Source organism: Janibacter cremeus, assembly GCF_029395675.1.
GTDB classification, from domain to species: domain Bacteria; phylum Actinomycetota; class Actinomycetes; order Actinomycetales; family Dermatophilaceae; genus Janibacter; species Janibacter cremeus_A.
Map to the genome: position 1 here is coordinate 1,140,243 of NZ_CP115184.1, position 57,671 is coordinate 1,197,913.

Below are 57,671 nucleotides of genomic sequence, written 5' to 3' on the forward strand. Positions count from 1 at the left end.
GGGCGAGGTCTCGTGCCCGCCCCAGGGCGAGAGCCAGTTGGTGTAGGAGAGGAAGACGATCCCCCCGGGCCGGGTCACGCGCAGCAGCTCGTCGGCCACCGCCTCGGGGTCCGGGACGTGCTCCCACATGTTGCTCGAGAAGACGACGTCGACCGAGCCGTCGGCCAGCGGCAGCTGCCGGGCGTCCCCGACCACGCCCTGCTCGCTCACGGAGGCGACCGTCGCGTCGTGGTCGAGGGGGAGGTACCGCGCCCCCTCCTGGCGGAAGGCCTGCGCGAACTCGCTCGGGCCCGCTCCGACGTCCAGCACCGTCCGCCCGCGCAGCTCGGTGTGCTCCCGCAGGAGGTCGATCGAGTCCGCCGCCAGCTCCGAGTAGAAGCGGTGCGGGTCCGTCTGCTCGACGAGGAAGGAGGAGAAGAGGCGCACCGAGCGTCGGATCCCGCGATGCGCGGCGGGCGGGCTGGTCATCGGCACGTCACCCATCGGCGGAACGCCACCATGGCCACCGGATCCGTCCTGCCGACGGGCGACCAGCTGCAGCGTCGGCCGGGTCCGTGGCCGCACGAGGCGCTGGGCGAGCACGAGCGGCAGGCTCGCGACCGCGGAGGCCACCACGGCCCTCGAACCGAGCACGCCGTGGGGTCGCGGGCCCGGTCGCAGGGCCCGGGCCACGCTCGCGGCGTCGACGCTGAGGCTGTCGAGCAGGAGGCGACGGACCTCGATGTCGACGAAGCCCGCGGCCTCGGCCGCCCGCGCGAGCGAGTCGGCCGTGAAGAACCGCACGTGCGTGGGGTCCTCGAGCATCCACCACGCCGCCCCGTAGCGCTCGAGTGCCGTGCTGTCACCGGCCGGGGTGAGGAAGCTCACGCGCCCGCCCGGGCGCAGCAGGTCGTGGGAGACCGCGAGCGCCCGGTGGGGGTCCGCCACGTGCTCGAGCACGTGGACACCGTAGACGAGGTCCTGCTCGCCCGGCAGCGCCGACGCGTCCTCGATCCCGCCCACGCGCAGGTCACCCCGGGCCCGCACCACCGGGTCCACGTCGACGAGCAGCTGGTCCGGGTCGACGCCGGAGACCTCGGCGCCGTCGTCGAGGAAGCGGCGCAGGAGGGCGCCCGACCCGTACCCGATCTCGAGGACACGGGCCGGGAGGCCGTCACGCACCAGCTCCCGGTGGGTCAGGTCCAGACGGATCCGGTCGAGGGTGGGCTCACCCCCGTAGGCCAGGTCACGGTGATCGGCCGGGCAGCGCCCGAGATCGCGCCGGAGGTGGCCGCACCGGGTGCAGCGGTCGAGGACGCCCCCACCCCTGAGGGCCTCGCCGAGGACCAAGGAGCCGCACATCTCACACTGCGATCGGGGCGTTTGGCCTACCGTTGGGTAACTCACAGCAGTAGCCTACTGTCGGCGCCGGATCTCCCGGTGTCGGCAAGGAGAGACGATGACGACGAGCAGGACCTCGCCGAAGACCCCCCTTCGGGTGCTGTACCTGTCCTGGCGCGACCGCGAGAACCCGGAAGCGGGCGGGGCCGAGACCTTCACCGAGCGGACCTCCGAGGTCCTTACCCGGCAGGGCCACGAGGTGACGATCTTCACCGCCTCCTACCCCGGTGCCAGCCCACGCACCCGGCACGGTGACGTGCAGGTCGTCCGCCGCGGCTCGAAGTTCAGCGTCTACCTGCACGGGATGTGGCACCTCCTGCGGCACGGCCGCGACTACGACATCGTGCTCGACGTGCAGAACGGCGTGCCCTTCTGGTCACCGCTGGTGTCGAGGGCCCCGGTCATCAACATCGTCCACCACGTCCACCGGGAGCAGTGGGGTGTCGTGTTCAACGAGTCCGTGGCGCGCCTGGGGTGGCTCCTGGAGTCGAAGGTCGCCCCCTGGGTCTACCGCAGGAACCGGTACGTGACGGTCTCCAAGTCGACCCGTGACGAGCTCGCGGGCCTGGGCGTCGACCCCGGCCGGGTCGACCTGGTCTACTCGGGCAACGACCGACCGGAGGACCTGGACCGCTTCGCGGCCATGGAGCGCACCGAGACCCCTTCGATCCTCTTCCTGGGTCGCCTCGTGCCGCACAAGCACGTCGAGCAGGCCGTCGACATCCTCGCCTCACGGGCGGCGACCCACCCCACTCTCGAGCTGCACGTCGTCGGTGGCGGCTACTGGGAGGCGGAGATCGCCAAGCACGCCCAGGAGCGTGGTGTGGCCGAGCGCGTCCACCTCCACGGCTTCGTCGACGAGCCGGTCAAGCACGAGCTGCTGGCCCGCGCGTGGGCCGTCGTCATGCCCTCGCACAAGGAGGGGTGGGGCCTGACGATCGTCGAGGCCGGCCTGCACGGCACCCCGGCCGTCGCCTACTCCTTCGCCGGCGGGCCGAGCGAGTCCATCGTGCACGGCCGCACCGGTCTGCTGGCCGACTCGGTCGAGCAGTTCGAGGAGCACGTGATCGACCTCATCGACGACCCCGTGCTCCGGCGCACCCTGGGCCGCACCGCCCGCCTCTACGCCAGCTCCTTCGACTGGGGCCGCACCGGACGACGTCTGGAGTCGGTGATCGCGTCCGTCGTCGGCCACGCCGACCGGTACCGCGACGACGTCATCGACCTCGACGCCCTCATCGCCACCCGTCCGCCCGAGGCCGCCGCCGACGGCGCCCACGAGGAGGAGCTGGAGGCCATCGCGTCCTGATCGACGCGAGCACCCCACTCCCCGGGCACCGCGAAGGGGGCCGTCCGCACCGGCGGACGGCCCCCTTCGTCGTGCGGGGTCAGCTGTTGTAGTTGATGACCTGCTGGTTCTCCTGCGGGATGGATGCGTTGTTCTGGGACTGGACGATGCCAAAGATGGCCAGGGCCGCGACGAGCGCGCCCAGAACGGTGCCGCCGACGTTGTAGGCGATCTTCTTCGAGCCGGTGTTCACTGCAGAGCCCTCCAGGAGTGGATGTCTTTCGTCCATGGTATACCCACGAGTCACTAGGGCGCGACCGTTGCGTCCGGTGTCACGTCCCGGATCGGCGGGTCCGCACGGCCAGGCCGACGGACACGAGGACGGCCACCAGCGTACCGACCAGGCCCGCGGCCGCCACCGGGTCGGGGGACGCCGTCGTGTCCGGGGCCGGTCCGAGGTCGTGGACCTCGAGGTCACCGGCCACGAGCACCGGTCGACCGGGCAGGTCCGGCACCGACCCGGGAGGGGCCGGCTGGTCCGTCTGGATGATGACCCACCGCACGCCCTCCCGCTCCAGGACCTCGGTCACCTCGCCTCCCGTGGCCAGCGACTCGGCCACGGCGGCCGCCGCCGGGTCCTCCCCCGCGACCGTCGGCTCCCCCCGGAGGGCGAGGCGGTCGTCGGAGACGACGCGCTGCGGCAGCAGCCGGTTCCAGGGGTCGAGGAGGACCCGGTCCTCGTTCCAGTCGTAGCGTCGGTACGTCGACCACGGGAAGACCGCCACCGCCTCGTTCGAGGTCGACAGCTCTGCGGTGACGGTCTCGACCTCCTGCGGCCAGCCGACGCTGCCCCACGTTCCCGAGTGGCCCCACGCCAGCGTCGGGAGGGTGGCCACCGGCCAGACCACGGCGACGGCGAGCAGGACCACCGGGAGCCGGTGCAGCCGGACGCGGTCGACGACCTGCGCGGACGCGACGGCGACGAGGAGCACCCACAGCGCGGTGAACTTCTGCGCGTCCCGCAGGATCCCCCCGCCGGGGACGGAGGTCACCACGGCCTCCAGGAGGGGGGAGCCACCCGGCAGGACCGCCAGCCCCGCCAGCACCAACCCCAGGGCACCGGCAGCCGTGGCTCCCCGGGGCAGTGGATCGGCCCACCACTGCCTGCGCCGGAGGGAGAGCAGGAGCAGCGCGAGGACCGCCACGAGTGCGCCCGTGGCCACCGGCCAGGTCGTGCGCTCGACGAACCACGTCCGTTCGTGCCAGAGGCCACCGCCGAGGAGCAGGGAGCCGAGGGGGCCGAAGGGGGTGTCGGCCGCCGCGGCGAAGGCGCTCGCCCCATCGGGGTCGGCCGCGTGGGAGGCCGACCGCAGGAAGGGGTACCACCAGGAGGCATTGGCCAGCAGGGCCGTGCCGACGACGATGGCGAGGTGCCGCGGACGTGGCCGTCCCGGCCGCCCCGGGGTGAGCACGACGACCGCCGCGAGGAGGGTCGCAAGGACCCCCGGGGTCGAGCCGGCGAGGGCGGATGCGGTCAGGGTCACGACGAGGGCCGTGGCCCCCTTCCCCGAGGAGCGCAGACGGGCCGCGGCCAGGAGGACCCACGGCAGCAGGGCGAAGCCGATGAGGTAGCCCCAGTGACCGATGCCGAGGCGCTCACCCACCCAGGGGTTCCACGACCACCAGGTCGCCGCGGCCAGGGCCCCGGCGCGGGTGGTGGCCAGCCGGCCGGCCCCGGCACCGCCGAGCACGAAGCTGCCCAGGAGCAGGAGCTTCTGCACCACCCATCCCGGCAGCGCCATGGATGCGAGCGCGACGAGCAGGTCGTTCGGCACCGCGCGCGGGACGCTCCCGTCGGTGCCCAGGGTCCGCGCCGACAGCGGTGGATCGGGGACGAATACGAGGTCGTAGTGCAGCGTGTAACCCGGTGCGAGGGCGGGCCCGAGGACGAGGACCCCGAGCACCAGGCCGACCACTCCCCCGATCGTCCCCGGGCGCACCCGAGCGCGCGCGGCGTCCATCAGCGGGACCGGTGCAGTGCCTCGACCTCGCTGAAGGCCTCCCCCATCGCCACGCACTGGGTCGCCAGGTCGTGGTGCGCCACGGCATGACGTCGGTTGGCCGCCCCGACCGCGACCCGCCGCGCCGGGTCGGACAGGTGGTGGAGGAGCCCCTCGGCCAGGGCCTCCGCCGAGTCCTCCACGAGATGGTTCGGCGGGTGGACCGCCTCGTCGTTCGTGCCGCACCGGGTCGTGACGATCGGCAGCCCGCTGGCGAGGGCCTCGAGGTAGGCCAGGCCCAGCTGCTCGGTCCACTTCCACGTCGGGCGTGGCGCCGTCGTGAAGACGGCCGCGGAGCGCATCAGCTCGGCGACCCCACCGGTGTCGAGCGACCCCATGAGCTCGACCCCGCTGCGCGGGTCGTCCGCCTCGGCCCGCACGAGGTGCTCCAGCGGCCCCCTCCCGGCGACCCGCAACCGCGCCTCCGGGATCGAGCGACGCACGATCCGCATGGCCTCCAGGACGCGGTCGATGCCCTTGTTCTCCGCCAGGGGCGACGCGAAGACGACGACCGGCTCCTCCGTCGGCGTCGGCGCCGGGTGGAACAGCTGCGTGTCGACACCGGGTTTGACGACCCGGATCAGCTCCTCGTCGAAGCCGTTGGCCAGCAGGTGGTCCCGCGCCGCGTCGACCATGCACAGGAGCAGATCGGCGTCACGGCAGGAGTTCAGCGCCTGCCGGTAGGGCGGGATCGTGTACAGGGGCTGGTCGGGGAGGTTCTCCCACGTGATCACGGCCTGCAGCGGACGCGGCGAGCCGGCGGCACGCGCCTTGCGGCGCCACCCCGAGGCCTGCCCCGTGACGAGTGAGCAGAGCTCGAGCGAGGCCACCCAGTCGTACTCCCCCGGGTCCTGCTCGTCCAGGCCCCGGACCCAGGCGAGCGCCCCCGCCTCGACGAAGCGCTTGATCGGACGGCGGTAGGTGCTGGGGATCCAGTCGACGTCCCCCACGGGCTCCTGCCGGGCCATGGCCCGTACCTGCGTGCCGGGCATGCGCGACATCCAGTACAGCTCGCGCCGGGCCCGCTGGTCGGGCAGCGAGACCCAGAGCATGCGCCGGACGTCGTCCGCCACGCTCATCGCGCCGCCCGCGCGACCCGGTCACGGCGGCCCCTGCGGGCACCGAGGGCGTAGCCGCCGGCCTCCAGGACGCGCAGCAGGACCATCCCCGCGGCGTGGCCGGGACGCCTCAGCAGGCGGCGGTGGTTGCGCACGTACGACATCAGGACGGCCCGGCCCTGCGCCGTCACGGCACCGTCGTGCTCCTGCGCGAAGGCAGGGATGCTGCGGCCGTAGTAGTACCGCTTGCGCATCACGTCGGCGACCGTGAGCCGGCCCTCGTCGTGGTCGATGATGATCGGGGCCAGCTCGATGCCGGCGCCGGCCGCGCGCATCTTCATCCGCAGGTCGGCGTCCTCCGGCCCGGACATGTCCGGGTGGAAGGCGCCCTCCCCGAGGAGGTAGTCACGCCGCACCAGCCTCGGGTTGTGCAGCCACGGGTCGTCGAGATAGCACTCCCGCTCCAGCGCGCGGCAGGCCGTCCAGAAGCCGTCACCGATCGTGCGCTCGGGCAGGGCGATCCCCGTCGCACCCGTCGCGTGCGCCGTCTCCAGCGCCAGGGCGATCGTCCTCGGCGGCAGGATCATGTCGCTGTCGAGCCACAGCACCCACTCGGACGTCGCCGCCCGCACGCCGGTGTTGCGCTGGGCCGATCGTTCCGGTCCGGCGGTGATGACCCGGTCGGCGATGCCCTCGGCGATCTGCCGGGTGCCGTCACTGCTGTGGTTGTCCACGACGATCAGCTCGACGTGCGGGTGCGTCTGGTCGGTGACAGAGCGCAGGCACGCCTCGATCGTCCGCAGGTTGTCGCGGGTCGGGACCACGACGGTCACGGAGTCCGCACGATGCCGCTCCACTGGTCCGGTCACAGGTCGGGCTCCTCTGGTTCGTCGTGGCGCATGAAGGTACCGAGGACCGCGAGCACGAGTCCGGCACCTGCGATGTGGTGGGGCACGAGTGCCGACTTGACCGCATCGGCATCGACGGTACCCAAGGTGTCGGTGATGAGGGCGGCGTACAGGACGAAGACCGCCGCCGAGAGCAGGACGAGCCCGGCACCGGCAGTGATGAGCAGTCCGGGCCGCGGGTCCGTGCGGCGCACGAGGAGCACGACCACCAGCGCAGCCAGGCCACCACCGATGCCGGTGACCGCTGCCGTCCCGAGCACGAGTGCGCCCTCGACCGCGAGGCGGCGACCACCGCGTCGCTGCGTCAGCACCTCGGTGAGGCCCCGGGTGACGGGACGGTGCGGCACCTCGGCGCCGGACTCCGCCTCGGTCGTCGACGCGCGCGGCGTCCCCCCACGGGAGAACGGGTCGTCCCCGGGCACGTCGCCGGTGAGGAACGCGTCGTCCTCGCGCGAGGACGTGGGCTGCGCGGCCGGCTCCCGGCCCCACTCGCTCGCGCGCTCCGCGCGCACCCTGGACACCCGGCGACGCACCAACGGGGCGAAGAAGACCGCGAGCGCGACGAGCAGAGCGACACCGGAGAGCACCAGGGCGACGTTCGCCCGGCGCTGCGGCCCGTACCCGATGTGCACGGTGTGCTCGTCGAGGTCGTCGACGTACCAGCCGACGGCGTACCCGTTGACGACGACCGGCTCACCCAGGTCCGTGCCGTCCTCGAGCGTGGCGTTCCACCGGGGGTCGAAGCCCTGGCCGATGGACAGGAAGTAGGGCTTCTGCGCCCGGCCCACGTCGACGGTCATGGCCGAGGTGAAGGTCCTGCGCTCCACCTCGACGACCGGCGAGGGCACCTCCTGCGCGACCTCGCTCCCCCGGACGTCGCGCAGGCTGAGCTCGTCGAGCTGGAAGTCGTCCACGGGGCGCAACCGGTGCTCTCCCCAGACGAGCGACTGCTCGCCGCACCCGACCCACGGCGTGCCGTGGCCATCGGTCCCGCCGATCTCCTCCGGGTCCTCCGGCCGCATGCGCACGGGCTCGCCGTCGATCGTGGCGATCGTGACGCATGGACGACCAGTGTCTCCCCCGGTGATCGTGGCACCGGTGTCGATGCTCACGAAGCTCGCGGGGCGCTCGCCCCGCGAGGTGTCCAGCTCGTCGATCCGCAGGCGCACGGTCCTGCCGCTCGTGCCCGGCGGCAGCTCGATCGTGGCCCTGCCGGGGCGCAGCTCCCCGGTCGCGACCTCCTCGCCGTCGACGAGGACGGTCGCGGAGGTCGCCCAGGCGGTGTCGTCCTCGTCGCCCGGGCCCGCCTCCTGCCTGACCGTGACCTGCGAGAGGTCCCGCCGCGGCCCGGTGATCTGCCACCACGCCTCGGCGGGATCCCCACCCGGGACCCAGGCCGTCTCCGCCGACCCGTCGGCCGCCTTCGACGCGCGGCGTGCCAGCGAGTCGAAGTACGTCCGGCTGGAGCGGGCCCGGTAGGTGTCGTCCTTCCCGGAGAGGCGGTCGGCCACCAGCTCGAGGTCACCGCGCGCTCGCACCCGGGCGGCGAGCTCGAAGGTCCGGTCGTCCGGCAGCGTGAAGTTGCGGCTCAGGTCCGTCTCCGTGTCGTCGCCGGGGTCGGAGGTGTTGGTCACCCGGGTGAAGAGCACATCGAGCGGCACCGTGCCGAAGGTCTGCCGCTCATCAGCGGACAGGTCGCCGTAGAGGCGCGAGAAGGTGTCGGGGGCCGCGATCGCGCGCTCGGCGACGAGGTCGTCGTCGCCGAGGTCGATCTCGGACACGCCGACCAGGCTGACGCCCTCGCCCTGCAGCTCCCCGACGGTCAGCTCCACCTCGTCGGCGCTCACGCCCCCCAGGTCGAGCGTCGCCGTGCCGTCCTCGTCCACCTCGACGGTCCTGGTCACGCCACCGGCGCGGAGGTGGAAGGAGGAGATCGACACGCCCCCCAGGGCCGTGGTGTCGATGGTCACCGTGTCCAGGGTGCGCTCCTGCGGCAGCCGGAGGGTGAGTGACTCACCCTCGGCGCGGCGGAAGTCGCCGAAGAGCCACGAGGTCGACGGGTCCCCGTCCACGGCGTTCTCCGCCATTCCGTGCGGCAGGTCGAAGAAGGCGCCGCCCTCGCTGGTCGCCTCGACGAGCACGCCGCTCGCGGCGAGCGTGCTCTGGTCCTCGGCCTCGCCGAGGGCCCGGGTGATCGCCGGCTCCTCCTCCGGGGGGAGCACGGCTCCCTGGTTCGCCGTCAGCCGGTTGGTGATGGCCGCACGACGCTGGTTGGTGTCGGTGAGGACCATCCGGGGCTCCTGCTCGAGGAGACGAGCGAGCTCTTCCCCCGAGAGGTCCTGCGCGTACCGCATCGCCGGCGAGCCCGCGAGGAGCCCCTGCTGGGCCATCGGGGGGATCGCCCACGCGTCACCGGCCACGACGACGCTGCCGGTCGCGGGCGTCGCGCGCACCATCCCCCGGGAGTCCTTGACCCCGTACAGCTGCAGGGGCGGCAGGAGGGCCTCGGTCTGGGACTGCGGCGGCACGGACCGGGTGAACATGTTCTGCCCGGACCGGCCGAAGTTCCGCAGTCCCTGCAGGCCCTCGTCCTCACTCAGCGCCTGGGCGGTGTGGGCCGGGCGGGCCCCTCCGGAGTCCTCCCACTCCACGTCGTGGCGCAGCAGGACGTGGTCGACCCCCAGGTAGCGGGCGAAGGGGGACACGTCCGTGCTCCCGGCCGTCCCCGACTGCAGGGTGGAGTTCAGCGCGGCGAGGTAGTTCCCTCCCCACTGGGAGGTGTTCGGGACCGTCTCGGGGATGACGGCGTCACGCTCGAGCAGGGAGTTGGGCAGGTCGTCCGGTCGCTCGGGGCTCCAGCGGTAGTCGGACCGCGTCTGCCCGGGCAGCAGGAGCGCCCGTTGGTTGGGGTCGCCCGTGTCGACGGTGTCAGCGGCCTCCTCCCAGTAGTCGGGGACGTCCAGCGCCGAGACGTAGAGGTTGCCGGTCACGGCGGGGGCGACGAGGGCGAGCACGGTCGCCGTGCCCAGGGTGCCGACGATCGGTCCACCGCCGGGCCGGCGGACCACCGCGGGCACGAGACGGACGAGGGCCCACCCGATCACGAGCGCGAAGGCCAGCGCGAGGCCGGCACCGATCTTGTTGGTGGTCCGGAAGGCGACGAGCGGCCCGATGTCCTCGAGGGCCCAGCGCAGGACGGCGGCGAAGGGGGACCCGCCGTTGCCCCCCGGGTAGAGCCCGACCATGATCACGGCGACCATGCCGGTCGCCACCGCCGACAGCCGCGCCAGACGCGTGGGCACCACCCTGAGCGAGAGCAGGGCCAGGGCCGGCCAGAGCATGGTGAGCAGGATGATCACGGCGCTGGCGAAGTACATGGCGAACTGCGGCAGCCAGGGTCCGGCGTCCCCGGAGCCGTAGTACGACCACAGCCCCAGGCCGCGGAGCACCTCGACGAAGGAGCTCGTCCGGGCGATCCCGTCGAGGGACTCGGACCCGGCCGCGATCTGGCTGCCCGTCTCGCTGGCGGCAGCGCCCGGGATGAGCCAGTAGAGGGAGACGAGGATGACGAAGAGGGCGCTCTTGCCCAGTGCGGCCGCCACCCGGGACCACCGCAGCCCCTGCTCGGCGCGCACGTAGAGGGCCACCGGGATGATCAGCAGGAGCTGGTAGACGGGGACGACGCCCACGTTCATCCCGCTCATGCCGAAGAAGACCAGCCCGACCGCGGCCGGCCACGCCCAGCCCGAGGGGTCGCGCAGCGACTTCGTCACCGCGACGAGCAGCCAGGGCAGCAGTGCCATCGGCAGGGCCACCGCCAGCGTGCTTCCCGCCGCAACGGCGTAGGGGTTGGCGATGTAGGCCACACCGGCGAGCAGGCCCGCCCAGACGCCCGCACCGGGCACGAGGGTGCGCAGGAGGCGGTTGGTCCCCCAGGCGGCCAGCGCCCAGAGGATGAGGTGGTAGACCTTGAAGGCCATCTCGGGGTCGAGACCGATGCCGCGCAGGAGCGCCGTCGTGGCCAGGACCGGCACCAGCCCGACGTTGAAGTTCGGCGACCCGAGATAGGGCGAGGAGGTCCAGGCCGACAGGTACCGCGGCAGCGTCTCACCGGGGTTGAGGTAGACCTCTGGTTTGATGTCGGTCTGGAAGACACCCCAGCTGTTGGCGAAGACGATGACCGCCAGGAGCACGAAGAGGATGACGGAGATCATCCGCACGGAGACCGCGCGGGGTAGCCGGAGCCGGCTGCGCACGCTGACGTCTCCTCTCGTCCGGTCCTGGGGTGTGACGCACCTGCAGCACGCCGGTCGAGCGATCCTAACCGACGGGGCCGATACCGCTACCGGGGCGTAACATCAGATCCGTCCCTCGTCGACGACTGCATCAGGAGTGCCATTGACGTCGCGCACTCGCCAGGTGCTGCCGACTGCCGGGCTGTTGCTCGGCGTCGCGATGGGGCTGGCCAATGTCATGGGCTACGTCTTCGTCGCCCTCGTCTCGGCGACCCTGGGACCCGCGGACTTCGGGGGCTACTCGGCGCTGAACACCTACGGCGTCCTGCTCGCGATGCCGGCCGGCGCCTTCCAGGTGATCGTGGCCCGCCGGCAGACCCGGATGCACCGCGACCTGCAGCGGCACGTGACCGGCCTGGGGAGCTCGCTGGTCGTCGGCCTCGTCCTCGCGGCGATCACGATCGCCCTGGCTCCGCTGCTGCGCGACCTCCTCCGGCTCGAGACCGCCTGGTCGGTCGTCTGGCTGGCGCTGATGCTCCCGCCGATGACAGTCACGGGCGCCCTGCAGGGGGTGCTGCTCGGACGTGAGGCCTACGGGCGGCTGTCGGCCGTCTACCTCGTGACGGCCGGGACCCGGCTCGCTGCCGCCGGTCTCGCCGTCGGCTGGAGCTACGACGTCGTCGAGGTCTTCGCCGCGACGCTCGTCGCCGCAGTGGTCACGGTCGGGGTCGCGCTCGCGCTCGTCCGCGGGGACCTGGGCACCGGGACCAACGCGCCCCGGCTCCTCGAGCTGCTCGCCGACCTCGTCCGCAGCAACATCGCCCTCGCCGGCCTCATGGCCCTGTCGAGCCTCGACGTGGTCCTCGCCCGGACGGTCCTGACCGACCACGACAGCGGCTCCTACGCCCTTGCCGCCCTCTTCGGCAAGGTGGTCTTCTGGGGGACGCAGTTCGTCGCCCTGGCCATCGTGCCCCGCCTGGCCGAGGCCGGCACCGGCGGACACGTGCGCGCGACCCTGCACCGTTCCGCCCTGGGTGTGCTGCTGATCGGCTCCGTGGTCTCCCTCGGATGTGCCCTCGCGCCGGGGCCGCTCGTCGCGCTCTCGGGTGGGCCGGCCTTCGTCGACGCCGAACCCCTCCTGGTGTGGGCAGCCGTCACCGGGACCCTGTGGGCGATCGTCCAGGTGTGGCTCTTCGCCGGGATGAGCCGTGGTGACCACGTCATGACGGCCGTGGTCTGGCTCGCCGCCGGCGTCCAGGCCGTCCTCGTGCTCCTCGCGTTCAACGACTCGCCCTACGAGGTCTTCGCGACCGTGGGTGGCACCGCCGGCGTGGTTGCCGTCATCGGGCTCCTGCGGGTGCCCAGGGGAGGGATGACGCCCGCCCCGGACTCGGCGGAGACCGCCGAGGCCCTCGGGATGACGCGGGAGTGACCCGCGAGGCGAGGTCAGCTCCGGTCGATGGAGCTGGCCTTCTTCGACGGGTAGAGCCTCTTGGCGAGCGGGATGAGCTCCGGGAAGTGGTGGATCGCCTTCCAGGCCGCCTTCTGGCCGGGACCGAGGGAGGCCAGGTAGGCCAGTCGACGCCACCGCACGTCCCAGGGCTCGTCGCGCCCCCGAGCCGTCGCCTCGTCACGGTGGAAGCTGAGGGCGTGCAGACCGTTGGCCCACCGGGGGTCACCATTGACCTCGGCGTCCCAGCGACGCTCGACGCGCCACTGCGGGTGCCGGGCGATGAACTCCTCGTGGGCGCCGCTGACCATCGGGTAGCTCGCGTCGTCGACGAGGACGATCGCCTCGTCCGCCAGCCACGGCTCGATGATCCCCAGCGCGAGGTAGTGCGAGAGCCCCGTGTGCTCCCCGTCGTAGAAGTAGACCCCGACCGGCCGGTCGATGATGCCGGGGCGACGCAGCAGCGAGAAGCAGTTGCCCTCGATCAGCCGCACGTCCGCGTGGTCGGCGTACGTGGCCAGGTTGCGCTCCAGCTCGGCCCGGGCCTCCTGGCCCTGCATGCCGAACTCGAGGTAGTTCTCCACGACGTAGAACGCCTTGTCGTCCACGTCCTGCACCGCGGCGCACATGGAGCGGCCCTTGTAGCTCCCGACCTCCAGGTAGCACTCGTCGGGGGGCATCACCCGGGCGGCGGCGTTGAGCACCGCGAGCTCGTTGGCCGAGGTGTAGCCGGCCACCGAGTCCGCGATCCCCGCGAAGCGCCGGTCCCGTGGCGAGCTCGTCCTCGGGTCGCCGTCGAACGCCCGCTCGACCTCCGCGAGGAACTCCTCGACCCGCATCAGCGCCAGCCGTCCGAGGACCAGTCGTCGTCCGCACGGCGCCGGGGTCCCGGATCCGTGAAGTCGTCGTCCCGCAGCACGGAGCGGCGCCCGCCCGCCCGCCGACGGGCCGAGCGGCTGTCCTCGGGGGCGAGGTCGTCGTCGCGGTCACGCAGGTCGGTGTCGCGCTCGCGCGCGTCGGCGCGCAAGTCGATGTCGTCGTGGCGCCGGCGGCGCGGGCGGTCGTCGTCGTCATCGTCCCAGTCGTCGTCACCGCGCTGGCCACGCAGCAGCCACACCGCGCCCAGCCCGACGAGGGAGGCCCCGGAGAGACCGGAGTAGATCGCCTTGTTGCGGGCGATCGTCTCGGGGTCGTTGCAGACGTTCTTCGCGTCGGTGTTCGGTGAGCTCGGGGACCCGCACTTGAAGATGCCCTGCTGTCCCCCGGTCTCCAGGACGACGGGAGTGGTGTAGAAGAACACCGCGGCGAAGATCAACGGGATCCCGAGGATGATCGCGAGGGGGGCGATCTGGCGTGTGGTGGACGTCGCCTCGGTGTGGTCGGTCATGCCGCGAACATTACCCGCCGGTCGGGTAATAATGGGGCGCCCCCTTCGGAATCAGGTCATGACCGCGACAGTCTCAGCCCGCCAGCACACGTCCCTGCCCTATCGCCCCGCCATCGACGGCCTGCGGGCGTTCGCCGTCCTCTCCGTCATCTGCTTCCACCTCCTCCCGGCGAGCATGCCCGGGGGCTGGTTCGGCGTGGACGTGTTCTTCGTCATCTCCGGCTTCCTCATCACGGCGCTGCTGCTGGCCGAGTACCGGCGTGAGCGGGGCCACATCGACCTCGTCGGCTTCTGGTTCGCCCGTGCCCGACGGCTCCTCCCCGCGCTCTTCCTCGTGCTCGCCGCCGTCCTCGTCGGGGCGACCTTCCTCACCGTCTCGGGACGCACCGGCAACGTGGCCGGGGACGTCCTGGCCACCCTGGGGTACGTCGCGAACTGGCGTTTCGTGCTCGGCGACGAGGCGTACTTCGGCCAGGTGGCCTCGCCCTCGCCGCTGCGGCACGCCTGGTCGCTGGCGGTCGAGGAGCAGTTCTACCTCGCCTACCCCGTGCTCCTCATCGGACTGCTCGCGCTCATCCGCCGGCGGGCCACCCTCGTCGCGGTCCTCGTGGTCGCCAGCGCTGCCTCCGCGGTGCTCATGGCGCACCTGCACCATCCGGGGCTCGACCCGAGCCGCGTCTACTACGGCACCGACACCCGCGCCCACCAGCTGCTCGTGGGCGCTGCCGTCGCCGCCGTGATCAGCGGGGGCCCCGGAGCGATCGACCGCGAGAAGGTGCGGATCCTCGACATGTGGTGCCGTCGGCTCGCCCTGCCGGCGCTGCTCGTGGTGGTGTCGACCTTCTGGTGGGCCGGTCCCGCCCAGGACGCCATCTTCGAGGGCCTGGCCGTGCCGCTCTCCCTGACCGTCTGCGTGGTCCTCGTCGCCGCGACGAGCCCCACGCCGTCGCGGGCCCGCAGGCTGCTCTCGTGGGAGCCGCTGCGGCGGATCGGGATGGTCTCGTACGGCCTGTACCTGTGGCACTGGCCCATCATCATCTTCCTCAACGACCAGGTCCTGCCCACACCGACCGCACCACGCGTCGCGCTGCAGGCGGGACTCACCGCCCTCCTGACCTGGTTGTCCTACCGGTACGTCGAGCGCCCGGTCCGCCGGGGGGGCATCAGGGCTCTGGTCCCCCGACTGCCCAGGGCGAGCGCGGTCGTGGCCTGGGCGGCGGTCCCCGCGCTGGTCGTCGGTGCGGTCACGATGCCGGCGGCTGCCCGCACCGTCGCGACGACGACGGCGTCGGCCGGCGAGCTGACCATCCCCCAGCCCGCGTACCGCCCCACCGGCGAGATGATCTCGGTCACCTTCGTCGGCAACTCGGTCCCACGGAGCCTGATCACCTACTTCACCTCCTCGAACCACCCGGACATCCGCCTCCACGACACGACGAACATCGGCTGCGACCCCTTGGCGGCACCCAAGTTCAGCGACGGGAAGGTCCAGCCGGAGCAGGACGGGTGCTCTGCCTGGCGGGCCGGATTGGGTGAGGAGATCGCGGCAGACGACCCCGACGTGGTCGTCTGGTTCGCGGCGCACACCATGGTGACCGACCGGATCGTCCACGGCCGGGTGGTCGAGTTCGGTTCGCCCGCGTGGGTCGATCTCATCGAGGACGGACTGGACAGGGCCCGATCGGCCGCCGGGAGCAGTGAGTTCGCCGTCATGAACGTCGCCTGCCACGAGATGCCGACCTTCAACAGCGAGGAGATCCAGCGCGTCAACGACCCGGAGTACGTCACGACCCTCAACCGGACGGTCTCGGCCTGGGCGGAGGAGAACGACGTGCCGGTCCTGGACCAGTACTCCCTCCTGTGCCCGGGCGATAAGTACCACGACACGATCAACGACGTTCCGCTGTACCAGGACTCGATCCACTTCACGGGCGAGTCCGGACCGGTCTTCTGGCGGTGGCTCGCCCCGCGCCTGCAGCGGATCTCCCGTGGGCAGGACCTCTCGTGAGCCGCACCGACGCCGTGGTCCTCGCCGGCGGCCTGGGCCGACGGATGCACCCGCTCACGCTGGACTGCCCCAAGCCGCTGCTCCCCGTCGGTCCGTGGACCCTCATGGAGCACCAGGTCGCGGCCCTCGCCCGCGCCGGCGTCGAGCGGATCGTCCTGTCCACCGGGTACCGCCACGACGACTTCGAGGAGCTCGTCACCGCACTCCGGGCGAAGGGGGTGGACCTCACCACGGTCGTCGAGGACAGCCCCCTGGGCACCGGAGGGGGCCTGCGTGAGGCCCTGCGGTCCCTGCCCGGGGCGGATGCCGTCATCGTCCTCAACGGGGACCTGCTCACCGGGCACGACCTCGCCGCGCAGGTGGACCTCCTGCGAGCGGCGCCCCCCACCGTGATCGCCTCGGTCCACGTGCGCACGGTCCCCGACGCCCGGCCGTACGGCAGCGCCCTCGTGGCCGGCGACGGACGCATCACCGCCTTCGTCGAGAAGTCGGCCACGCCCCCTTCGCCCACGGTCAACGCCGGTACCTACGTCGTGCGCCCCGGGCTGCTGCTCGACGCCGTCCCCGGCACCGGTGTCGCCTCGCTCGAACGGGACGTCTTCCCCGGGCTCGCGGAGCGGGGCGCCCTGCTCGCCCACCGCGAGGACGCCTACTTCCTCGACGTCGGCTCACCCGCCGCGCTCGTCGAGGCCACGCGTGACCTCCTGCTCGCCCCGTGGCCCGGCGCGGCACCGACGCCCCGCGGTGAGTTCCTCGCCCTGCCGGGGGCCGACGTCGCACCGGACGCCCGACTGTCGGCAGGGACCGTCGTCCACCCGGGCGCGCGCATCGGCCCGGGAGCACGGTTGGAGTCGGCCGTCGTGCTCGCGGGTGCGCGGGTCGACGAGGGCGCCGAGGTGGTCCGCTCGGTGGTCGGACGCCACGCCCGCGTCGGCGCCCGCTCCCGGGTCGTGGACACCGCCCTCGGCAGCGGCCAGCAGGTGGCCCCGCACACGCACCTCACCGACACGGTCCGCCCCGGCGCCTGATCCGGGTCGGCCTCCCGCTCAGTGGGCGGCGCTGTGCCAGGTGTCGCCGAGCCCGATGGACACGTCGAGCGGGACGTCCATCTCGACAGCAGCGCCCATCTCGGCGCGGACCATCGCCTCGACCTGCTCCGCCTCGCCCGGTGCCACCTCGATGACGAGCTCGTCGTGCACCTGCAGCAGCACCCGGGAGTCGAGTGCCGAGCGGGTCAGCCCCTCGTCGACACGCAGCATCGCCACCTTCATGATGTCGGCCGCGGAGCCCTGGATCGGCGCGTTGAGCGCCATCCGCTCCGCCATCTGACGGCGCTGTCGGTTGTCGCTGCCGAGGTCGGGCAGGTACCGGCGGCGGCCGAGCATCGTCTCGGTCCAACCGGTGGCGCGGGCGCGGTCGACGATCTCCTCGAGGTAGTCACGCACCCCGCCGAAGCGCTCGAAGTACTCCTCCATGAGGCCGGACGCCTCGCCCGTGGAGATGCCCAGCTGCTTGGACAGCCCGAAGGCACTCAGGCCGTACGCCAGGCCGTAGGACATCGCCTTGACCTTGCTGCGCATCTCCGGTGTCACCTCCTCCGGCGCGACGGAGAAGACGCGCGCGCCGACGAATCGGTGCAGGTCCTCGCCCGTGCGGAAGGCCTCGATGAGTCCCTCGTCACCGGACAGGTGCGCCATCACGCGCATCTCGATCTGGCTGTAGTCGGCCGACATCAGGGTCTCGTAGCCGGGTCCGACGACGAAGACCTCGCGGATGCGTCGCCCCTCCTCGGTGCGGATCGGGATGTTCTGCAGGTTGGGATCGGTCGAGGACAACCGCCCCGTGGCCGCGATCGTCTGCTGGTAGGTCGTGTGGATCCGACCGTCGTCGGCGATGGACTTGATCAGGCCCTCGACGGTGACGCGCAGGCGGGTGGCGTCACGATGGCGCAGCAGGGCCTCCAGGAAGGGGTGCTCCGTCTTGGCGTAGAGGTCCGCCAGCGCGTCCGCGTCCGTGGTGTACCCCGTCTTGGTCCTGCGGGTCTTCGGCAGACCCAGGGTGTCGAAGAGCACGGCCTGCAGCTGCTTCGGTGAGCCGAGGTTGATCTGCTCGTCACCGATCGCCGCCCACGCGTCGGCCTGGGCCGCAGCGACCTTGCCGGCGAAGTCCGACTCGAGCCCGTCCAGGGCGTCGCGGTCGACGGCGATCCCCGCCGACTCCATCCGGGCGAGGACGCCCACGACGGGCAGCTCGACGTCACGCATGAGCCGGGTGCCACCCGTCTCCTCGACCTGCACCTCGAGCACCTCGGCGAGCTCCACGGCGGCCGCCGCGCGGACCATCGCGCCCCGGCCGGCCTCGGTGTCGTCGGCCGAGAAGTCAAGCATCCCCTGGTCCTGCGGCTCCTCGTCGCCCCCGGAGAGGTCCCGACCGAGGTGGCGCACCGCGAGGTCGGCCAGGTCGTAGGAGCGCTGGTCGGGTCGCACGAGGTAGGCCGCGATGGCCGTGTCGACGACGAGCCCGGACAGCGGCAGGCCGGTGGCCGCGAGGGCGAGCATCGGGCCCTTCGCGTCGTGGAGGACCTTGGGTCGCTCGCCGTCGGTGATCCAGTCCCGCAGTGCCTTCTCGTCGGCCGCGTCGAGGCCGGGGACACTGACGAATGCCGCGGTCCCGTCGACCGTGGCGAGCCCGAGACCGGTGACCTCGCCGCTGCCCCGGCCCCATTCGCCGACGACCTCGACGCCCAGCCGGCCCGAGCCGTGCTCGGCGAGCCACCCGGCCACCTCACCCTCGGCGAGCACCGTTCCGTCGACCTCGATACCACCGCTGACCTCGGTCTCCGCCGTGTCGAAGGTGGAGAAGAGCCGGTCGCGCAGGACGCGGAACTCGAGGCTGTCGAAGAGGGTGTGGACCTTCTCCCGGTCCCACTCCCTGCGCTCGACGTCGGCGATGCCGATGGGGATGGGGGTGTCGCGCACCAGCGCGTTGAGCCGTCGGTTGCGCAGGACCTGGTCGAGGTTGTCGCGCAGCGACTGCCCGGCCTTGCCGCCGATCTGGTCGACGGCCGCGACGATGCCCTGCAGGTCGCCGTGGGCGCCCAGCCACTTCGCCGCGGTCTTGGGCCCCACCCCGGGGACGCCCGGGAGGTTGTCACTCGCCTCGCCGACGAGGGCCGCGAGGTCGCTGTACCGCTCGGGCCCGACGCCGTACTTCTCCAGCACCGCGGCCGGTGTCATCCGGGCGAGGTCGGAGACGCCCTTCCTCGGGTAGAGGACCGTGGTGTGCTCGTCGATGAGCTGCAGGGTGTCGCGGTCACCCGAGCAGATGAGCACGTCCATGCCCGCCGCGCGCCCCTGCGTGGCGAGGGTGGCGATGATGTCGTCGGCCTCGTAGCCCTCGAGCTGCACGTGGCTGATGTTCAACGCGTCGAGGACCTCCCGCAGCAGCGGGATCTGGCCGGCGAAGGCATCCGGAGTGGCGTTGCGGCCGGCCTTGTACTCCGAGTACTCGTCGCTGCGGAAGGTCGCCCGCGAGACGTCGAAGGCCACCGCGACGTGCGTGGGGTCCTCGTCACGCAGCACGTTGATCAGCATCGCGACGAATCCGTACACGCCGTTGGTGTGCTGGCCCGTGCTCGTCGAGAAGTTCTCCGCGGGCAGGGCGAAGAAGGCGCGGTAGGCGAGGGAGTGTCCATCCAGCAGCAGTAGTCGACTCACGCGCGCCAGCCTACGACGGAGACGACGGCCACCGCCGCGCCCCGCGTGACGGTGGCCCGGTCGCCCGGCCCCCGGGCGTCATGGCAGGCTGGCCCACGACCACAACAGATGTAGGAGCCATCGATGACCGAGACCACCGGACCCGCCGGAGCCACGGCCTTCTCCCTCGAGGCGCTCAACGCCCACCGGGGCTCCCTCGGTGAGCGCATGGGCATCGAGATCCTCGAGGCGGCTCCGGAGCGCGTGGTGGCACGCATGCCCGTCGAGGGGAACACCCAGCCGTACGGCCTGCTCCACGGCGGGGCGAACGTCGTGCTCGCGGAGACGGTCGGGTCGATCGGCTCGGCGATGCACGGCGCTCTCTCGGGCAAGATCTCGGTCGGTCTCGACATCAACGCCACCCACCACCGGGCCGCTCGTGCCGGCTGGGTGACGGCCACGGCCGTGCCGGTCGCGCTCGGCGGCACGCTCACGAGCTACGAGATCACCATCACCGACGACGGAGGTCGCCGTACCTGCACCTGCAGGCTCACGTGCCTGCTGCGCGACCAGCCGCCCGGCAGCTGAGTGCCACCCGGCGCCCTCCCGCACGCCCTCGACCCCCGCGACTGGAGCCCCGCTGACCGCTTCGTCGCCGTCGCCCTCCTCGCGGTCGTGCTCGCGCCCCTGGTCGCGGTGATCACGGCGATCTCCCACGACTGGGCGCCCAACGGCGACGACGCGACCATCGCCCTGCGCACTGCCGGAGTCCTCGACGGTCACCTGCCGCTGACCGGTATGCGCAGCACCGCCGGCGACGGCGAGGACGTCAGCCTCTCCACGCACCACCTCGGGCCGCTGCAGTTCTACCTGCTCGCGCTCCCCCTCGCCCTGACCGGTGGCACCGCGGCCGGCATCGCGATCGGCGGCGCGCTCATCGCCGCCGTGGCGTCGGCACTCACCGTCGTGTGGGCACGCCGCCTCGGGGGCACCCTCGGGGTCGGGGTGTTCACCAGCGGCCTGCTCCTGGCGCAGTGGGCCATCGGGGCGGAGGCGATGTTCCGGCCGCTCAACCCCTATGCGCCACTCCTGCCGACCTATCTCGCGCTCCTGCTCCTGTGGGCCCTCGTCCGTGGGGACCACCGGGCGCTCCCCGCCTTCGTCGTCGTCGTCTCGCTCCTGGCCCAGAGCAACCTCGCCTTCCTGCCGCTGGCCGCCGTGCTCACCCTGGCCGCGGTCGCAGTGGCCGTGCGGCCGCCCCGGGACCAGCCCCGCGCCCGGGTCACGCGCGCCCACCGCCGGTCCCGGCGGTGGGCCATCGGGCTGGGCGTCCTCGTGTGGCTGCCGAGTCTGCTCGAGCTGCTCGTCCACCACCCGAACAACCTGCGCCAGTTCGTGCGCTGGGCCACCTCCGGGTCCGGCGACCCGATCGGTGTGGTCGCCGGGCTCGAGCACCTGAGCCTGCTGGCGCCGGTCCCCGGAGGATTCCGCCACTACTCGCAGGACCTGCTGACCACCGGCACCTCGACGGGCACGGTGCTCGGGCTCGTGGTGCTGCTCCTGCTCGCGGCGATCAGCACCGGGTGGCGTGTCCCCCGGGGCCGGGCGAGCAGCGCTTGGCCCGCACGTGTCGCCCTCGTGGCCAACCTCGGCATGGTCGCGACCGCGTCCCGTCTGCCGGAGTGGCCGGCCGCCCCCTACTGGGTCATCACCTGGCTGCCTGTCGCGGCCTTCACCTGGGCCGCCCTCGTCTGGCGGGGCCTGGCCTACCTCGAGAGCGCGAGCCCCCGGCTGCCGGGGAGGATCGCGATGCCCCTGGCCGGCGGGCTCGTCGTCGGCGGTCTCGCGGCATCCGTGCTCGCCGTGCAGCCGGACTGGTCCGAGTCCCGCTCGATGAGCACGGTCGCCCGCACGACGGTGTCCGGGATGGGCCCCGGCGAGGGCCGTGCCGTGCGCATCAGGGGGTACGGCTTCGTCCCGACCCTCGGCGCGGCCCCCGCGATCGCCTGGGAGGCGCACCGGGCCGGGTGGGAGCCGCACTACCTGAGCTCCTGGCCCTTCGAGGAGGACGCCGAGTACCTCTGGACCGCAACGGCTCCCGAGGGCTCGGATGAGCTCTTCGTCATCGACAGCACCGAGCCCGAGTTCCGTGGGAGCGTCCCCGGGACGGCCCGGGAGGTCTCCACGGTCGACCTGGCACACCGCGACGGGACCATCTCGGTCTACCGTGAGCCCGGGCCGGCCGCCCGGCCGGGCCAGTGACCACGACGAAGGGTGGATGAGTGGACTTCATCGGTTCGGGCACCGTCCTGAACGTCATCACGGTCGTCATCGGCGCCCTGGCCGGCATGGCCATCGGCGGCCGGCTCCCGCAGGCGACCCGGGACGTGGTCACCGACTGCCTCGGGCTGGTGACCCTCCTCATGGCGGCCCTGTCCGCCATGGAGGTCCTCTCCCCGCCCCTGGGCGCAGCGGTCGGGTCGAGCGCACCGGTGCTCATCGTCCTCGGCTCGCTGCTCGTCGGCAGCATCCTCGGGTCCCTCGTGGGCATCGAGCGTCGTCTGGAGACGCTCGCCGGTCGGGTCCAGGGGTACCTGGGCCGGGGGCGCAGCGACCACGACGCACGGGAGCGCTTCATCGAGGGGTGGCTGACCGCGAGCCTGCTCTTCTGCGTCGGGCCCCTGACGATCCTCGGCAGCCTCGACGACGGACTGGGGCGAGGGATCGACAAGCTCGCGCTGAAGTCAGCGCTCGACGGCTTCGCCGCCCTGGCCTTCGCCTCGACCTTCGGTCTGGGCGTGCTCATGTCCGCGGTGAGCGTGGCCGTGGTCCAGGGCTCGCTCACCCTCGCGGGTGTCGCGCTCGGCGCGGTGCTGCCGGACGCACACATCGCGGCCCTCACGGCCACCGGAGGTCTGATCCTCGTCGGGATCGCCCTGCGGCTGCTGCGGATCCGTCAGATCCCGGTGGGTGACATGCTCCCGGCCCTGGTCGTCGCGCCGGTGCTGACGCACCTCGTCATCGTGCTCGGCTGAGGGCGCTGCGCAGCGACGGTCAGGACTTGTCCATGCCGGCGACGACCGCGTCGGCGACCTCGCGCATGCCCAGCCGCCGGTCCATCGCCGTCTTCTGGATCCACCGGAAGGCCTCGGCCTCGGAGATCTTCAGCTTCTTCATCAGCACGCCCTTGGCCTTCTCCACGGCCTTGCGGGTCTCGAGCCGCTCACCGAGGTCCGCAACCTCCGACTCGAGGGCCTTCAGCTCGGCCCAGCGCGAGAGCGCCACCTCGACGGCCGGGGTGACGTCGGAGACGGTGAAGGGCTTGACGATGTAGGCCATGACGCCCGCGTCGCGGGCGCGCTCGACGAGCTCCTTCTGCGAGAAGGCGGTGAGCATGATCACGGGGCAGATCCGCTGCTCCCCGATCGTCTCGGCCGCGGTGAGCCCGTCCATGACCGGCATCTTGATGTCCATGATGATCAGGTCGGGCTGCAGCGACTCGGCCAGGGAGACTGCCTCCTCCCCGTTGCTCGCCTGCCCGACGACCTCGTACCCGGCCTCGGTGAGCATCTCGGCCAGGTCGAGGCGGATCAGCGCCTCGTCCTCGGCGAGCAGCACCCGCTGGCCCTGCTGGGCCTCCGTCTCAGCCGTCATGGTCCATCCTTCGTCGTTGGGGGGAGTCCTTGGTGCCGAGGGCGGGACTCGAACCCGCACGCCCTTGCGGGCAGAGCATTTTGAGTGCTCCGTGTCTGCCATTCCACCACCCCGGCAGGAGTGCGCCGCAAGCATACCGACCCGAGGAGACGGTGCCGGTGTCAGCCCATCCCACCGGGCAGTGCACCGTCCACCGAGGTGGCGTCCTCCTGGTAGGCCACCGCCGTCTTGTTGCGGGCGTCGCCGATGCGGTGGACCCGCAGGGCATTGGTCGACCCGGGCACGCCGGGGGGCGATCCGGCGACGATGACGACCAGATCCCCCTCCTGGCACCAGTCCACACCGAGGAGGTGCTCGTCGACCTGCAGGGCGTACTGGTCGGTGTGGGTGACCGGTGTGGTCAGGAAGGTCTGGATCCCCCAGACCAGGGACAGCTGGGACCGGGTGTCCTGCACCGGCGAGAAGGCGAGCATCGGCAGGCCGGAGCGCACCTGGGCGAGGCGACGGGCGCTCCCGCCGAGCTGGGTGAAGGCGATGAGGTACTTCACCCCGAGGGCCTGCCCCACCTCTGCTGCCGCAGCCGTGACGACGCCGCCCTGGGAGGTGGGCGGGGCCATCAGGTCGCGCATGCGACCGAGCCCTTCCCTCTCGGTGGCGGCGATGATCCGGGACATCGTCCGCACCACCTCGGTGGGGAACTTGCCGACGGCCGTCTCCCCCGAGAGCATCAGCGCGTCGGCGCCGTCGAGGACCGCATTGGCCGCGTCCGAGGCCTCGGCCCGGGTCGGCCGGGAGTTGTCGATCATCGACTCGAGCACCTGGGTGGCCACGATCACCGGCTTGGCCCGCTGGCGGCTCAGCTCGACGGCCCGCTTCTGCACGAGCGGCACCTCCTCGAGGGGCATCTCCACACCGAGGTCGCCGCGAGCGACCATGATGCCGTCGAAGGCGTCGATGATCTCCTCGAGTGCGTCGACGGCCTGGGGCTTCTCGATCTTGGCGATGACCGGCAGCCGCACCCCGGCCTCGTCCATGATCTCGTGCACACGGTCGATGTCCCGCGGCGAGCGGACGAAGCTGAGGGCGACGTAGTCGGCGCGCAGGCCCAGCGCCCAGCGCAGGTCCTGCTCGTCCTTCTCGGACATGGCGGGTGCGCTGACGGCGGCGCCGGGGAGGTTGATGCCCTTGTTGTCCGAGAGCGGCCCGCCGTACACGACGACGCAGCGCACGTCGGTCGCGTCGACCTCCTCGACGGTCAGCATGATCTTGCCGTCGTCGACGAGGATCCGGTCGCCGACGCTGACGTCGTCGGCGAGACCCGAGTGGGTCGTGCCGACGACCTCCTGGTCACCCTCGACGTCACGGGTGGTGATCGTGAAGTGGTCCCCCTCGTCGAGCCGGATCGGCCCGTCGGCGAACCTGCCGATGCGGATCTTGGGGCCCTGCAGGTCGACGAGCACTCCGACGGCGCGACCGACGGCGTCGCTCGCGGCGCGCACGCTGCGGTAGTTGGCCTCGTGGACCGGGTAGTCACCGTGGGAGAGGTTGAACCGCGCCACGTCGACGCCGGCAGTCACGAGCTCGTGGATGCTCTCGGGGGTGGAGGTCGAAGGGCCGAGGGTGGAGACGATCTTGGCGCGTCGCATGTCTCCACCCTATGCCGACGCCGGGCCACCGGTGGATGGACGAAGGGGGCGCGACCGGCGGGCGCGCCCCCTTCGTCCCCGGACCGGGTCAGGCCGTGAGCGGCCGATCCGTCGGGTTGACCGGGCGGGGCAGCTGGGAGCTGCCCATGAGGAAGGTGTCCACGCCGTGGGCTGCGGCACGGCCCTCGGCGATGGCCCAGACGATGAGCGACTGCCCCCGGCCGGCGTCCCCGGCGACGAAGACGCCCGGGACGTCGGTCTGGTAGTCGCGGCCCCGCACGATGTTCGAGCGCTCGTCGGTCGACAGGCCCAGCTGGGCGACGATGCCGTCCGGCTCCGGGCCGACGAAGCCCATGGCGAGGAGCACCAGCTGCGCGGGCAGGACCCGCTCGGTCCCCGGCACCGGCTCGAAGCCGGACGCGGTGCGCGTGACCTCGGTCAGGCGCAGGCCACCGACCCGGCCCTCGCCGTCGTCGAGGATCTCCGTCGTCGACACCGCGTAGACCCGGTCGCCTCCCTCCTCGTGGGCCGAGGCGACCCGGAAGAGCATCGGGTAGGTCGGCCAGGGCTGGTCAGCCGGCCGCTCCGGACCCGGCTGGGGCATGATCTCCAGGCTGGTGACCGAACGGGCACCCTGACGGATCGAGGTACCGAGGCAGTCGGCGCCGGTGTCGCCACCGCCGATGATGATGACGTCCTTGTCCTCCGCCGTGACCTGCCCCTCGACCTCCTCGCCGAGGGCCACCCGGTTGGCCGGGGGCAGGAAGTCCATCGCCTGGACGACCCCGTCGAGGTCACGACCGGGGACGGGCAGGTCCCTCGGGACGGTCGAGCCGGTGGCGAGCACGACGGCGTCGTAGCGGTCACGCAGCTGCTGACCGGTCAGCTCGCCGCCCACATCGATCCCGGAGCGGAAGCGGGTGCCCTCGGCCTTCATCTGCTGGATCCGGCGGTCGACGATCCGCTTCTCCATCTTGAACTCCGGGATCCCGTAGCGCAGGAGCCCACCTGGGGCGTCCGCCCGCTCGTACACGGCGACCGTGTGACCGGCGCGGGTGAGCTGCTGCGCGGCGGCCAGACCGGCCGGGCCGGAGCCGACCACGGCCACGGTCTTGCCGGTGAGGCGGTCCGGGATCTGAGGCGGGACGTCACCGCGGCCGAAGGCCTCCTCGATGGTCGTCACCTCGACCTGCTTGATCGTCACGGCCGGCTGGTTGATGCCGAGCACGCAGGCGGTCTCGCAGGGCGCCGGGCACAGCCGGCCGGTGAACTCCGGGAAGTTGTTCGTCGCGTGCAGGCGCTCGATGGCGTCGTGCCAGTGACCGCGCCACGCGAGGTCGTTCCACTCCGGGATGAGGTTGCCCAGCGGGCAGCCCGAGTGGCAGAACGGGATGCCGCAGTCCATGCAGCGCCCGGCCTGGCGTTGCAGCTCGCCGGCCTGCTGCTCCTCGTAGACCTCCTTCCAGTCCTTGATGCGGACGTCGACGGGTCGCCGCGCGGGCAGCTCGCGCTCGCGGGTGGTGAGAAAGCCGTGCGGGTCAGCCACGGGAAGCCTCCATGATCCGGTCCCAGACGAGCGCGCCTTCGATGTCGAGGCCCTCCGCCTCGGCGTCGGCCCGCACGTCGAGGACGCGCTGGTAGTCGCGGGGCAGGACGAGCGAGATCCGGTCGAGACCGGCCTCCGGGTCGTCCAGCAGTGCCGCCGCGACGGCCGAGCCGGTGTGCTCGAGGTGCTGGGTGAGCAGCTCGAGGACCACCTCCCGGTCCGCCGGGCGAAGGGGGACGACGTCGACGAGCTCGCGGTTGACGAGTGACTCGTCGAGGTCGAGGACGAAGGCGTTGCCACCGGACATCCCGGCCCCGAAGTTGCGGCCGGTCGGCCCGAGCACGAGGACGGTGCCACCGGTCATGTACTCGCACCCGTGGTCGCCGACGCCCTCGACGACGGCTTGGGCACCGGAGTTGCGCACGCAGAAGCGCTCGCCGACCATGCCACGCAGGAAGAGCTGACCGGAGGTCGCCCCGTACCCGATGACGTTGCCGGCGATGACGTTCTCCTCGGCCACGTACCGCGCGCCCTCCGGCGGCCGGACGACGATGCGGCCACCCGAGAGGCCCTTGCCGACGTAGTCGTTGGCGTCGCCGACCATCCGCAGGGTGATGCCGGCCGGCAGGAAGGCGCCCAGGCTCTGACCGGCCGACCCGGTGAGGGTCAGGTCGATCGTCCCGTCGGGCAGGCCCTCCGGGTTCCGCTTGGTCACCTCGTGACCGAGCATGGTGCCCAGCGTGCGGTTGACGTTGCGGACCGGCACCTCGGCCGTCACCGGGGTCCCCTCTTCGAGCGCCGGAGCGGCCAGCTCGATGAGCCGGTGGTCGAGGGCGACATCGAGACCATGCTCCTGGGCACGCGTCACCCGCACCCCGGACCCGTCGAAGGAGCTGACCTGGGCGAAGATCGGCGCCAGGTCGAGCCCCGAGGCCTTCCAGTGGTCCACGGCCCTGCGGGTGTCGAGCAGGTCGACCCGGCCGACGGCCTCGTCCAGGGTACGGAAGCCGAGCTCGGCGAGCAGCTCACGCACCTCCTCCGCGATGTACTCGAAGAAGGTCTCGACGAACTCGGGCTGACCCGTGTAGCGCGCGCGCAGCTCCGGGTTCTGCGTGGCGATCCCCACCGGACAGGTGTCCAGGTGGCACACCCGCATGAGGACGCAGCCGCTGACCACGAGGGGGGCGGTGGCGAAACCGAACTCCTCCGCACCCAGCAGGGCACCGATGAGGACATCCCGACCTGTCTTGATCTGGCCGTCCACCTGGACGGAGATGCGGTCGCGGAGACCGTTGAGCACCAACGTCTGCTGGGTGGCGGCCAGCCCGAGCTCCCACGGTCCGCCGGCGTGCTTGAGCGAGGTCAGCGGAGAGGCCCCGGTTCCGCCGTCGTGCCCGGAGATGAGCACGACGTCCGCGTGCGCCTTGCTGACACCGGCCGCCACCGTGCCCACGCCGACCTCGCTGACGAGCTTCACGTGCACCCGCGCCTGCGGGTTCGCGTTCTTCAGGTCGTGGATCAGCTGGGCCAGGTCCTCGATCGAGTAGATGTCGTGGTGCGGCGGCGGGCTGATCAGGCCGACTCCGGCCGTCGAGTGCCGCGTGCGCGCCACCCACGGGTACACCTTCGACCCGGGCAGCTGACCCCCTTCGCCCGGCTTGGCGCCCTGGGCCATCTTGATCTGGATGTCATCGCTGTGGGTGAGGTAGGTCGAGGTGACCCCGAACCGGCCCGAGGCCACCTGCTTGATCGAGCTGCGGCGCTCGGGGTCCATGAGCCGGTCGAGGTCCTCGCCGCCCTCCCCCGTGTTGGAGCGCCCGCCGAGCCGGTTCATCGCGACGGCGAGCGTCTCGTGCGCCTCCTTGCTGATCGAGCCGTAGCTCATGGCACCGGTGGAGAAGCGCTTGATGATCGCGCTGGCCGGCTCGACCTCGTCGATGCTGATCGGGGCCCGCTCCTGGCCGTCGGCGAGCGAGAAGAGCCCACGCAACGTCATCAGCCGCTCGGACTGCTCGTCCACCCGGGACGTGTACTGCTTGAAGATGTCGTAGCGACGCGCACGCGTGGAGTGCTGGAGACGGAAGACGGTGTCCGGGTCGAACAGGTGCGGCTCGCCCTCGCGGCGCCACTTGTACTCGCCACCCACCTCGAGCTTGCGGTGCGGCAGCCGCACGCCCTCGGTCGGGTACGCGGTCGCGTGTCGAGCGGCGACCTCCTCGGCGAGGACGCCGAGCCCGACACCCCCGAGCTGGCTGACCGTCCCGGTGAAGTACTCGTCGATGAGCTCCTGTCCCAGACCGAGGGCCTCGAAGACCTGGGCGCCGCGGTAGGAGGCCACCGTGGAGATGCCCATCTTGGACATCACCTTCAGCACACCCTTGCCGAGCGCCTTGATGAGGTTGACGACCGCGGTCTCCTCGTCGACCTCGGTGATGATCCCCCGACGGACCATGTCCTCGACCGACTCCATGGCCAGGTACGGGTTGACCGCGGCGGCGCCGTACCCGATGAGCAGTGCGACGTGGTGGACCTCACGGACGTCGCCGGCCTCGAGGATGAGGCCGACCTGGGTGCGGGTGCGCTCCCGGATCAGGTGGTGGTGCACGGCCGAGGTGAGCAGCAGCGAGGGGATCGGCGCCCGGTCACGGCCGGAGTCGCGGTCGGAGAGCACGATGAAGCGCGCGCCCTCGGCGATGGCCTCGGAGACCTCGGTGCAGATCGTGTCGAGCCGTGCCCGCAGCGCTTCCTCGCCCCCGGTGACGTCGTAGAGGCCACGCACGACGTGGGTTGCCGTTCCCGCACCCTCGTGGTCGAAGTGCACGATCTTCGCCAGCTCGTCGTTGTCGATGACCGGGAAGGGGAGCACGACCTGCCGGGCGTGCCTCGGGTCGGCCTCGAGGACGTTGCCCTCCGGCCCGATGGCGGTCCCGAGCGCGGTGACCAGTTCCTCCCGGATCGAGTCCAGCGGAGGGTTGGTCACCTGGGCGAACATCTGGGTGAAGTAGTCGAAGAGCAGGCGCGGCTTCTCCGACAGGACCGCGACGGGGCTGTCGGTCCCCATGGACCCGAGCGCCTCGACGCCCTTGGCGGCCATCGGCGTCAGCAGGATCTGCAGCTCCTCCTGGGTGTACCCGAAGGTCTGCTGGCGTCGCGCCACGGACGCCGGGGTGTGGGTGATGTGCTCCCGCGGGGGGAGGTCTCCCAGCATGATCCGGCCCTCGTCGAGCCACGCGCCGTACGGGTGCTCGGCCGCGAGCTGCCCCTTGATCTCCTCGTCCTCGACGATCCGGCCCTCGGCGGTGTCCACGAGGAACATCCGGCCGGGCTTCAGGCGGCCCTTGGCGACCACGTGCTCCGGGTCGAGGTCGAGGACGCCGACCTCGGAGGCGAGGACGACGAGACCGTCGTCGGTCACCTCGTACCGCCCGGGCCGCAGACCGTTGCGGTCCAGGACCGCCCCGACCAGGCGGCCGTCGGTGAACGTCACGCACGCCGGACCGTCCCAGGGCTCCATGAACATGGAGTGGAACTCGTAGAAGTCGCGCAGCGCGGGGTCCATGGTCGCGTGGTTCTCCCACGCCTCGGGGATCATCATCAGCACCGCGTGCGGGAGCGAGCGGCCACCGAGGTGGAGCAGCTCCAGGACCTCGTCGAAGGAGGCCGAGTCGGACGCCTCCGGCGCACAGATCGGCATGATCCGCTGCAGGTCGCCGGGGACGATGTCGCTGCTCAGCAGGGACTCGCGGGCCCGCATCCAGTTGCGGTTGCCCTTGACGGTGTTGATCTCACCGTTGTGGGCGATGAAGCGGAAGGGGTGGCTGAGCGGCCAGCTCGGGAAGGTGTTGGTCGAGAAGCGCGAGTGGACCAGACCCAGCTCGCTCTCGAACCGCTCGTCCGACAGGTCCGGGTAGAAGGGCTCGAGCTGCGCGGTCGTCAGCATCCCCTTGTAGACGAGCGTCCGCGCGGACAGCGAGGCGAAGTAGACGCCCGTCTCCCGCTCGGCCCGCTTGCGGGTGACGAAGGCCAGTCGCTCCAGGGTGAGCCCGGAGACCTCACCGCCGGGTGCGGCGACGAAGAGCTGGTGGAAGTCCGGCATGCAGTCGCGGGCCATCTGGCCGACGATCTCCCGGTTGACCGGGACCTGCCGCCAGCCGAGGACCTGCAGGCCCTCCTCGGTGACGACGGCCTCGATCCGGCGGACCATCGCCTCGCGCTCGGCGGCATCCGTCGGCACGTACGCCGTGCCGACCGCGTAGTGCCCGGGCTCGGGCAGGTCGAAGTCGACGACCTCGCGCAGGAACCGGTCCGGGACCTGGGTGAGGATGCCCGCGCCGTCACCGACGAGCGGATCGGCGCCGGTCGCGCCACGGTGCTCGAGATTGGTCAGGGCCAGCAGTGCGTGGTCGACGATGTCGTGGCCGGCGCTGCCGCGCATGGTGGCCACCATGGCGACGCCGCAGGCGTCACGCTCGGTGTCGCGACGGTAGAGACCCGTGTCGGGCGGCAGGGCCGACCAGCGCTCATAGGGGGAGAAGGACACAGAGGTCACGTCGGGTCACCGTCCTCGGGTGAAATCGGGGCGGGCAGGCTCCCGTCGATCTGGGATGACGGTGCGGATGCCTGCTTGATGGGATCCGCAGACAGCAGTGGCCGCGGTGCGGAGAAGAGTACCAGCGACCAGTCTTGCCTATTGAGAGGCACAATCCCACCTAGTGAGATTTCACACGCGAGGGCGCTCACGCTTCCCGAAAATCCGGAACATCGCCACCCCGAGCGTGAAGACGATCACACTGACCCAGATATTCACACGGAGTCCGAGGATGGTGTTCGCCTCGTCCGTGCGCATCATCTCGATGAAGAGCCGACCAGCGGGGTACCCGGCGACGTAGAGGGCGAAGACCTGCCCGCGGGCGAGGGCGGCCCGACGGTCCACGACGAGCAGGACGATCGCCAGCGCGAAGAGGAAGAGCGACTCGTAGAGGAAGGTCGGATGGAAGGTGCCGAGCACGATCGGGTCCCCCGCGGCGTCGACCACCGCCCGGCCCGCGGCCGCGTCGAAACGGTGGACCTCCAGGCCCCACGGCAGGTCGGTGGGCTCGCCGTAGATCTCGTTGTTGAACCAGTTGCCCCAGCGGCCGATCCCCTGGGCGATGAGCACGCCCGGAGCGACGGCGTCGGTGAAATCGAGGAAGCGGACACCGGTCGAGCGCAGTCCGATCCAGGCGCCGACGGCGCCGAGGGCGACCGCGCCCCAGATGCCGAGCCCGCCCTGCCAGATCTTCAGTGCGTCGAGCGGGGTGCCGCCCTCCCCGAAGTACGGCTGGGGCGTGGTGATGACGTGGTACAGCCGACCACCGATGATGCCGAAGGGGACGGCCCACACGGCCACGTCGAGGACCACCCCCTCCTCCGCGCCGCGGTCGCGCAGGCGCCGGTCCCCCATCCAGATCGCCACCGCGATCCCGGCGAGGATGCAGAGGGCGTAGGCGTGGATGGTCAGCGGGCCGAGCTCGATCGCGGCCGTGGTGGGCGAAGGGAGTGTCCCCGGACGGGTCACTGGGTCGCCACCATGTCCTCGGGCACGTCCCCGCTGGTGAGGACCTGCTTCAGGGTCTCGGTGTCGACCTCACCGCTCTGCTGGTCGATCACGCTGCTCCAGTTGAACTGCGTCCCGTCGACCACGACGGTCGGCGTCGCCCGGATGCCCTCCTCGGTCGTCGCGTCGTCGACGCCCTGGACGTAGTCCACGTAGGTCCCGTCGTCGGTGCACTGCTGCCACTCGTCGAGGGCATCTCCGCTGAGCCCGGCCCGCTCGGCGGCCTGCGTGTAGGTCTCCTCCGCGAAGCCGCTGCGGTCCTCGCTCTCGGGCTGCAGGGCGAAGAGCGCCTCGTGGTACCCGGTCCACGCGCCCTGGTCCAGGGCGCAGACGGCGCTCGAGCCCGCGACGGCCGACGACTCGCCACCCGTCACGCTGTCGATGACGGTCTTGAGGTGGATGCGCAGCCGGATCCTGCCGTCCTGGGCCAGCTCGGTCACGGTCCCACCGAGGTACTCCTCGTACACCTTGCACGCCGGGCAGCGGAAGTCCTCGTAGACGTCGACGACCGGGGCGTCCTTCGGTGGGTTCGCGTCGGCGTAGGGCTCGAGGGGCTCACCCGCGGCGACACCCTGCGGCAGCTCGCTCGCCCCGCCGCTGTCGCGGACGGAGTTGACGACGACTGCGCCGACGACGAGGACGATCGCCACGATGACGACGACGCCGCCGATGACCACGGCATTGGCGCCCCTGCCCGTGCTCCCGGCGGCGGCCTGCGCCTTGGCCTTGCGGTCCTGGTTGCTCACGTGCGCTCCTTCGCGTCTCCGAAGAGGAATCGGTCGAGACTGTAGGCGGTGCGGGCTCGCACGAGCAGCCACACCCCGCAGAGGGCGAGACCGAGGTCGCGGGCGATCTCCTGCCCGTACTCCGTCTCGCCGGCGTCCACCTGGCCACCGCCGCCGAAGCAACCGCAGTCGATGGTCAGGCCGCGGACCCACGCCTGGGTGATGCCGATGACGAAGGCCGCCATGAGCAGCGCCCCCAGGAGGGCACTGGTCCGGGTGAAGAGGCCGAGGACGAGGAGCACCCCGATGACGACCTCCACCCAGGGCAGCGCGTAGCCGATGTACTCGGCCACCTCGAAGGGCATGACGTCGTATCCCTGGACCGCGCGGGCGGACCCGAGCGGGTTGCCGACCTTCAGCCCACCCGCGACGAGGAGGACGCCGCCGAGGAGGAGTCGGGCCACCAGCCCGACGTGGTCCAGGACATGCGCTCGGGTCATGCCCGTCCCCGCACGCCTTCCGTCAGCTCACGGGTGAGGTCGCGCAGCGCGGCCAGCCCCTCCTCGGGGTCGCGGTCGAGCATGGTGCTCACGAGGGCGGACCCGACGATGACCCCGTCGGCGAAGGCGGCCACCTCCGCGGCCTGGGCGCCGGTGCTGACCCCGAGGCCGACGCACAGCGGCAGGTCCGTGGTCGAGCGCACGCGCGCGACGAGCTCGGCCGCCGTCCCGCCGACGCTGCCCCGGGCTCCGGTGACACCCATCGTGGAGGCGGTGTAGACGAACCCGGTCGTGGCCTCGGTGACCACGGCGATGCGCTCGGTGGTCGAGCTCGGCGCGACGAGGAAGATGCGGTCGAGCCCGTGCCGCTCGCTGGCCGCGCGCCACTCGCCCGCCTCCTCCGGGATGAGGTCCGGGGTGATGATGCCCGCGCCCCCGGCGGCTGCGAGGTCGGCGGCATAGCGGTCGACGCCCCGACGCAGCACGAGGTTCCAGTAGGACATGACCACCGGCACGGCTCCGGCCTCCCGGGCCGCCGAGACGGCCCGGAAGACGTCGTCGACGTGGACCCCCTTCGCCAGGGCCTCGGTGGCGGCACGCTGGATGACGGGACCGTCCATGACGGGGTCGCTGTAGGGCATGCCGACCTCGATGATGTCGGCGCCGGCCTCGGCCAGGGTGCGCACCGCGTCGATCGAGCCCTCGACGCTCGGGTAGCCGACGGGCAGGTAGCCGATGAGGGCGGCGCGGCCCTCCTCGCGGCACCGGGTGAAGACGTCGGCCAGGCCTGCGGCCGCGCTCATGCCTCCGCTCCTGCGTCGCCGTCGACGAGACCGAACCACTCGGCGACGGTGTGCATGTCCTTGTCCCCACGGCCGGAGAGGTTGACGAGCAGCAGGGCGTCGGGACCGAGCTCGCGGCCGATGTCCAGCGTCGCCGACAGGGCGTGCGCCGACTCGAGCGCCGGGATGATGCCCTCGGTGCGACAGAGCAGCTCGAAGGCGTGCATCACCTGCTCGTCCGTGGCATAGCGGTACTCCGCCCGGCCGGAGTCGCGCAGGTGGGAGTGCTCCGGACCGACGCTCGGGTAGTCCAGACCGGCGGAGACCGAGTGCGTCTCGAGGGTCTGCCCCTCCGCGTCCTGCATGAGGTAGCTCATCGCCCCGTGGAGGACGCCGGGCTCGGCGGTCGCGAAGCGCGCGGCGTGCCGGCCGGACTCGATGCCCTCACCGCCGGCCTCGACACCGATGAGGCGCACGGCCTCGTCGCTGACGAAGCGGTGGAAGATGCCCATGGCGTTGGACCCACCGCCGACGCAGGCGATGACGGCGTCGGGGAGACGACCGGTCAGCTCGAGCACCTGCTCACGGGCCTCCTCGCCGATGATCTTGTGGAGGTCACGCACCATCTCCGGGAAGGGGTGGGGCCCGGTGACCGTGCCCAGGACATAGTGGGTGTGCTCGACATTGGTCACCCAGTCGCGCATGGCCTCGTTGATCGCGTCCTTGAGCGTCGCGCTGCCGTGCTCGACCGGCACCACGGTGGCCCCGAGGACACGCATGCGGGCGACGTTGAGTGCCTGGCGCTCGGTGTCGACGCGACCCATGTAGACGGTGCACTCCAGGCCCATCAGTGCCGCGGCCGTCGCGGTCGCGACACCGTGCTGGCCGGCTCCCGTCTCGGCGATGACCCGCCGCTTGCCCATGCGCTTGGTCAGCAGGGCCTGGCCGAGGACGTTGTTGATCTTGTGGCTGCCGGTGTGGTTGAGGTCCTCGCGCTTGAGGATGACCCGCGCACCTCCGGCGTGCTCCGCGAACCGGGGCACCTCGGTGATGATGCTCGGTCGACCCGTGTACGTGCGGTGCAGCCGGGCGAGCTCGTCGACGAAGTCTGGGTCGACCATGGCCTTCCGGCGCGCCTCGTCCAGCTCCTCGAGGGCCGGGATGAGTGCCTCGGGCACGTAGCGGCCCCCGAAGGCACCGAATCGCCCCGGCACCTCCGGCGCGCTCGGCCCGGGGCCGTCGGTGGTGGGTTGCTGCTCGTCGGTCATCGCGTCACTCCCGCATCGATCATGCTGCGCACCCCGGCCGCGGGGTCTCCCCCGACGACGAGTGCCTCGCCGACGAGGATGGCATCGGCTCCGGCGCGGGCGAAGAGCCGCGCCTCCTCGGGGCCCTGCACCCCGGACTCGGCGACGCGCACGCACGTCTCGGGGACGAGCGGGACCAGCCGGGCGAAGGTGTCGGTGTCGACCTCGAGGGTCTTGAGGTTGCGGTTGTTGATCCCGATCACGGTGGCCCCGAGGTCGACCGCCCGGGCCGTCTCCGCCTCGTCGTGGACCTCGACCAGGCAGGTCATGCCGAGCTGGCCGGCCAGGGCCATCAACGAGGCCAGCTGCGCGTCGTCCAGGGCCGCGACGATGAGCAGGACGATGTCGGCGCCCCGGGCCCGGGCCTCCCAGAGCTGGTACTCGCCGACCATGAAGTCCTTGCGCAGCACGGGCACGTCGACCGCCTCGCGGACGGCGGTGAGGTCGTCCAGGGAGCCGGAGAAACGACGCTCCTCGGTCAGCACGGAGATGGCGGTGGCACCGCCCTCGGCATAGGCACGCGCGAGGGCCGCCGGGTCGGCGATCTGCGACAGGTCGCCCTTGCTGGGGCTCCTGCGCTTCACCTCGGCGATCACGGACAGCCCCGGACGCCGCAGCAGGGCGGCCGCGTCGCGTGGCGCCGGCATGCCGTCGCACTGTCGCCGGAGCTGCTCGAGCGGGACCCGGGCCTCGCGCCCGGCCAGGTCCTCACGGACACCGTCGATGATCTGGTCGAGGACAGTGGGCATGCCCCAAGGCTAGTCGACGCTCGGGTCGTCCCCGCGCGTGACCCGGTCCCAGTCGGAGTCGACGCGCTCGCCGCGCGCGCCGCCGACCTCCGTGGTGCCGTCACCGGTCGAACGCTCGTACTTCCCCCCGAGTGCGCCCCACCGGCCACCGCCGCGGACAGCACCGCCCGCGGCGACGAGGAGCAGCACCGCGCCGACGACGGCGACCCACGGCCAGACGTTGGCCGATCCGGTCGCCTCGAGGGTGCCCGTCGTGCCCGAGCCCTCGGCCGCGACGGTCCCGAGCACCTCCGGCGCGCTGAGGACGGCCCGCACCGAGAGGGCGATGACCCCGGCCCCGACCCCGACCATGGCCAGGATGCTGACCCACCGGGCGATCCGCCCGGAGGTCGCCGCGGCGACGGCGGCCGCCATCGCGACCAGCGCCAGCCCGGCCAGCCCCGGAGCGGCGTCGGTTCCGACCGCCGTGGCCTGCGCGGGACCGGCGACACCGTCGACGGTCCCGGTGATCCACACGGCCCGCCCAGCCGCCAGCATGATGATCCCGGCGGCGATCGCGAGCAGCACCACGACGGGCTTGCGCGTCAGCATGCTCATCGGGTCGACCTGCGGACGGGACGCATCGCACGGGCGGCGGCGACCGCGGCCAGGGCCGAGCCGGCCTTGTGCACCGTCTCCTCCTGCTCCAGCACCGGGACGGAGTCCGCGACGATCCCGGCGCCGGCCTGCACGTGCGCGACGCCGTCCTTGATCAGGGCGGTGCGGATGGCGATCGCCATGTCCATGTCACCGTGGAAGTCGAGGTAGCCGACCACTCCGCCGTAGACGCCCCGTCGACTGCGCTCGTACTTCTCGATCAGCTGGAGCGCCCGGGGCTTCGGCGCCCCGGACAGGGTCCCGGCGGGGAAGGTGGCGACGAGGACGTCGAAGGCCGACACCCCCTTCGCCATCTCGCCGACGAGGGTGGACTCGAGGTGGATCACGTGGCTGTAGCGGCGCAGGTTCATGAACTCGACGCAGTCGACGGTGCCCGCGGCGCACACCTTCTGCAGGTCGTTGCGGCCCAGGTCGACGAGCATGACGTGCTCGGAGCGCTCCTTGGGGTCGCCGATGAGGTCCTCCTCGAGCCGGAGGTCCTGCTCGGGCGTCTTCCCGCGGGGGCGGGTCCCGGCGATCGGATGGGTGATCGCCCGTCGTCCGGTCACCTTCACCAGCGCCTCGGGCGAGGAGCCGACGACGTCGTAGGTGGACCCGTCCGGGTGCGGCAGCCGCACGAAGTACATGTACGGGCTCGGGTTGGAGCGCCGCAGCGCCCGGTAGACGTCGAGCCCGTCGACGGGGCACGGGGTGGAGAAGCGCTGCGAGAGGACGACCTGGAAGACCTCACCGGCCCGGATGTCCTCCTTGGCCTCCTCGACGATCTCCTCGAAGCGCTCGACGCTGACGTCGCTCTCGACCTCGGTGCGGGCACGCGCCGCCACCTCGTGGTCGACCGTCGCGACGGTGCTCTCCGCCGGCTCCGCGAGACGCTCGGCCATCGCGTCGATACGGGCCACCGCGTCCCGCCAGGCCTCCTCGACGCGCTGGTCGGTGTCGTCGTAGTTGATCGCGTTGGCCACGAGCAGCAGCGAGCCGTCGCTGTGGTCGAGCACGGCCACGTCCGTGGCAAGCACCAGACCGAGCTCCGGGATCCCGAGGACGTCGGGCAGCTCGCTGGGGACCTTCTCCCACCGGCGGACCGCGTCGTAGGAGACCGCGCCGACCATCCCGCTGGTGAAGGGTGGCAGGCCGTCGACGGGGTCGGTGGAGAGAGCCTCGAGGGTGGCGCGCAGGGCGGCGGTCGGATCACCGTCGGTCGGGACCCCGACGGGCGGCTCGCCGATCCAGTGGGCCCGACCGTCCTGCTCGGTGAGCGTCGCGCGGCTCTGCGCACCGACGATCGACCAGCGCGACCACACCCCACCGTGCTCGGCCGACTCGAGCAGGAAGGTCCCCGGCGCGCCGCCACCGAGCTTGCGGTAGACGCCGACCGGTGTCTCGCCGTCGGCGATGAGTCGGCGCACGACCGGCACCACCCGCCGGTCACGGGCGAGGACGGTGAAGGCGTCCAGGTCGGGCCAGGTCCGGCCCGGGGCGAGGTCGGGGATCTCGGTGCGGGGCGCACTCATGGCCGCTCTCCCGGGTCCGCCCCGAGATCTCCCGCGTCGAAGCAGGTGCGCCGGCCCGTGTGGCAGGCAGCGCCGACCTGGTCGACGCGGACGAGGAGTGCGTCACCGTCGCAGTCGAGGGCGACCGATCGGACGTGCTGCGTGTGGCCCGAGGTGTCGCCCTTGCGCCAGTACTCCTGGCGGCTGCGGGACCAGAAGGTCACCCGGCCGGACGTCAGTGTGCGGTGCAGCGCCTCGTCGTCCATCCATCCGAGCATCAGCACCTCACCGGTGTCGTGCTGCTGGATGATGGCCGCGACGAGTCCGGCGGAGTCACGGGTCAGGCGCGCCGCGACCTCGGCGGGCAGGGGCGAGGAAGGGGTGGACACGCCTGCCATTCTGCACTCCGGCGCCGGCCGCCGCCGAGCCGCCCACCGCGATGTCAGCCGGGTCTCGAATAGGCCACGGACGCCCCGGCGGCGCCGTCCGTCCAGACGGCGGGGTTACCCTTCGACGTCATACGACCTGTCTCCCGACCCCGGAGTACCGATGATCCGCCATGCCAGCATCGAGCGAGCCGCCCTGTGCGACACCTTCCTCGAGGTCGGGCCCGATGCGCCCACGCTCTGCGGTGACTGGACCAGCGGAGACCTGCTCGCCCACCTCCTCGTGCGTGAGGGCCGCCCCGATGCCTCCGCGGGCATCTACGTCCCCGCCCTGGCGGGCCGGGCCGAGAAGGCCATGGCCCGCCTGCGGGCCGAGCACGACCACGAGGCGCTCGTCGAGCGACTGCGCCAGGGCCCACCGGCGTGGCACCCGACGCGCGTCGCCGCGGTGGACGAGAAGGTCAACCTCGTGGAGTTCTTCGTCCACCACGAGGACGTCCTGCGGGCAGGTCTCGGCGCGCCCCGGCGCTCGTTGAGCGCCGAGCACATCGCGGCCCTGGGGGACCAGCTCGCGGTGATGGGCAGGATGCTCTTCCGCCGCACGCGTGGGGTCCGGGTCGAGCTCGTCACCGCCAAGCGCCACACGCGGATCGGCTCCGGTGACGGACCGGTGGTCCAGATCCACGGGCGTCCGGGCGAGATCCTGCTGTTCGGCTTCGGCCGGCGGGACGTCGCCGAGGTCGAGCTGATCGGCCCACCGGAGGCCGTCGAGACGGTCCGGACGACCGACTACGGCCTCTAGGCGCTGTCCTCCCGGTCACCGGCGTCACCGCGCCGGACGGGGTGGCCCGCGGCGGCCAGGGCGTCCTTGACCGCCCCGATCGTCACCTCGCCGAAGTGGAAGATGCTCGCCGCGAGCACGGCATCGGCTCCGGCGTCGACCGCCGGCGGGAAGTGCTCCGCGGTCCCCGCTCCCCCGCTGGCGACCACCGGGATGGTGACCTCGGGACGGACCGCGGCGATCAGCTCGAGGTCGAAGCCGGCCTTCGTGCCGTCCGCGTCCATCGAGTTCAGGAGGATCTCACCGGCGCCGAGCTCGGCGGCCCGGGCACACCACTCGACCGCATCGATCCCCGTGCCGCGGCGACCCCCGTGGGTCGTCACCTCGAACCCCTCCCCGAGGGAGCCGTCCGCGGCGCGGCGGCGACGCACGTCTGCGGAGAGGACGAGCACCTGGGCGCCGAACCGGTCGGCGACCTCGCTGATCAGCTCGGGGCGGGCGATCGCGGCGGTGTTGACGCCGACCTTGTCCGCGCCGCAGCGCAGCAGACGGTCCACGTCCTCGACGGTGCGCACGCCTCCGCCGACGGTCAACGGGATGAAGACCTCCTCGGCGGTGCGGGTGACCACGTCGTAGGTGGTCGACCGGTCGCCGCTGCTGGCGGTGACGTCGAGGAAGGTCAGCTCGTCCGCCCCCTCCCGGCCGTACCGGCGGGCGAGCTCGACCGGGTCGCCGGCATCGCGGAGGTTCTCGAAGTTGACGCCCTTGACGACCCGTCCGGCGTCGACGTCGAGGCAGGGGATGACACGTACGGCGAGGGACACGCTGGCAGCCTACCCAGCCTCGGCGCGGGCTACGCTTCGCCCCGATGCAGCCCGTGACCCGGATCCTCGCCCACGCCGCCGACGCGCCCCCGTCCTGCGGGGCCGTGCGCGTCATCGGCATCGACGGGCGCAGCGGATCGGGCAAGACCTCACTCGGCCGGCAGGTCGCCGCGCGGTGGTCGGCCCCGTTGGTCTCGATGGACGAGATCTACCCGGGCTGGGACGGCCTGGCCGACGCGGTCGGCATCCTCGTGCAGCACGTCCTCCTCCCCGTGTCCGAGGGCCGGGGTGCGGTCGTGCCCACGTGGGACTGGACCGCCCACGCGCCCGGCCCCCGTCGGGAGCTGGCCGTGGGGGGACGGCTCGTGGTCGAGGGCTGCGGCAGCACCGTGGGCGCGGCCTCGCCCCTGGTGGGCACCCGCGTCTGGCTCGACGGTCCGGCACCCGTGCGTCGGGCGCGCGCGATCGAGCGCGACGGCGAGGTCTTCGAGCAGCACTGGGACATGTGGGCCCGGCAGGAGGCGGCGCTCTTCGGCCGGGACGGCACCCGTGAGCGTGCCCATCTCCTCTTCGACACCGGTGCGTAGCCGGCCGGGCGGAGGGGGCTCAGCGCCCCACGAGGTCGGCCAGCTGCTGCGCGGCCTCGAGGGAGCGCGGTCCGTCGGCCCGCTGGATGGCCATGACGGCCATCTCCGTGCCGTCGGCGAGATCGAGCCGCACCCACGGCATGCCCTGCGAGAAGCGCACCGCGACGATGTCCTCCCACGGCACGTGCTCCCCGGGCCCGAGGTTGCGCACCCACAGCCCGTCGGCGTCCGGCCGGGCGTGGATCGTGGCGTAGCGGTGCATGAAGGCAGCGGTCGCCACACCGATCCCGGCACTGGTGAACCGGTCCATGGGGCCGTAGCGCTCGGGCAGGAGGACGGCCAGCGCGAGGGCCCCGACGAGGATCGCCACCCCGATGACGATGGGCACGATGCGTCCCCGGACGGGACGGAAGGTCGGCGCGGACGAACGGTCCATCTCCGTCACAGGCGGCACGCCGAGATCTCCGTGACGAGGATCGCCCGTGCCCCGAGGTCGTACAGCTCGTCCATGATCCGGTTGGTCTGCCCGCGCGGGACCATGGAGCGCACCGCGCACCACGTCTCGTCGTGCAGGGTGCTGACGGTCGGCGACTCCAGCCCGGGAGTCAGCTCCACCGCCCGGGAGACGAGGTCGGCCGGGCAGTCGTAGTCGAGCAGCACGTACTCCCGGGCCGTGACGACGCCCTTGATGCGCCGGTGCAGCACGTCGATCCCGACCTCGCTGGCGTCGGACCGCCGGATGAGCACGGCCTCGCTGCGCAGGATCGGCTCGCCGAAGACCTCCAGTCCCTGCTGCCGCAGGGTGGTGCCGGTCTCGACGACGTCGGCGATGGCGTCGGCGACCCCGAGGGTGATCGCGGTCTCGACCGCTCCGTCCAGGCGCACGACCTCGGTGGAGATCCCCTTCGCCGCGAGGTGGTCGCGCACGAGGCCCGCGTAGGAGGTGGCCACCCGGCGACCGTCGAGGTCGGCCGCGGTGCTGGCCTCACCGGGACGGCCGGCGAAACGGAAGGTCGACCCGGCGAAGCCCAGGCCCATGACCTCGGTCGCGGCCGAGCCGGAGTCGAGGAGCAGGTCACGCCCGGTGATCCCGGCATCGACCTGCCCCTTGCCGACGTAGAGGGCGACGTCACGGGGGCGCAGGTAGAAGAACTCGACGTCGTTGTCGGGGTCGGCGACGACGAGCTCCTTGCTGTCGCGACGGACCCGGTAGCCCGCCTCGCGGAGCATCTCCACGGCGGGTTCGGACAGGGAGCCCTTGTTGGGCACGGCGATACGCACGTCGGTCCTCTCAGAGGTGGGTGTAGACGTCGTCGGGGGTCAGGCCACCGTCGATCATCAGCACCTGCAGGTGGTAGAGGAGCTGGCTGATCTCCTCGGCCAGCTCCTCCTTGCTCTCGTACTCCGCGGCCATCCACACCTCGGCGGCCTCCTCGACGATCTTCTTGCCGATCGCGTGGGTGCCGGCGTCGAGCTGGGCGACGGTGCCCGAGCCCTCGGGCCGCTCGGCGGCCTTCTGGGTGAGTTCGGCGAAGAGGGTCTCGAAGGTCTTCACAACGGGCCAGCCTAGTTGGCGCCGGCCGGTGCCGACGCCACGGGTTCACCGTCCGGACGCGGATGCGGCTCGCGCGCCGTCGGGGGACGTCAGTGGGCGTGGCGCTGCGCGAGCTCCCGCAGCTCGTCGACCGCGCCCGCGGCGTCGTCCGCCCCGTAGACGGCCGACCCGGCGACGAAGACGTCGGCCCCGGCCTCGGCGCACTGCTCGATGGTCCTCGCCGAGACCCCGCCGTCGACCTGGACCCAGATGTCGCCACCGTGCTTGCGCACGGCCCGACGCACCTGCTCGACCTTGGGCATCTGGTCGGCCATGAACGACTGCCCGCCGAAGCCGGGCTCGACCGTCATGACGAGCACCATGTCCAGCTCGGGCAGCAGCTCCTCGTAGGCGGCGAAGGGGGTGTCCGGCTTGAGCGCCATGGACGCCCGGGCGCCCTGCGCGCGGATGTCGCGGGCCAGGGTCACCGGGTCCTTCGCGGCCTCGATGTGGAAGGTGACCGACTTCGCCCCGGCCTCGGCGTAGGGCGGGGCCCACCGGTCGGGGTCGTCGATCATCAGGTGGCAGTCGATGGGGATCGGGCTCACCCGCAGCAGCGACTCGACGATCGGCAGGCCGAGGGTCAGGTTGGGCACGAAGTGGGCGTCCATGACGTCCACGTGCGCCCAGTCGGCGTTGCTGATCGCCGCCAGCTCGGACTCGAGGTTGGCGAAGTCGGCGGACAGGATGCTCGGGGAGATCTGCACGGGGGTGTCCTTGGTCGAGGGGGGCCGGGGTCAGGGCTTCTTGCGCAGCAGGGCGAGGAACATCCCGTCCGTGCCGTGGATGTGGGGCCACATCTGGGCGTGGGGGCCGTCCCCGAGGTCGGTGAGGTCGCCCGTCGCGACCTGGTCGAGCAGCTCGCGGGCATCGATCTGCTCCACGTCGTCGCGCTTCTTGAGCACGTCGCGCACGACGAAGGTCGTCTCGGACAGGTGCGGGCTGCACGTCGCGTAGGCGATGACACCGCCGGGGCGGGTGGCCTCGATCGCGGAGACGAGCAGCTCCCGCTGCAGCGGACCGAGGCCGACGAGGTCGCTCGGCTTGCGCCGCCAGCGCGCCTCCGGACGACGACGCAGGGCCCCGAGGCCGGTGCACGGTGCGTCGACGAGCACGCGGTCGTACCGCTCCGGCTCGTCGGCACCGAGCTCACGACCGTCGCCGGTGCGGACCTCGAGTCGGCGACCGGCGGCCTCGGCCGCCTCCAGTGCCGGGCGCAGGGTCTGGCGCACCAGCTCGGTTCGGTGGTCACTGATCTCGTTGGCCACGAGGTCGGCCCCCTGCTCGAGCGCCCTGGCCGCGAGCAGCCCGGCCTTGCCGCCGGGGCCGGCGCACAGGTCCAACCACCGCTCGGGCACGTCCTCGTCCCGATCGGCGAGCGGCACGGCCGCGAGCGCGAGGGCGAGCAGCTGGCTCCCTTCGTCCTGCACCGCGGCGCGTCCGTCGCGGACCGCCTCGATGGCGCCGGGGTCTCCCCCGTCGAGCTCGGCGGCGAAGGGGGACCATCGCCCGGCGTGGGCCCCGGCCGCGAGGAGCTCGTCGACCTCGGCGAGACCCGGGCGGGCGACGAGCGAGACCGGCGCGGGGACGTTGTGCGCGGCCAGCAGCTCCGCGACGGCCTCGTCGGCCGTCTCCGGGGTGGCCGCGCCGTGGCCGATGAGCGCCTGGCGCAGGGCCTTGACGATCCACACCGGGTGCGAGTGCTCGATCGCCAGGCGCTCGGCGAGCGGCTCGGCGGGCACGACCCGCTGACGCCACTCCTCCGGGGTGCTCTCGGAGACGCGCCGCATGACCGCGTTGACCAGACCCGCTGCACCCGGCCCGGCCACCGTGCGGGCGAGCCCGACGGCCTGGTCGGCGGCGGCGTGGTCCGGCACCCGCATGGCGAGCACCTGGTGGACCCCCATCCGGAGGACGTCGAGGACCCCTCCGTCGAGCCGGCTGGTCGGGCGCCCGGTCGCCTCGACGATGATCGCGTCGTAGAAGCCCTGCATCCGCAGGGTCCCGTACGTCAGCTCGGTGGCGAAGGCGGCGTCCCGGTCGTCCAGCCGCGCGTGCCGCAGCGCCCTCGGGAGCTCGAGGTTGGCGTAGGCGCCGTCGCCGACGGCGCGGAGGACGGCGTGGGCGGTGCTGCGTGCCGGGCTCCCCCGGCGGGAGCGTTGCGCGGGCGCGGTCCGCGACTTGCGGCGGGGGCCCTTCCGCTGTCCGTCGGTGCTCATGCCTGCTCCTCGCCCAGTCGTTCGTCGGTGGCCACCCGCACGCCCCGCGCCCAGTCCGCCGCGGGCATCGGCTTCTTGCCCAGGGGGACGACCTCGCCCAGTCGCACGGCCCGGTCCGCCGTGCCGACCAGGACCTCGCGCTTGCGCGCCTCGATCCGACCCGCTGGCAGCCTCTCCTCGGTGATCGTCACGGGGCCGAGCTTGAGCCGCTCGCCACGGAAGGTCGTCCACGCGCCGGGCGCGGGCGTGCACCCACGGATGTGCCGGTCGACGGCCATCGCGGGGTGGGCCAGGTCGACCCGTGCGTCGTCGACGGTCAGCTTCGCGGCGTGGCTGACGCCCTCCGTCGGCTGGGGCCGCGGCTCGAGGTCGCCCGTGGCCACGCCGTCCATCGTCGCCAGCAGGAGTGGGGCGCCCGCGTCGGCGAGCCGGTCGAGGAGAGCCCCGGCCGTGTCGTCGGGGCGGATCCGCTCGGTCATGGTGCCGAGGACCGGACCGGTGTCGAGACCCGCCTCGATCAGGAAGGTGCTGGCGCCCGTGATCTCGTCGCCGGCGATGATCGCCCGCTGGACCGGGGCGGCGCCGCGCCAGGCCGGGAGCAGCGAGAAGTGGAGGTTGACCCACCCGTGCGTCGGGATGTCCAGGACCTCCCGGGGAAGGAGCGCGCCGTAGGCGACGACCGGGCAGCAGTCCGGTGCCAGGGCGGTCAGCTCGGCCACGAAGTCCGGGTCCCGGGGGCTGGCCGGCGTCAGGACCGGCAGGCCCAGCTCCTGCGCCACGGTCTTCACCGGCGAGGGCTCGAGGCGACGCCCCCGACCCACCCGCGCGTCGGGTCGGGTGACCACGGCGACCACCTCGTGGTCGGAGTCGGACAGGGCCCGGAGGGAGGGGACGGCGACCTGCGGGGTCCCGGCAAAGATCAGTCGCACGGGGGCGATTCTAGGCGCCGCACGGCCGGGCACCGTCGCGGCCCGCGCCGTCACGCGCCCGGGGCGTCACAGCGCCCCGAGGTGACCGACCTTCACCGACGTGAGCGTCTCCGCCTTGTGGGCGCTCTCCCCGGCCCGCAGGTCCTTCAGCGCAGCGGCGACGAGCGGGCCGTCGCCGAAGGGCGCCTTGATGACCAGCCGTCGTCGGTCCTCGGCGCCGGCGACCGGTAGCGGTCCGAGGACCTGTGCCTCGTGCGCCACCGACCGCACCGCGTGCTCCACGGGCTCGACCCGCTTGCGGTGCGCGATGACCTCGGCGGTCCAGGTGGTCGGGGGCAGCGAGAGCTCCGCGCGCTCGGCCAGCTCGCGGGCCGCGAACCACTGCGGGTCCCACCGCACGAGCGCCTCGACCGGTGGGATGGTCACGTGGCTCGGGGCGCCGCACAGCACGACCACTCCCCCGTCGGCCCACGACCGGCACAACCCGGCGGCGGCGAACCACCGGCGCACCGCCTCCTCCGCCGCCCGCAGGTCCGGCCGGTCCAGGCTCGCCCAGGCATCCAGCAGGAGGACCGCCGCGTAGCCCCCGTCGGCCACCGGCTCGGCGCCGGGTGTGGCGACGACGATCGCCGCCTCCGCCCCGACGCTCGCGTGCACCTCGCCCCCACCGGAGGTGATGACCCTGGTCCCCGGGAAGGACCGACCGATCTCCTCGGCGGTGCGACGGGCCCCGATGACGCCGGCACGCAACCGGTCACCGTCGCAGTGCGGGCAGGTGAATCGGCCGGGTGCGCGACCGCACCAGCCGCACTCGGGCGGTCTGTCCGGCGACGGCAGCGCCAGCGGGCCACGACACTCCGGGCACCGTGCCGGCGCACGGCACGACGCGCACGACATGGCCGGCAGGTACCCGCGGCGGGGCACCTGGATGAGGACCGGTCCCTGCGAGAGGGCCGACGAGGCGGCGCGGTGGGCCGATGAGGGGATGTGCGCCCGCGCACCCGGGCCGTCCCGCTCCTCGTCCAGGCCCTCCCCGGCGACGAGCACCCGCGGCGCGTCACGACGCGAGGTGGAGCCCCCGACGAGGTGGACCCGGCCGGTGTCGACGAGGGCGGCCACGTCGGTGGACATCGTCAGGCCCGCGACGAGCACGGCCGCGTCCTCGACGTCCGCACGCGTGAGGAGCACCTGGCGCACGTGCGCGTACGGGGCGCGCGGCTCGACGTGCAGGTCGTCCCCGTCGTCCCACCACGCGACGAGCCCGAGGTCGTGCACCGGTGCGTAGGCGGCGGCCCGGGTGCCGACGACGACGCGCACGTGCCCACGCAGGACCTTCAGCCACGCGGTGTAGCGCGCCTGCGGGCCCTGGTCGGCGGTCAGCCGCACGTGCCGGTCCGGCCCGAGTGCCTCGATCAGCGCCTCGTCGACACGGTCCACGTCCCGCTGGTCGGGGACGACGATGACCGCGCCCCGGCCAGAGGCCAGTGCCGCACGCGCGGCCTGGGCGAGGGCCACCGGCCAGTCCGACGTGGCCGGCCGGGAGGGTGCGGCCACCCATGCGGCGCCGGGCGACTCCCCCGCGGCCACCCGTGACCACCACGCGGCGCCGGCCCGGTAGTCCGCCCACACCTGCGGCGTCGTGGTCTCCGGCACCTGGCGTGGCTCCTCCCCGTCCGCAGGGGCGTCCCGGGGCAGCGCCTTCTCGGCGCGGGCATGGCGGGGCGGGATCGCCAGCCGCAGGACGTCCCCGGTCGTGGCCGCCTGGTGGGCCGCCAGACGGCGGGCCAGCTCCAGCACCGGGGGCGTGAGCACCGGCTCGTCGGAGACGACCGTGCGGATGGGGGCCAGACGGCCGGTGTGCTCGGCCGCGTCGGACCGCTCGAGGACGTACCCGGGACGGTCGCGACCGGCGAAGCGCACCTTGACCCGCACACCCGGCTGGGCGGCCTCGGCGAGCTCCTCCGGCACCAGGTACTCGAAGGGCCGGTCGAGATGGACCAGCCCCGTGTCGACGAGGACCCGGGCGACGGGGGTGGACAGGAGCACGGGGACAACGTAACCGGGTGGGGTGTCAGCCGACGGCCCGCTCCGCCCGGCGGCGGGTCAGCCGCGAACGGCTGCCCGCAGTGCCTCGACCTTCGTCGTCTGCTCCCACGGGAAGGCGTTGTCGTAGCCGGCGGCCGAGGTCCGCCCGAAGTGGCCGTAGGCAGCCGTCGGCGCGTAGATCGGACGCAGCAGGTCCAGCTCCTCGACGATCGCCAGCGGTCGCAGGTCGAAGACGGACGTCACGGCCTGCTGGATCGAGTCGACCGGGGCGGTCTCCGTGCCGAAGGTCTCGATGTAGAGGCCCACCGGCTGGGCGGCGCCGATGGCATAGGCGACCTGGACCTCGCACCGATCGGCCAACCCGGCGGCGACGATGTTCTTGGCGACCCACCGGGTGGCGTACGCGGCGGAGCGGTCGACCTTCGAGGGGTCCTTGCCGGAGAAGGCGCCACCACCGTGGCGGGCCATGCCGCCGTACGTGTCGACGATGATCTTGCGTCCCGTCAGTCCTGCGTCCCCCATGGGGCCACCGATGACGAACTTGCCGGTGGGGTTGATCAGGGTGCGGTAGTCGGAGGTGTCCAACCGCACGCCCGAGTCCTTCAGCTCGGCCATCACGGGGTCGAAGACCGTCGCCATGATGTCGGCCGGGAGCTGGCGCTCGTGGTCGACCTGCGCGGAGTGCTGGGTCGAGAGCACGACGGTGTCCAGCCGTACGGGGCTGTCCCCGTCGTAGTCGATGGTCACCTGGGTCTTTCCGTCGGGACGCAGGTAGTCCAGCACCCCGTCCTTGCGGACCTCGGTGAGTCGCTGCGAGAGGCGGTGCGCGAGGTAGATCGGCAGCGGCATGAGATCGGGAGTGTCCCGGCAGGCGTACCCGAACATCAGGCCCTGGTCGCCGGCGCCCTGCTTGTCCTTGGGATCGATGCCCCCGGTGCGGCTCTCGTACGCGGTGTCCACGCCCTGGGCGATGTCGGGGCTCTGCGCCCCGATGGAGACCGACACCCCGCAGGTGCGGCCGTCGAAGCCCTTCTCCGAGGAGTCGTAGCCGACGTGGTCGGCGATGACCGAGCGCACCAGGTGGGGGATCTCGACGTAGGCCTCGGTGGTGACCTCCCCGGCGATGTGGACCAGTCCGGTCGTCACCATCGTCTCGACGGCGACGCGGCTGTGCGGGTCGGCGTCGAGCATGGCGTCGAGGATCGAGTCCGAGATCTGGTCGCAGATCTTGTCGGGGTGACCTTCGGTCACCGACTCGGAGGTGAAGAGACGTCCGGACACGCAGAACTCCCGGGTTCGACTGACCGGACGGGGACAACCGACCGGTAGGGCGTCGTCAGTCTAGGACCCGCGGTCGTCAGGGACGGAGGGAGCCCACGACGACGTCCCAGATCCCGTCGGAGACGATCCGCTTGCTCGCGGGCCCGATGTCGACCGTCTCGTCGCTGCCGCGGGTCAGGACGTGGACCGTGGTGTCGTCGGCCCCGAAGGTCACGCCCTCACCCACCTCGTTGACGACGAGCAGGTCGCAGCCCTTGCGGGCGAGCTTGTCCCGGCCGTGCGCGAGCACCGAGCCGGTCGCGTCGCCCGTCTCCGCGGCGAAGCCCACGAGCAGGGGTGTGGTGGCCTCGCCGCGCCTCGAGACCAGGCCAGCGAGGATGTCCGGGTTGCGCACGAGGTCGATGGTCGGAGCGGCGTCCGGGTCGGCGGGGTCGTGGGACTTCTTGATCTTGGCCGGTGCGTAGTCGGCCGGGCGGAAGTCGGCGACGGCCGCGACCATGACGACGACGTCGTGGTCGGCGGCACGCGCATCCATCTCCGCCTGCAGCTCCAGCGCGGTCTGCACGGGGACGACGTCGATGCCCGGCGCGACCGGCAGCCCGAGGTTGGCCGCGACGAGCGTCACCCGGGCGCCGCGTGCGGCAGCGGCCTCGGCCACGGCGAGGCCCTGCTTGCCGGAGGAACGGTTGCCCAGGTACCGCACGGGATCGAGCGGCTCGCGGGTCCCCCCGGTGCTCACGAGCACCGCGCGGCCGGTCAGGTCACCCTCCTGCGGTTGCGCACCGCTGCCCGGTCCGCCGACCGCGGCCATCGCCGCGGCGTGGATGTCCTCGGGCTCGGGGAGACGTCCGGGGCCGATGTCGGCACCGGTCAACCGCCCCGAGTCCGGGTCGATCACGGTGACTCCGCGCCCGCGCAGGGTCGCGACGTTGGCGCGCGTGGCGGCGTGCTCCCACATCTCGGTGTGCATGGCGGGAGCCAGCACCACGGGGCAGCGAGCGGTGAGCAGGACGTTCGTCAGGAGGTCACCGGCCAGACCGTGCGCAGCCTTGGCCAGCAGGTCCGCGGTCGTCGGCGCGACGACGACGAGGTCGGCCTCCTGCCCGATGCGGACGTGGGGCACGTCGGTGATGTTGCTCCAGACGTCGGTCTGGACCGACCGGCCCGAGAGCGCCTCCCAGGTCGGCGCGCCGACGAAGCGCAGCGCCGCCTCGGTGGGCACGACGGTCACCTCGTGCCCGTCCTCGCTGAAGAGGCGCAGCAGGAGTGCCGCCTTGTAGGCCGCGATACCGCCACCCACGCCGAGGACGATGCGCACGTAGGTGGCCTCAGACCTCGTCGGTCGCCGGGATGTCCACGATCGACTCGACCGACGCCTCGGCGGGCTTGCTCGCCTCCTTGGTCAGGAGCCCCTCGTCGATCTCGCGCAGCGCGATCGACAGCGGCTTCTCGTGGACCTGTGCGTCCACAAGCGGCCCGATGTACTCGAGCAGGCCCTCCTGCAGCTGCGAGTAGTAGGCGTTGATCTGGCGGGCCCGCTTGGCCCCGTAGATCACGAGGGCGTACTTGCTGTCCGCCCGCTCGAGGAGGTCGTCGATCGGCGGGTTGGTGATGCCGATGGGGTTTGCCTTGGTACCGGACACGTCGAGGTGGTCCTTCGTCGTCGGGGTCAGGGGGATCTCATCAATGATACGAGTTCCTCGGCGGCACGACGAATGTCGTCGTTGACGACCACGTGGTCGAACTCGTGCTGGGCCGCCATCTCGACCTTCGCGGTGTCCAGGCGAACGGCTCTCTCCTCGGCCGTCTCGGTGCCGCGGCCCTCGAGCCTGCCGACGAGCTCCTCCCACGAGGGGGGCGCCAGGAAGACGAATCGGGCGTGCGGCATCGAGGCGCGCACCTGCCGGGCTCCCTGCAGGTCGATCTCGAGCAGCGGGAGCTTGCCCTCGGCCAGCGCCTGCTCCACCGGACCCCGCGGCGTGCCGTAGGAGGCCCGTCCGTGGACGACGGCCCACTCGAGCATGTCGCCCTGCCCGACCTTGGTGGCGAAGTCCTCACCGGAGATGAAGTGGTAGTGCACCCCGTCCACCTCGCCGGGGCGCGGCGGTCTCGTGGTCGCCGAGACCGAGAGCCACACCTCGGGGTGGTGCTCACGGATCCAGGCGGCGACGGTGCCCTTGCCGACGGCGGTCGGGCCCGCGAGGACGGTCAGACGCGCGGTCACGAGCGCTCGAACCACTCGACGAGGGCCCGTGCCTGGTGCGGTCCGAGTCCGCGGACGCGCCGCGACCGGGCGATGCGGAGCTGATCCATGATCCGGCCTGCCTTGACGTCCCCGATGCCCGGCATCGACTCGAGGAGCTCGAGGACCCTGAGCTTGGCGATCGCCGGGTCGTGGGCACCATCGGCGAGGACGTCACCGATGGTGGCACTCCCCTCCTTGAGCCGACGCTTGACGACGGCTCGCTCCTGACGCGCGCTCGTCGCCCTGGCCAGGGCGTGGGCGCGCTGCTGCGGGCTCAACGTGGGGACGGGCACGGGCACTCCGGGGTCGACCGACAGGGGTGCGGTCACCATACTCAGACCCCGGTGATGCGAGCGACCTCGCCGGCGACGGCGCGGGCACGCTCGCGCAGGGCGGTCACGTCGGGCCCCGCCCGCAGGACGTCCCTGCTGCTGCTGGCGAGGACCTGGGGCAGCGCGCCGGCGAAGACCGAGCGCACGTCCTCGGCGGTCGCCCCCTGGGCGCCGAGCCCGGGGGCGAGGACCGGCCCGGCCATGCCCGGCAGGTCGACCTCCAGGTCGGCCACGGCGGAGCCGACGGTGGCCCCGACGACGAGGCCGATGCTCCCGAGCCGGCCCGCGGCGCGGTCGTCGGCGTTGTCGCGTGCCGCGCCCTCGGCGACGGCGCCCGCGACCGATCGTCCGTCGGGGAGGCGGGCGTGCTGGACGTCGGCCCCCTCGGGGTTGGACGTCAGGGCGAGGACGAAGACCCCGCGGCCGGTGGCGTGCGCGAGGTCGATCGCCGGGCGCAGGGAGCCGTAGCCGAGGTACGGGCTCAGGGTGATCGCGTCCGCGGCGGCCGGCGCGTCCGCGCCGAGGAAGGCCTCGCCGTAGGCGTCGACCGTGGTGCCGATGTCGCCGCGCTTGACGTCGAGGACGGTGAGGGTGCCGGCCGAGCGCAGCTCGGCGAGCGCGCGCTCGAGGACCGCGACCCCCTTCGCCCCGAAGACCTCGAAGAAGGCCGACTGGGGCTTGACGGCGGCAACCGCGCCGCCGAAGGCCTCCACGCAGGTCATCGTGAACCGCTCCAGGCCGGCGAGGTCGTAGGTCAGCCCCCAGGACTCGACGAGCCCGCGGTGCGGGTCGATGCCCGCGCACAGCGGACCGTGCTCGGCCATCGCGGCCTGCAGACGGACGCCGAAGGGGGTGGTGTCGGTGATCATGCCGTGGACCTCACGCGGTGAACCTCTCGTGGGCGATGCCGACGACGTCGGCGAGGCGGTCGAAGCCGTGGTCGGCGACGAGCCGTTCCAGCTCGACACCGACGCGGTGGGGGGCCGTCGGGTCGTTGAAGGCGGCGGTCCCGACCTGGACGGCGCTGGCGCCGGCCGCGACGAGCTCCAGCGCGTCCCTGCCGTGACGCACTCCCCCGGCGCCGACGATGGGAGCCGTCCGGATCCGGCCCTCCCGCATGGCACCGGCCACCTGCCAGATGGCCCGCACCGCCATCGGGCGGATCGCCGGACCGGACAGACCGCCGGTCGCCGCCGCGAGGTGCGGGCGCAGCCGGTCGGTGTCGATGGCCACACCGAGCGTGGTGTTGATCATCGTCAGGCCGTGGGCGCCGGCCCGGAGGACGACATCGGCGATCTCCACGATGTCCGTGACGTCGGGGCTGAGCTTGGCCAGCATCGGCAGACCGCGCGGGACCTCCTCGCGCACGAGCGTGAGCACCTTGTGGGCACCGCCCGGGTCGCAGGCGAAGACCAGGCCCCGGTTGGCGACGTTGGGGCAGGAGATGTTGACCTCGATCGCCGCGACGGCACTCGCGTACCGGCTGCGCACGACCGCCCGGGCGACCCGGGCGAACTCCGAGGCGGTGCCGCCCGCGATGGACACGACGACCCTGGCCCCGATCGAGTGCAACCAGGCGAGGTCCTTCTCGACGAACGCGGTCACACCCGGACCCTGGAGCCCGATCGAGTTGAGCATGCCCGAGGGGGTCTCGGCCATGCGGGGGGTGCCCCGCCCGGAGACGGGGTCGAGCTTGACCGACTTCGTCACGAAGGCACCCAGCTGCGTGATGTCGATGAAGCGGTGCATCTCGCGACCGTTGGCGGCGCACCCGCTCGCGGTCATCATCGGGCCCGGCAGGCGCACACCCGCGAGGTCGACCGACATGTCGACGGGGCCCGTGGTGGTCGGCGTCCCCATCAGCGCACCGCCCTCGGGGCGCCGACGGCGTCCTCGGGGACGCGGCAGTACCCGTCCTCGAAGGCCTCCCACCGCACCCGGTCACCGCGCAGGACGGGGCCGTCGAGACAGCTGCGCACCATCGTGGTGGTGCCGTCCTCGCCGCGGACCGGCATCACGCACGTCATGCAGATCCCGACGCCGCAGGCCATGGCCTCCTCGACGGCGACCTGCGCGACGATGCCGTGGTCGTCGGCGATGGCGCTGAGGGAGCGCAGCATCCCCATCGGCCCGCAGCCGTAGACCACGCCCGCACCCGTGCGGGTGACCAGGTCGGGCACGACGTCCGAGACCCATCCCCGGACCCCGGCGGAGCCGTCGTCGGTGGTCACGGTGACCCCGTCAGCGACCCGCCGCGCCCCCACGACACCGAAGAGGCGGTCCGCGGAGGCGGCGCCGAGGACCATCTCGACCGGGCACCCGCGCTCGCGCAGCTGCTCCGCGAGCCAGAAGAGGGGTGCCGAGCCGTACCCGCCGCCGACGAGGACGCAGGGCACGGGCTGCGACGGCAGCGGGAACCCCCGCCCGAGCGGACCGATGACACCGACGCTCTCCCCCGGTTCCAGCGCGGTGAGGGCGCGGGTGCCGGCGCCGTGCGCCGCGACGACGATCTCGGTGGTGCCGCCGTAGGTCCCCGCGGGGGAGACCTTGTGGATGGAGAAGCTGCGACGCAGCAGCATCGAGCTCGTCCCGTCCCCCACGGACAGGGCGACGAACTGCCCCGGGCGGGCCAGCTCGGCCAGGCCGGGGGTGACGAGCGTGAGGTGGCGGTAGGCGCCGGCGGCGACGTTGCCGAGCACCTCGGCCTCGACCTGGACCACCCCGGCGCCCTCCCGGGCGGCGATGGTCCGCGTCACCGGTGCGCCCCGTACAGGTCGAGGTCGCGCGCGTGCTCCTGCAGCGGCTTGACGTCCAGCTCGCCGTTGATCCGGGACTCGATGGCCTGGACGGCGGCACCGAGCTGCTGGACGGTCGTGACGATCGGCTTGTCCATCGCCGTCGTCGCCGCGCGGATGGCGTAACCGTCCGCCCGGGCGTGCTGACCGGAGGGGGTGTTGAAGACGACGTCGATCTCACCGGCGAGGATCCGGTCGACGACGCTCACCTCCCCCTCGGCGCGCTCGGAGTGCTTGGTGGCGACCTCGCACTCGATCGCGTTGCGCCGCAGGACGTCGGCGGTGCCCTGCGTGGCGAGGATGCGGAAGCCGAGGTCGCTGAGGACCTTGATCGGGAAGATCATCGCCCGCTTGTCGCGATTCGCGACGGAGACGAAGACCGTCCCCGAGGTCGGCAGTCCGGTCGAGAGCGTCCCCAGCTGGCTCTTGGCGAAGGCGGCACCGAAGTCAGCGTCGATCCCCATGACCTCGCCGGTCGAGCGCATCTCCGGGCCGAGGAGGGAGTCGACGACCTCACCCTCCGCGGTGCGGAAGCGCTTGAACGGCAGTACCGCCTCCTTGACCGACATCGGCGCGTGGGTCGGCATGGACCCTCCGTCGAGCTCGTGCGGCAGCATGCCCTCCGCCCGCAGCTCCTCGACGGTGGCCCCGAGCATGACCCGTGCCGCCGCCTTGGCGATCGGCACCCCGGTCGCCTTCGCGACGAAGGGGACGGTGCGTGAGGCCCGCGGGTTGGCCTCCAGGACGTAGAGGACGTCCTGCGCGAGGGCGAACTGCACGTTCATCAGGCCACGGACCCCGATGCCCTCGGCGAGCGCGAGCGTCGCCTCGCGCACGCGCTGCAGCTCGCCCGAGCCGAGGGTCGCCGGCGGGAGGGTGCAGCTGGAGTCACCGGAGTGGATCCCGGCCTCCTCGATGTGCTCCATGATCCCGCCGAGGTACATCTCGGTTCCGTCGTAGAGCGCGTCGACGTCGATCTCGATCGCGTCGTCGAGGAACCGGTCGACGAGGATCGGGTGCTCCGGCGAGGCGACGGCGGCGCGGGTGACGTACTCGCTGAGCGTCGTGTCGTCGTAGACGATCTCCATCCCGCGGCCACCGAGGACGTAGGAGGGGCGCACGAGGACGGGGTACCCGATCTCCCGGGCGATCTCCACGGCCTCCTCGGCGCTGAAGGCCGTCCCGTGCTTGGGGGCGTTCAGCCCGGCCTCGTGGAGGACCCGGCCGAAGTGACCCCGGTCCTCGGCGAGGTCGATGGCCTCCGGAGAGGTGCCGACGATCGGCACCCCGGCCGCCTTGAGGTCCTTCGCCAGACCCAGCGGCGTCTGGCCGCCGAGCTGGACGATGACCCCGGCGACGGGGCCGGCCTGGCTCTCGACGTGGATGACCTCGAGGACGTCCTCGAGCGTCAGGGGTTCGAAGTACAGGCGACTGCTCGTGTCGTAATCCGTGGAGACGGTCTCCGGGTTGCAGTTGACCATGACCGTGTCGTAGCCCGCGTCCTGCAGCGCGAAGCTCGCGTGGACGCAGGAGTAGTCGAACTCGACGCCCTGGCCGATCCGGTTCGGTCCGGAACCGAGGATGATCACCGCCGGCCGCTCGCGCGGCGCGACCTCGCTCTCCTCGTCGTAGGAGCTGTAGTGGTAGGGCGTGAGGGCGGCGAACTCGGCGGCGCAGGTGTCGACGGTCTTGTACACCGGGCGCACCCCGAGGGCGTGCCGCACCCCCCGTACGACCGACTCCTCCATCCGGCGCAGCCGGGCGATCTGGGCGTCGGAGAAGCCGTGGCGCTTGGCCAGGGCCAGCTGCTGGGGGTCCAGCTCGTCGGCGTCGTGGACCTGCTGGGCCAGGTCGTTGATCAGCGCCATCTGGTCCAGGAACCACGGGTCGATCTTCGTCGCCTCGTGCACCTCCTCGACGGTGATGCGGGCCCGCATCGCCTGCTGCACCTGGACGATCCGGCCGTCGGTGGGGACCTTCGACAGCTCGAGCAGTGCGCGCGCCTCCTCGACGGTCGGCTCCTCGCCGTCCCAGTGGAACGCCGAGCCGGTGCGCTCGACGGAGCGCAGCGCCTTCTGCAGCGCCTCGGTGAAGTTGCGGCCGATGGCCATCGCCTCGCCGACCGACTTCATCGTCGTCGTGAGCGTCGGGTCCGCCGCCGGGAACTTCTCGAAGGCGAAGCGCGGGACCTTGACGACGACGTAGTCCAGGGCCGGCTCGAAGCTCGCCGGGGTCTCCCGGGTGATGTCGTTGGGGACCTCGTCGAGGGTGTAGCCGATCGCCATCTTCGCCGCGATCTTCGCGATCGGGAATCCCGTGGCCTTCGACGCCAGGGCGGAGGAGCGGGAGACGCGGGGGTTCATCTCGATGACGATCATCCGCCCGTCGGCCGGGTTGATCGCGAACTGGATGTTGCACCCGCCGGTCTCGACACCCACCTCGCGGATGACGGCGATGCCGACGTCGCGCATCCGCTGGTACTCGCGGTCGGTGAGGGTCAACGCCGGCGCCACGGTGATCGAGTCACCGGTGTGCACGCCCATGGGGTCGAGGTTCTCGATCGAGCACACGACGACGACGTTGTCGACGTTGTCCCTCATCACCTCCAGCTCGTACTCCTTCCAGCCGAGGATCGACTCCTCGAGGAGAACCTCGGTGGTCGGGCTGGCCTGCAGGCCGGCGCCGGCCATGCGCCGCAGGTCATCCTCGTCGTAGGCGAAGCCGGAGCCGAGGCCGCCCATGGTGAAGGAGGGGCGCACGACGACCGGGTAGCCGAGCTCCTCGGCGGCCGCGAGGGTCTTGTCCAGCGCATAACGGACCTCCTCACCGGGCGTCGAGCCGGCCGGTGCGTCGTCGGCGTTGCAGATGATCGAGCGGGCCGACTCGGCCCCGCAGCGCTCGACGACGCCCTTGAACCGCTGGCGGTCCTCGCCGAGCTGGATCGCCTCGACGCTGGCACCGATGAGCGGGCAGTCGTACTTCTCGAGCACTCCCGCGTCGTGCAGGGCGATCGCGGTGTTGAGCGCGGTCTGCCCGCCGAGGGTGGCCAGCACGGCGTCGGGACGCTCGCGGGCGATGATCTTCTCGACCACCTCGGGGGTGATCGGCTCGATGTAGGTGGCGTCCGCGAACTCGGGGTCGGTCATGATCGTCGCGGGGTTGGAGTTGACCAGGACGACCCGGATCCCCTCCTCCCGCAGGACGCGGCACGCCTGGGTGCCGGAGTAGTCGAACTCGCAGGCCTGGCCGATGACGATCGGGCCGGAGCCGATGACGAGGACGGACTGGATGTCGTCACGCTTGGGCATCAGGCCTGGTTCTCCTTGGTGGTCGTGGTGCCGGCGGTCTCGAGCAGGTCGACGAACCGGTCGAACAGGTAGGCGGCGTCGTGCGGGCCGGCCGCCGCCTCGGGGTGGTACTGGACGGAGAAGCCGAGCAGTCGGCCGGCCCCTCCTGTGCCGTCCGGCTCCCGCAGCTCCAGCCCCTCGACGACGTCGTCGTTGAGGCAGACGTGGCTCACGCTCGCCGTGC

Annotated in this window: 49 protein-coding genes and 1 tRNA gene (2 of these 50 cut by a window edge); 9 read left to right on the forward strand and 41 right to left on the reverse strand. The window is 72.3% G+C overall.

The genetic code is table 11. The features are described from left to right. Positions 1-1,341, reverse strand: partial view of a class I SAM-dependent methyltransferase gene (locus O9K63_RS05275; RefSeq protein WP_277241213.1) — the 5' portion only. It extends 255 nt beyond the left edge of the window; only the first 1,341 of its 1,596 coding nucleotides appear in the window; its start codon is at positions 1,339-1,341; its stop codon lies beyond the left edge, outside the window. A gap of 97 nt (positions 1,342-1,438) precedes the next feature. Between O9K63_RS05275 and O9K63_RS05280 the strand changes: the two genes are divergently transcribed. Continuing rightward, positions 1,439-2,689 carry a glycosyltransferase family 4 protein gene (locus O9K63_RS05280; protein WP_277241215.1) on the forward strand — a complete coding sequence of 417 codons (1,251 nt, stop codon included), beginning with the start codon at positions 1,439-1,441 and terminating at the stop codon, positions 2,687-2,689. A 79-nt stretch (positions 2,690-2,768) separates the two neighbouring features. On the opposite strand, the gene O9K63_RS05285 is transcribed toward O9K63_RS05280, so the two are convergent. Genes O9K63_RS05285 through O9K63_RS05305 form a run of 5 tightly spaced genes read right to left on the reverse strand, consistent with a single transcriptional unit; the run spans position 2,769 to position 10,950 of the window. Next, the gene (locus O9K63_RS05285; RefSeq protein WP_277241217.1) at positions 2,769-2,957 is read right to left on the reverse strand and encodes a hypothetical protein; all 189 of its coding nucleotides are present in this window, start codon (positions 2,955-2,957) and stop codon (positions 2,769-2,771) included. Positions 2,958-3,000: 43 nt separating this feature from the next. Continuing rightward, a complete protein-coding gene (locus O9K63_RS05290; RefSeq protein ID WP_277241219.1) occupies positions 3,001-4,689 on the reverse strand; it encodes a hypothetical protein in 1,689 nt (562 codons plus the stop codon). After that, the gene (locus O9K63_RS05295) at positions 4,689-5,807 is read right to left on the reverse strand and encodes a glycosyltransferase (protein ID WP_277241221.1); all 1,119 of its coding nucleotides are present in this window, start codon (positions 5,805-5,807) and stop codon (positions 4,689-4,691) included. Before O9K63_RS05295 ends, O9K63_RS05290 begins: the two co-directional genes overlap by 1 nt. Further along, positions 5,804-6,619 (reverse strand): glycosyltransferase family 2 protein, encoded by an 816-nt coding sequence (locus O9K63_RS05300; RefSeq protein WP_277241223.1) that lies wholly within the window; start codon positions 6,617-6,619, stop codon positions 5,804-5,806. Before O9K63_RS05300 ends, O9K63_RS05295 begins: the two co-directional genes overlap by 4 nt. Before the next feature lie 32 nt (positions 6,620-6,651). Further along, positions 6,652-10,950 (reverse strand): alpha-(1->3)-arabinofuranosyltransferase domain-containing protein, encoded by a 4,299-nt coding sequence (locus O9K63_RS05305; protein WP_277241225.1) that lies wholly within the window; start codon positions 10,948-10,950, stop codon positions 6,652-6,654. A gap of 142 nt (positions 10,951-11,092) precedes the next feature. Between O9K63_RS05305 and O9K63_RS05310 the strand changes: the two genes are divergently transcribed. Beyond that, complete coding sequence (locus O9K63_RS05310; protein WP_277241227.1) at positions 11,093-12,361, forward strand: oligosaccharide flippase family protein; 1,269 nt, start codon at positions 11,093-11,095, stop codon at positions 12,359-12,361. Positions 12,362-12,375: 14 nt separating this feature from the next. On the opposite strand, the gene O9K63_RS05315 is transcribed toward O9K63_RS05310, so the two are convergent. Both O9K63_RS05315 and O9K63_RS05320 read right to left on the reverse strand, forming a co-directional pair. Beyond that, positions 12,376-13,218 carry a class I SAM-dependent methyltransferase gene (locus O9K63_RS05315; RefSeq protein WP_277241229.1) on the reverse strand — a complete coding sequence of 281 codons (843 nt, stop codon included), beginning with the start codon at positions 13,216-13,218 and terminating at the stop codon, positions 12,376-12,378. After that, positions 13,218-13,766, reverse strand: a complete 549-nt coding sequence (locus tag O9K63_RS05320; RefSeq protein ID WP_277241231.1) for a hypothetical protein — start codon at positions 13,764-13,766, stop codon at positions 13,218-13,220. The genes O9K63_RS05315 and O9K63_RS05320 overlap by 1 nt, the downstream gene beginning before the upstream one ends. A gap of 58 nt (positions 13,767-13,824) precedes the next feature. Here O9K63_RS05320 and O9K63_RS05325 point away from each other — a divergent pair, with 58 nt between their 5' ends. Next, positions 13,825-15,774: an acyltransferase family protein gene (locus tag O9K63_RS05325; protein WP_277241232.1), complete on the forward strand. Its 1,950-nt coding sequence runs from the start codon at positions 13,825-13,827 to the stop codon at positions 15,772-15,774. Next, the gene (locus tag O9K63_RS05330) at positions 15,771-16,802 is read left to right on the forward strand and encodes an NDP-sugar synthase (RefSeq protein WP_277241234.1); all 1,032 of its coding nucleotides are present in this window, start codon (positions 15,771-15,773) and stop codon (positions 16,800-16,802) included. The genes O9K63_RS05325 and O9K63_RS05330 overlap by 4 nt, the downstream gene beginning before the upstream one ends. Before the next feature lie 18 nt (positions 16,803-16,820). Here O9K63_RS05330 and polA read toward each other — a convergent pair whose 3' ends face one another. Further along, entirely contained in the window at positions 16,821-19,490 is a 2,670-nt protein-coding gene (gene polA, locus O9K63_RS05335) for a DNA polymerase I (protein WP_277241235.1), read from the reverse strand. Positions 19,491-19,613: 123 nt separating this feature from the next. Here polA and O9K63_RS05340 point away from each other — a divergent pair, with 123 nt between their 5' ends. Genes O9K63_RS05340 through O9K63_RS05350 form a run of 3 tightly spaced genes read left to right on the forward strand, consistent with a single transcriptional unit; the run spans position 19,614 to position 22,504 of the window. Beyond that, a complete protein-coding gene (locus tag O9K63_RS05340) occupies positions 19,614-20,057 on the forward strand; it encodes a PaaI family thioesterase (protein WP_277241237.1) in 444 nt (147 codons plus the stop codon). Then, entirely contained in the window at positions 20,058-21,731 is a 1,674-nt protein-coding gene (locus O9K63_RS05345) for a hypothetical protein (RefSeq protein WP_277241238.1), read from the forward strand. Positions 21,732-21,751: 20 nt separating this feature from the next. Continuing rightward, complete coding sequence (locus O9K63_RS05350; RefSeq protein WP_277241240.1) at positions 21,752-22,504, forward strand: DUF554 domain-containing protein; 753 nt, start codon at positions 21,752-21,754, stop codon at positions 22,502-22,504. Between the two features lie 19 nt (positions 22,505-22,523). Here O9K63_RS05350 and O9K63_RS05355 read toward each other — a convergent pair whose 3' ends face one another. The 14 genes from O9K63_RS05355 to hisI form a co-directional block, all read right to left on the reverse strand. After that, positions 22,524-23,123 carry an ANTAR domain-containing response regulator gene (locus O9K63_RS05355; protein ID WP_277241242.1) on the reverse strand — a complete coding sequence of 200 codons (600 nt, stop codon included), beginning with the start codon at positions 23,121-23,123 and terminating at the stop codon, positions 22,524-22,526. 30 nt (positions 23,124-23,153) lie between these two features. Next, a tRNA-Leu gene (locus O9K63_RS05360) sits at positions 23,154-23,239 on the reverse strand. A gap of 45 nt (positions 23,240-23,284) precedes the next feature. Continuing rightward, positions 23,285-24,769, reverse strand: coding sequence for a pyruvate kinase (gene pyk, locus O9K63_RS05365; protein WP_277241244.1), 1,485 nt, complete (start codon positions 24,767-24,769; stop codon positions 23,285-23,287). An 88-nt stretch (positions 24,770-24,857) separates the two neighbouring features. Continuing rightward, entirely contained in the window at positions 24,858-26,315 is a 1,458-nt protein-coding gene (locus O9K63_RS05370; protein ID WP_277241246.1) for a glutamate synthase subunit beta, read from the reverse strand. Continuing rightward, positions 26,308-30,864 carry a glutamate synthase large subunit gene (gene gltB / locus O9K63_RS05375; RefSeq protein ID WP_277241248.1) on the reverse strand — a complete coding sequence of 1,519 codons (4,557 nt, stop codon included), beginning with the start codon at positions 30,862-30,864 and terminating at the stop codon, positions 26,308-26,310. The genes O9K63_RS05370 and gltB overlap by 8 nt, the downstream gene beginning before the upstream one ends. A gap of 171 nt (positions 30,865-31,035) precedes the next feature. Further along, on the reverse strand, positions 31,036-31,872 hold the full coding sequence (gene lgt / locus O9K63_RS05380; RefSeq protein ID WP_277241250.1) for a prolipoprotein diacylglyceryl transferase: 837 nt from the start codon (positions 31,870-31,872) through the stop codon (positions 31,036-31,038). Beyond that, complete coding sequence (locus O9K63_RS05385; RefSeq protein WP_277241251.1) at positions 31,869-32,657, reverse strand: DsbA family protein; 789 nt, start codon at positions 32,655-32,657, stop codon at positions 31,869-31,871. Before O9K63_RS05385 ends, lgt begins: the two co-directional genes overlap by 4 nt. Then, a complete protein-coding gene (locus O9K63_RS05390; protein ID WP_277241253.1) occupies positions 32,654-33,136 on the reverse strand; it encodes a MauE/DoxX family redox-associated membrane protein in 483 nt (160 codons plus the stop codon). Before O9K63_RS05390 ends, O9K63_RS05385 begins: the two co-directional genes overlap by 4 nt. Next, positions 33,133-33,939, reverse strand: coding sequence for a tryptophan synthase subunit alpha (trpA, locus tag O9K63_RS05395; RefSeq protein WP_277241254.1), 807 nt, complete (start codon positions 33,937-33,939; stop codon positions 33,133-33,135). The genes O9K63_RS05390 and trpA overlap by 4 nt, the downstream gene beginning before the upstream one ends. Then, positions 33,936-35,186, reverse strand: coding sequence for a tryptophan synthase subunit beta (trpB, locus tag O9K63_RS05400; RefSeq protein WP_277241255.1), 1,251 nt, complete (start codon positions 35,184-35,186; stop codon positions 33,936-33,938). The genes trpA and trpB overlap by 4 nt, the downstream gene beginning before the upstream one ends. Then, on the reverse strand, positions 35,183-35,974 hold the full coding sequence (gene trpC / locus O9K63_RS05405; RefSeq protein ID WP_277241256.1) for an indole-3-glycerol phosphate synthase TrpC: 792 nt from the start codon (positions 35,972-35,974) through the stop codon (positions 35,183-35,185). Before trpC ends, trpB begins: the two co-directional genes overlap by 4 nt. A gap of 9 nt (positions 35,975-35,983) precedes the next feature. Next, entirely contained in the window at positions 35,984-36,571 is a 588-nt protein-coding gene (locus tag O9K63_RS05410; RefSeq protein ID WP_277241257.1) for a Trp biosynthesis-associated membrane protein, read from the reverse strand. After that, positions 36,568-38,142, reverse strand: a complete 1,575-nt coding sequence (locus O9K63_RS05415; RefSeq protein ID WP_277241259.1) for an anthranilate synthase component I — start codon at positions 38,140-38,142, stop codon at positions 36,568-36,570. Before O9K63_RS05415 ends, O9K63_RS05410 begins: the two co-directional genes overlap by 4 nt. Continuing rightward, a complete protein-coding gene (gene hisI / locus O9K63_RS05420; RefSeq protein ID WP_277241261.1) occupies positions 38,139-38,519 on the reverse strand; it encodes a phosphoribosyl-AMP cyclohydrolase in 381 nt (126 codons plus the stop codon). Before hisI ends, O9K63_RS05415 begins: the two co-directional genes overlap by 4 nt. Positions 38,520-38,670: 151 nt before the next feature. Between hisI and O9K63_RS05425 the strand changes: the two genes are divergently transcribed. Beyond that, entirely contained in the window at positions 38,671-39,309 is a 639-nt protein-coding gene (locus O9K63_RS05425; protein ID WP_277241263.1) for a TIGR03085 family metal-binding protein, read from the forward strand. Here the strand turns inward: O9K63_RS05425 and hisF are convergent. Then, on the reverse strand, positions 39,306-40,112 hold the full coding sequence (hisF, locus tag O9K63_RS05430) for an imidazole glycerol phosphate synthase subunit HisF (RefSeq protein ID WP_277241265.1): 807 nt from the start codon (positions 40,110-40,112) through the stop codon (positions 39,306-39,308). The genes O9K63_RS05425 and hisF overlap by 4 nt on opposite strands. 44 nt (positions 40,113-40,156) lie before the next feature. Here hisF and O9K63_RS05435 point away from each other — a divergent pair, with 44 nt between their 5' ends. Continuing rightward, the gene (locus tag O9K63_RS05435) at positions 40,157-40,699 is read left to right on the forward strand and encodes a hypothetical protein (RefSeq protein WP_277241267.1); all 543 of its coding nucleotides are present in this window, start codon (positions 40,157-40,159) and stop codon (positions 40,697-40,699) included. A gap of 19 nt (positions 40,700-40,718) precedes the next feature. Here O9K63_RS05435 and O9K63_RS05440 read toward each other — a convergent pair whose 3' ends face one another. The 17 genes from O9K63_RS05440 to carA all read right to left on the reverse strand — a co-directional run. Further along, positions 40,719-41,153 carry a PH domain-containing protein gene (locus O9K63_RS05440; RefSeq protein ID WP_277241269.1) on the reverse strand — a complete coding sequence of 145 codons (435 nt, stop codon included), beginning with the start codon at positions 41,151-41,153 and terminating at the stop codon, positions 40,719-40,721. Further along, entirely contained in the window at positions 41,141-41,980 is an 840-nt protein-coding gene (hisG, locus tag O9K63_RS05445) for an ATP phosphoribosyltransferase (protein WP_431190358.1), read from the reverse strand. Before hisG ends, O9K63_RS05440 begins: the two co-directional genes overlap by 13 nt. A gap of 10 nt (positions 41,981-41,990) precedes the next feature. Continuing rightward, entirely contained in the window at positions 41,991-42,254 is a 264-nt protein-coding gene (locus O9K63_RS05450) for a phosphoribosyl-ATP diphosphatase (protein WP_277241271.1), read from the reverse strand. Between the two features lie 89 nt (positions 42,255-42,343). Next, complete coding sequence (gene rpe, locus O9K63_RS05455) at positions 42,344-43,000, reverse strand: ribulose-phosphate 3-epimerase (protein ID WP_277241273.1); 657 nt, start codon at positions 42,998-43,000, stop codon at positions 42,344-42,346. 30 nt (positions 43,001-43,030) lie between these two features. Further along, complete coding sequence (locus O9K63_RS05460; RefSeq protein WP_277241274.1) at positions 43,031-44,512, reverse strand: RsmB/NOP family class I SAM-dependent RNA methyltransferase; 1,482 nt, start codon at positions 44,510-44,512, stop codon at positions 43,031-43,033. Then, positions 44,509-45,441, reverse strand: a complete 933-nt coding sequence (fmt, locus tag O9K63_RS05465; protein WP_277241276.1) for a methionyl-tRNA formyltransferase — start codon at positions 45,439-45,441, stop codon at positions 44,509-44,511. Before fmt ends, O9K63_RS05460 begins: the two co-directional genes overlap by 4 nt. 66 nt (positions 45,442-45,507) lie before the next feature. Next, positions 45,508-47,487, reverse strand: a complete 1,980-nt coding sequence (locus O9K63_RS05470; protein ID WP_277241277.1) for a primosome assembly protein PriA — start codon at positions 47,485-47,487, stop codon at positions 45,508-45,510. A 57-nt stretch (positions 47,488-47,544) separates the two neighbouring features. After that, positions 47,545-48,768 (reverse strand): methionine adenosyltransferase, encoded by a 1,224-nt coding sequence (metK, locus tag O9K63_RS05475; protein WP_277241280.1) that lies wholly within the window; start codon positions 48,766-48,768, stop codon positions 47,545-47,547. Between the two features lie 76 nt (positions 48,769-48,844). Further along, positions 48,845-50,086, reverse strand: a complete 1,242-nt coding sequence (coaBC, locus tag O9K63_RS05480; protein ID WP_277241282.1) for a bifunctional phosphopantothenoylcysteine decarboxylase/phosphopantothenate--cysteine ligase CoaBC — start codon at positions 50,084-50,086, stop codon at positions 48,845-48,847. A gap of 10 nt (positions 50,087-50,096) precedes the next feature. After that, entirely contained in the window at positions 50,097-50,411 is a 315-nt protein-coding gene (gene rpoZ, locus O9K63_RS05485; RefSeq protein ID WP_277241283.1) for a DNA-directed RNA polymerase subunit omega, read from the reverse strand. A 26-nt stretch (positions 50,412-50,437) separates the two neighbouring features. Continuing rightward, positions 50,438-50,992: a guanylate kinase gene (gene gmk / locus O9K63_RS05490; RefSeq protein ID WP_277241285.1), complete on the reverse strand. Its 555-nt coding sequence runs from the start codon at positions 50,990-50,992 to the stop codon at positions 50,438-50,440. After that, positions 50,989-51,345, reverse strand: a complete 357-nt coding sequence (mihF, locus tag O9K63_RS05495; protein ID WP_277241287.1) for an integration host factor, actinobacterial type — start codon at positions 51,343-51,345, stop codon at positions 50,989-50,991. Before mihF ends, gmk begins: the two co-directional genes overlap by 4 nt. A 2-nt stretch (positions 51,346-51,347) precedes the next feature. After that, positions 51,348-52,214, reverse strand: a complete 867-nt coding sequence (gene pyrF, locus O9K63_RS05500; RefSeq protein ID WP_277241289.1) for an orotidine-5'-phosphate decarboxylase — start codon at positions 52,212-52,214, stop codon at positions 51,348-51,350. Between the two features lie 10 nt (positions 52,215-52,224). Continuing rightward, a complete protein-coding gene (locus tag O9K63_RS05505) occupies positions 52,225-53,205 on the reverse strand; it encodes a dihydroorotate dehydrogenase (protein WP_277241291.1) in 981 nt (326 codons plus the stop codon). Continuing rightward, positions 53,205-54,101, reverse strand: coding sequence for a dihydroorotate dehydrogenase electron transfer subunit (locus O9K63_RS05510; protein ID WP_277241293.1), 897 nt, complete (start codon positions 54,099-54,101; stop codon positions 53,205-53,207). The genes O9K63_RS05505 and O9K63_RS05510 overlap by 1 nt, the downstream gene beginning before the upstream one ends. Then, positions 54,098-57,448 carry a carbamoyl-phosphate synthase large subunit gene (gene carB, locus O9K63_RS05515; protein WP_277241294.1) on the reverse strand — a complete coding sequence of 1,117 codons (3,351 nt, stop codon included), beginning with the start codon at positions 57,446-57,448 and terminating at the stop codon, positions 54,098-54,100. The genes O9K63_RS05510 and carB overlap by 4 nt, the downstream gene beginning before the upstream one ends. After that, positions 57,448-57,671, reverse strand: the 3' portion of a protein-coding gene (gene carA / locus O9K63_RS05520) for a glutamine-hydrolyzing carbamoyl-phosphate synthase small subunit (RefSeq protein ID WP_277241296.1). The gene runs 961 nt beyond the window's last position; 224 of the gene's 1,185 nt are visible here — the last part of the coding sequence; its start codon lies beyond the right edge, outside the window; it ends in the stop codon at positions 57,448-57,450. The genes carB and carA overlap by 1 nt, the downstream gene beginning before the upstream one ends.

What these genes read in the sequence shown, in the direction of transcription:
- O9K63_RS05460 (WP_277241274.1), bottom strand. Translation starts at nt 44,512, where the DNA reads ATGAGCACCGACGGACAGCGGAAGGGCCCCCGCCGCAAGTCGCGGACC.
- O9K63_RS05315 (WP_277241229.1), bottom strand. Translation starts at nt 13,218, where the DNA reads ATGCGGGTCGAGGAGTTCCTCGCGGAGGTCGAGCGGGCGTTCGACGGC.
- O9K63_RS05435 (WP_277241267.1), top strand. Translation starts at nt 40,157, where the DNA reads ATGCAGCCCGTGACCCGGATCCTCGCCCACGCCGCCGACGCGCCCCCG.
- O9K63_RS05505 (WP_277241291.1), bottom strand. Translation starts at nt 53,205, where the DNA reads ATGGGGACGCCGACCACCACGGGCCCCGTCGACATGTCGGTCGACCTC.
- O9K63_RS05295 (WP_277241221.1), bottom strand. Translation starts at nt 5,807, where the DNA reads ATGAGCGTGGCGGACGACGTCCGGCGCATGCTCTGGGTCTCGCTGCCC.
- pyrF (WP_277241289.1), bottom strand. Translation starts at nt 52,214, where the DNA reads ATGATCACCGACACCACCCCCTTCGGCGTCCGTCTGCAGGCCGCGATG.
- O9K63_RS05325 (WP_277241232.1), top strand. Translation starts at nt 13,825, where the DNA reads ATGACCGCGACAGTCTCAGCCCGCCAGCACACGTCCCTGCCCTATCGC.
- O9K63_RS05415 (WP_277241259.1), bottom strand. Translation starts at nt 38,142, where the DNA reads ATGAGTGCGCCCCGCACCGAGATCCCCGACCTCGCCCCGGGCCGGACC.
- O9K63_RS05390 (WP_277241253.1), bottom strand. Translation starts at nt 33,136, where the DNA reads ATGACCCGAGCGCATGTCCTGGACCACGTCGGGCTGGTGGCCCGACTC.
- trpB (WP_277241255.1), bottom strand. Translation starts at nt 35,186, where the DNA reads ATGACCGACGAGCAGCAACCCACCACCGACGGCCCCGGGCCGAGCGCG.
- trpA (WP_277241254.1), bottom strand. Translation starts at nt 33,939, where the DNA reads ATGAGCGCGGCCGCAGGCCTGGCCGACGTCTTCACCCGGTGCCGCGAG.
- O9K63_RS05355 (WP_277241242.1), bottom strand. Translation starts at nt 23,123, where the DNA reads ATGACGGCTGAGACGGAGGCCCAGCAGGGCCAGCGGGTGCTGCTCGCC.
- O9K63_RS05290 (WP_277241219.1), bottom strand. Translation starts at nt 4,689, where the DNA reads ATGGACGCCGCGCGCGCTCGGGTGCGCCCGGGGACGATCGGGGGAGTG.
- O9K63_RS05280 (WP_277241215.1), top strand. Translation starts at nt 1,439, where the DNA reads ATGACGACGAGCAGGACCTCGCCGAAGACCCCCCTTCGGGTGCTGTAC.
- mihF (WP_277241287.1), bottom strand. Translation starts at nt 51,345, where the DNA reads ATGGTGACCGCACCCCTGTCGGTCGACCCCGGAGTGCCCGTGCCCGTC.
- trpC (WP_277241256.1), bottom strand. Translation starts at nt 35,974, where the DNA reads ATGCCCACTGTCCTCGACCAGATCATCGACGGTGTCCGTGAGGACCTG.
- O9K63_RS05285 (WP_277241217.1), bottom strand. Translation starts at nt 2,957, where the DNA reads ATGGACGAAAGACATCCACTCCTGGAGGGCTCTGCAGTGAACACCGGC.
- carB (WP_277241294.1), bottom strand. Translation starts at nt 57,448, where the DNA reads ATGCCCAAGCGTGACGACATCCAGTCCGTCCTCGTCATCGGCTCCGGC.
- O9K63_RS05340 (WP_277241237.1), top strand. Translation starts at nt 19,614, where the DNA reads ATGACCGAGACCACCGGACCCGCCGGAGCCACGGCCTTCTCCCTCGAG.
- O9K63_RS05320 (WP_277241231.1), bottom strand. Translation starts at nt 13,766, where the DNA reads ATGACCGACCACACCGAGGCGACGTCCACCACACGCCAGATCGCCCCC.
- O9K63_RS05425 (WP_277241263.1), top strand. Translation starts at nt 38,671, where the DNA reads ATGATCCGCCATGCCAGCATCGAGCGAGCCGCCCTGTGCGACACCTTC.
- O9K63_RS05410 (WP_277241257.1), bottom strand. Translation starts at nt 36,571, where the DNA reads ATGAGCATGCTGACGCGCAAGCCCGTCGTGGTGCTGCTCGCGATCGCC.
- pyk (WP_277241244.1), bottom strand. Translation starts at nt 24,769, where the DNA reads ATGCGACGCGCCAAGATCGTCTCCACCCTCGGCCCTTCGACCTCCACC.
- hisI (WP_277241261.1), bottom strand. Translation starts at nt 38,519, where the DNA reads ATGGCAGGCGTGTCCACCCCTTCCTCGCCCCTGCCCGCCGAGGTCGCG.